Origin of the sequence: Pseudomonas sp. Irchel 3H7 (assembly GCF_900187605.1) — a bacterium.
In the GTDB taxonomy this organism is placed as follows: Bacteria; Pseudomonadota; Gammaproteobacteria; order Pseudomonadales; family Pseudomonadaceae; genus Aquipseudomonas.
Map to the genome: position 1 here is coordinate 32,448 of NZ_FYEA01000012.1, position 57,671 is coordinate 90,118.

The following is a 57,671-nucleotide window of genomic DNA, read 5'->3' on the forward strand; positions in this document are numbered from 1 at the left end:
TCAGTTTGACGGTGGTGGTATCGACGGTATCGGTCACGTCGGTGACGGCCGGAACGGTGCTCGGAACGAGGTTTTCGAAGTTGCCGCCGGTGGCGTCCTTGATGGTCACTTCGACTTTGCCGGCGTCTTGGTAAACGTCATCGGCTGGTGCCGGAACAGTCACGGTGCCGGTTGTTTTGCCGGCCTCAATGGTGATCACCGAGCCGTTGCTCAGGGTCACGGTGACTGGCGTGCCGGCCGGATTGGTCAGCGTGGCGGTGTAAACAATCGAACCACCCTCAGCCACGGAACCGGTTGCGCTCAGCGACAGGTTGGTGGTGTCGGCAACATCGGTAACGCTGGTCGATACCGGGGTCTTGTCGGCGACCAGATCTTCGTAATTACCACCCGAAACGCCAGTGATCGAATTCGTCAGCGGTGCGTTGCCGGTCAACGCGTCATTTGGCGCGGTGGTGGTCACGCTGCCGGTGGTTTTACCGACTTCAATGGTGATGCTCTGACCGTTGGCCAGGGTTACCACGACAGGCGAACCGGTCACCGGGGCGCCAACGGTGGCGGTGTAGGTGACGGTGCCACCTTCAGCAACCGAGGTATCAGCCGTCAGTTTCACGGTCGAGGTATCGATAGTGTCGGTCACTTCGGTCACGGCCGGGACAGTGCTCGGCAGCAGATTCTCGAAGTTGCCGCCAGTCGCATCCTTGATGGTGACTTCGACTTTGCCTGCGTCTTTATAGACATCATCGGCCGGCGCCGGAACGGTCACGGTGCCAGTGGTTTTGCCCGCGTCGATGGTGATCACCGAGCCGTTGCTCAGGGTCACGGTTACCGGCGTGCCGGCCGGATTGGTCAGGGTCGCGGTGTAAACGATCGAACCCCCTTCCGCCACGGTGCCGGTGGCCGTCAGCGACAGGTTGGTGTTGTCGATCGAGTCGGTAATGGTGGTGGTCGCTGGCGTCGTGTTCGGCACCAGGTTTTCGAAATTGCCGCCGGTAGCGCCGGTGATAGTGGTGCTGACGGTGCTGCCATTGTTGTAAACGTCGTTGGCCGCGGTCGGCACGTTGACGCTGCCGGTGGTTTTGCCGGCGTCAATGGTGATGGTCGAACCGTTCGACAGGGTGATCGTCACCGGAGTTTGCGCTGCGTTGGTCAGCGTCGCGGTGTAGGTGATCTGGCCGCCTTCGACGACGGTGCCGGTAGCGGTGAGGCTCACGCTGGTGGTGTCGACCGAGTCGGTAACCGTGGTGGTGGCTGGCGTGGTGTTTGGCACCAGGTTTTCAAAGTTGCCGCCGCTGGCGCCAGTAATGGTGGTGCTGACAGTGCCGCCATTGTTGTAGACGTCATTGGCCGCCGTCGGCACGTTGACGGTGCCGGTGGTCTGGCCAGCCTCAATGGTGATGGTCGAACCGTTCGACAGGGTGACGGTCACCGGGGTTTGCGCCGGGTTGGTCAGGGTCGCGGTGTAGGTGATCTGGCCGCCTTCGACCACTGTGCCGGTGGCAGTCAGGGTCAGGTTGGTGGTGTCGATCGAGTCGGTGATGGTGGTCACCGCTGGCGTCGGGTTCGGCACCAGGTTTTCGAAGTTGCCGCCAGTCGCACCGGTGATGGTGGTGGTGACGGTGCTGCCGTTGTTATAGACGTCGTTGGCTGGAGTCGGCACGTTGACGGTGCCGGTGGTCTGGCCGGCGCCGATGGTGATGGTCGAGCCGTTCGACAGGGTGACGGTCACCGGGGTTTGCGCCGGGTTGGTCAGGGTCGCGGTGTAGGTGATCTGGCCGCCTTCGGTGACACTCGGCCCGGCCGTCAGGGTGACGGTGGTGGTGTCGATGGTGTCGGTGACCTGGGTCGTGGCCGGAGTGGTCGGCGGGGTCACGGTGATGCCATTGCCGCCGGTGGTGCCGGTGACGGTCACGTCGATCTGGGTCGGGTCGTTATAAACGGTGTCGTTCGGCGCCAGTGGCACGTTGACGGTGCCGGTGGTTGCACCGGCCGGAATCACGATCACCGCGCCGTTGGACAGGGTGATGGTCAAGTCGGTCAGCGGCGCCTGGGTCAGGGTCGCGGTGTACACCAGCACACCGCCGGCTTCGGTGATGGACGGCGTGGCGCTGAGGCTCAGGGTCGAATCACGCAGGGCGTTGGTGGTGGTATCGGTGGTCTGGCCGCCGGTAATGTTTTGCGCAGCTTGACCGGCAGCGTTGATGCCTGCGGTCGGGAAGCCAATGGTCGGGTCAACGCGGCCAGCGGTGGCATCGAGCATCACGAAGCTGTGACCGCCACCGGCAGCACCGCCCGTGCCTGCGGCGCTTGGGCCGGCAGCAGTAGCGTCCAGCGCGGTGGTCGGGTCGACACCGGCGGCGATGGCTTGCTGCAGTTCGGCTACCGACGGCGCTGCCTGCGCGGTGGCTTCGGCCAAATCAGTGCTGGAGTCGGGCGCGTTGGCGCTCCACTGAGTTTCACGGCCCAGATCAAGGGTGCGGCCATCGGCCAATTCAAGCGACACGGCGCCGGAGAGGCCGGTGTCGATCTGGTCGCCGACAAACAGACGATCGCCTTCAACGAGTACGCGACGCACGCCCTCTGGGGACACCACGAATACCTGACCGACAATGCTTTTGACGATGGCAACAACACTGCTCATTGAAGACTCTCCGGGTGTCACGTTCAGTTGACTTCCATGGACCTGACGGCATGGGCGCCGATTCAGTCTGGACGTACTTTAAAAATTTGCGAAACAAGTTTGACGCGTCTTTTCGTCAATAATTTGGCTAGATTCTTTCGCTATTAACTTTATGCCAAACTATTGACCTTCTGGGTGCCATCCTAAACAATCGCCCCACTAATGTCACATTGATATTTCCGCGGCGACCTGTCCTTCAGCGTGTGATCCAGTTCCTGTTTTGAACTTTCCGACATACGGTCAATCTGGTTGCCATCATCCGACGCAGCGCCACGTTTTGCTGTGATTCAAGACAAGAAGTTCTGGGAAATTCCTATCATGCGTTCGCCCCTGCTTTTCGCCGTACCCTTCGCCCTCGCCGCCTCTTTTGTACAAGCACAATCCTTACCAGAAGCCATGCAGCAGGCACTGGATGTCCATCCGGAAATCCAGGCAGGGGTCAACAGTCGTTTGGCTGCGGATTATCAGTTAAGAGCGGCAAAAGGTGGATACCTGCCGAAGGTCGATCTGCTCGGCGGTTATGGCCGTGAGGGTACCGACAGCGTCACCACCCGCGCCAATTCCGGTAACCACTACGAAACCCTGAATCGTAGCGAGTCAAGTTTACGTCTCTCGCAAATGGTCTTTGACGGTTTTGCGACGTCCAGCGAGGTCGGGCGTCAACAAGCCACCGTCAACTCCCGCGCTTACTCGTTGCTCGGTACTTCCGAGCGCACCGCGCTGACCGTCGCCCAGGTCTACCTGGATGTGCTGACCCGGCGCGAATTCGTGCGTCTGGCCGAGGACAACCTCAAGAGCCACCAGCGCATCTACGACCAGATCCAGTTGCGCACCCAGCGTGGCGTCGGCAGCGGTGCCGACCTCGATCAGGCCGAAGCGCGAATGGCTCAGGCCCGTAACAACCTGATCACCGAGCAGACCAACCTCGCCGACTCGGAAACCAACTTCCTCAGCGCCGTCGGCCAGATGCCCGATCAGCTCGAGCGTCCGGCGCCGTTCATGGCGATGATGCCGGCCAACCTCAATGAAGCCCGCCAGCAGATGCTGGAAAACAGCCCGATCCTGCGTTCGGCCGAGTCCGACATCGCCGCCGCCGAGAAGCAATACGAAACCGCCAAGTCGACCTTCTACCCACGTTTCGACGCCGAACTGGGTCGCACCGCCGACAACGATCTCGACGGCCAGAACGGTCACAACAACGAATGGCAAGCCATGCTGCGCATGCGCTTCAACCTCTATTCCGGTGGCAGCAACAAGGCCGATCTGGAATCCAAGTCGTACCTGTCGAACCAGGCTTTGGATATTCGCAACAACGCCCTGCGTCAGTTGAACGAAGAGCTGGGCCTGGCCTGGAACGCCTTGAACAACGCTAACGCGCAGGTGCCGATCGCGCAGCAATACGTCGATCACAGCACCTCGGTGCGCACCGCCTACCAGCGTCAGTTCAGCCTCGGTGAACGAACTCTGCTTGATTTGCTCGACAGCGAAAACGAGTTGTTCACCGCTTCGCGGCGTCTGGCTGAAATCAAAAACATTCAGTTATTTACTCAGTACCGAATCAAGGCGACCATGGGCGAGCTGCTCAGAAGCCAGGGAGTGGTCGCACCGTTGGCATCCGTTGTGCAAAACGACGTCAAGCCCAAGGTCCAGCTGCCTGGGATGAATTGAGTTATCCCTTTTCAACTGTCAAAGAGTGTCGAGCGTGGAATCAGAAGTCAGTCGAGTTCAACTCAGTCATGATCCACGCGCGCTGCACGACGATCCGTTACTGGACGGTCTGCTCGCCCTTTGCATGCTGCACCAGAAGCCCGCCAGCGCGGCGATGCTGACCACCGGACTGCCGCTGCCCAAACAACGCCTGAGTGTCGAGTTGCTGCCCCGCGCGGCAGCTCGCGCCGGCCTGCAAGGTCGGGTATTGCAGCGCAAACTGGAAGAAATTCCGGCGATCGCCATGCCGGCCTTGCTGCTGCTCAAGGATGGCCGCAGCGCTGTCCTGCTCGGCTGGCAGGGTGACAATGAAGCCCGGGTGCTGCTCAGCGAAACCGACGGCGGCGAGTCGATTGTCAGCCGTGAATTGCTGACCGACGATTACACCGGCAAAGTCTTCTTCGCCCAGCCGCAACACAAATTCGACGTCAACCACGGCACGCTGATTCCGCGTGCGCGCTCGTGGTTCCGCGACACCCTCAAGCGTTCGCGCTGGCTGTACGCCGATGCGATTGCCGCGAGTTTCCTGATCAACATCATCGCCATGGCCGCGCCGCTGTTCGTGATGAACGTCTACGATCGCGTGGTGCCGAACCAGGCCGAAGCGACCCTGTGGGTTCTGGCGTTGGGCATCACCGGCGCCTACATCTTTGACCTGATCCTCAAGAGTCTGCGCGCCCTGTGCCTGGATCTGGCCGGGAAGAAAACCGACCTGATCATCTCCGCGACGCTGTTCGAGCGCATCGTCGGCATGGCGATGAAATACCGTCCGGCGCGAGTCGGCAGCTTCGCGCAGAACATCCACGAATTTCAGAGCCTGCGCGACTTCCTCGCCTCGCTGACCCTGACCAGCCTGATCGACCTGCCGTTCACCATCCTGATCTTCATCGTCATCGCCATTCTCGGCGGGCATCTGGTGTGGATTCCGGTGCTGGCGTTCCCGATTGCCCTGCTGATCGGCTACGCCTTGCAGAAGCCGCTGGTGGCGACCATGGAGCGCACCATGGCCCTTGGCGCCGAGCGCCAGTCGAGCCTGATCGAAACCCTCGCCGGTCTCGACGCGGTGAAGGTCAATAACGCGGAGAGCGAACGCCAGTACCAGTGGGAACAGACCATCGGCACCCTCAGCCGCCTCGAGCTGCGGGTGAAAATGCTCTCCGGCCTGGCGATGAACATCACCCTGCTGATCCAGCAACTGGCCGGGGTGATCATGATCGTCTTCGGCGTGTACCAGATCATCGCCGGCAACCTGAGCATGGGCGGTCTGATTGCCTGCTACATGCTCAGCGGTCGCGCACTGAGCCCGTTGGCCTCGCTGTCGGGTCTGTTGACCCGTTATCAGCAAGCCCGCGTGACCATGACCTCGGTCGACCAGATGATGGAGTTGCCGCAAGAGCGCAATTTTGAAGAGCGCCCGCTGAGCCGCAAGGTTTTGCAAGGCGCGATCGAGTGCCGCCAGCTCAGCTTCACTTACCCGGAACAACAGAACCCGGCGCTGAAGAACATCAATCTGGTGATTCGTCCCGGCGAGAAGATCGGCATCATCGGCCGCAGCGGCTCGGGCAAGAGTTCGCTGGCGAAATTGCTGGTCGGCCTGTATCAGCCGGACGACGGCGCGCTGCTGGTCGACGGTGTGGATATCCGTCAGATCGACGTCAGCGAACTGCGCTACAACATTGGCTACGTGCCGCAAGACATCCAACTGCTGGCCGGCACCCTGCGTGACAACCTCGTCTCCGGCGCCCGTTATGTAGAAGACGAGCTCGTCCTGCAAGCCGCCGAACTGGCCGGCGTCCACGAATTCGCCCGTCTGCATCCACAAGGTTACGAGCTGCAAGTCGGCGAGCGCGGGCAGAACCTCTCCGGTGGTCAACGGCAGAACGTCGCACTGGCCAGGGCGCTGTTGCTCAATCCGCCGATCCTGCTGATGGACGAGCCGACCAGTGCGATGGACAACACCGGTGAAGAACGCCTCAAGCAACGCCTCGCCGCGGTGATTGAAAACAAGACCGTGGTGCTGGTGACGCACCGGGCTTCACTGTTGTCGCTGGTCGATCGTCTGCTGGTGATCGACCGTGGACAAATTCTCGCCGATGGCCCGAAAGCCGCCGTGATGGAAGCGTTGAAGAAGGGGCAGATCAGTGTTGCTTAAGTCGGGTTTCAAGGATTCGATCCGTCGCTACTTCAAAGGCTCGGCATCACTGCAGGGTCAGCCACTGCCGGAGGTCAACAAAGCGCTGATCGAGGACGCCCCGCGCGTCGTGCGCCTGACCATCTGGGCGATCATCGGCTTCTTTATCTTTCTGCTGCTGTGGGCCAACTTCGCCGTGATCGACGAAGTGACCAAGGGCGACGGCAAAGCGATTCCGTCGTCGAAGATCCAGAAAATCCAGAACCTTGAGGGCGGGATCATCTCCGAACTGTTCGTCAAGGAAGGCCAGATTGTCGAAGCCGGTGCACCGCTGATTCGTCTAGACGACACGCGATTTGCGTCAAACGTCGGTGAAACCGAAGCCGATCGCCTGTCGATGCTGCTGCGCGTAGAACGCCTCAGCGCCGAGGTCGATGACCGTCCGCTGAATTTCCCCGAGGACGTGCTCAAAGCCGTGCCCGGTCAGGCGAAAAGCGAAGAGTCGCTGTACATCAGCCGCCGTCAGCAGTTGCACGACGAGATTGGTGGTTTGCAGGAGCAGTTGATTCAGCGTCAGCAAGAGCTGCGCGAATTCGCCTCCAAGCAAGCGCAGTATCGTCAGCAGCTCGGTTTGCAGCGCCAGGAAATCAACATGTCCGAGCCGCTGGTGGCGCAGGGCGCGGTGTCCCCGGTGGAGGTCTTGCGTCTGAAGCGTGCCGAGGTGGAAACCCGTGGTCAGCTGGATGCAACGACGCTGGCCATTCCCCGTGCCGAATCGGCGATCAAGGAAGTTCAGCGCAAGATCGACGAGACGCGCGGCAAGTTCCGCAGCGAAGCGCTGACCCAACTCAACGAAGCACGCACCGACCTGAACAAGGCCAGCGCGACCGGCAAGGCACTGGAGGACCGCGTCAGCCGCACGCTGGTGACATCGCCGGTGCGCGGCATCGTCAACAAGTTGCTGGTCAACACCATCGGCGGCGTGATCCAGCCGGGCAGCGACATGGTCGAAATCGTACCGCTAGACGACACACTACTGGTCGAAGCCAAGATCCGCCCGCAAGACATTGCCTTCCTGCATCCGGGGCAGGAAGCGATCGTCAAGTTCACCGCCTACGACTACACCATTTACGGCGGGCTCAAAGCCAAGCTTGAGCAGATTGGTGCCGACACCATTACCGACGAAGACAAGAAAACCACGTACTACATCATCAAGGTGCGTACTGAGCGCAGCCACTTGGGTACCGATGAAAAGCCGTTGCTGATCATCCCGGGGATGGTCGCGTCGGTGGACATCATTACCGGCAAGAAGTCGGTGTTGAGTTATCTGCTCAAACCGATCATCCGTGCGCGGGCAGAGGCGTTGCACGAGCGCTAGATCTTCAGCGCTGCTGACGGCCTCTTCGCGAGCAGGCTCACTCCTACAGTAACCGCATTTCTCCAGAGGAATGCGATCCCTGTAGGAGTGAGCCTGCTCGCGATAGCGGCAGCCCAAACACCACATCTCTGTCAGGAAGTGACAAAAACCGTCACTCACCACTCAGTCCATTCCGCACCAATCGCCATATCGTTATTCATTAACGGTATTTAATTTCCGATTCTTATAGCTATAAAGTCATCCCCCTGCGTACCTGCCGACCAATCGGCGCGCCGCACGACCTGAACCAACACGCAATCCAGCGTGAGTGTCTGATCGACGAGCGCGCCCGTGAGCGCGCCGTGCGTGGGAGATGGAAAGATGTCCGCAGCTACTGCTTCCCCAAGCGCCGCGACCGCCGCGCCGCAATCCTTTGAAATCCGCCCGTTCAGCGGTGCCGTCGGCGCCGAGATCATTGGCCTTGACCTCAGCCGGCCGATCAATGATCAGGACTTTGCGCGCATTCATCGCGCGCACCTGGATCACCACGTCGTGGTATTTCGCGACCAGCAAATCACCCCGCAACAGCAAATCGACTTCAGCCGCCGCTTCGGCGTGTTGCAGATCCATGTGCTCAAGCAGTTCCTGCTGGCCAACCACCCGGAAATCCTCATCGTTTCCAACATCGTCGAAAACGGCCAGAACATCGGCCTCGGCGATGCCGGCAAGTTCTGGCACTCCGACCTCTCTTATAAAGAGCTGCCGAGCCTCGGTTCGATGCTCCACGCGCAGGAGTTGCCGTCCGAGGGTGGCGACACCCTGTTCGCCGATATGCACAAAGCCTGGGACAGCTTGCCCGAGGCATTGCGCAAAGCGGTCGAAGGCCGCAGCGCTGCGCATTCCTACACGGCGCGCTACAGCGAAACCAAATTCGAAGGCAACTGGCGCCCGACCCTGACCCCGGAGCAACTGGCCCAGGTCGCGGAAGTGGTGCACCCGGTGGTGCGTACGCACCCGGAAAACGGCCGCAAGGCGTTGTTCGTCAGCGAAGGTTTCACCACACGCATCGTCGGCCTGCCGGAGGACGAGAGCCAGCAGCTGCTGAGCGAGCTGTACGCCCACAGCGTGCTGCCGCAGAACATCTACCGCCATCAGTGGCAGCCCCACGATCTGGTGTTCTGGGACAACCGTTCGCTGATCCATCTCGCCGCCGGCTGCCCGGCGCACCTGCGCCGCAAGCTGTACCGCACGACCATTCAGGGCGACGCGCCTTTCTGATTCGCCGGAGATTGATCAAAAAATGAACGCTCCCTTGCCAGGCCACGCGGCCAGCAACCCGATCGCCCGCAGCGACGCGTTGCTGGCGGTCGATCATGTCAGCCTCGAATACCGCACGCCGCAACGCGTGGTGCGTGCCACCCACCAAGTCAGTTTTGAAATTGATCCGGCCGATCGCTACGTGCTGCTCGGCCCGTCCGGTTGCGGCAAATCCACGTTGCTGAAGGCGGTCGCCGGGTTCATTCAACCGTGCGAAGGCGAGATCCGTCTGCAAGGCCAGCGCGTCGACGCGCCGGGGCCGGACCGCATCGTAGTGTTTCAGGAATTCGATCAACTGCCGCCGTGGAAAACCGTCAAACAGAACGTGATGTTTCCGCTGCTTGCATCACGCACCCTGAAGAAAAAAGAAGCCGAAGAGCGTGCGCTGCACTATCTGGAAAAGGTCGGACTGGCGGCATTCGCCGATGCCTATCCGCACACCTTGTCCGGCGGCATGAAAGCGCGCGTGGCGATTGCCCGGGCGTTGGCGATGCAGCCGAAAATCCTCTTGATGGACGAACCGTTCGCCGCACTCGATGCGCTGACCCGCCGCAAGATGCAGGAAGAGTTGCTGCTGCTCTGGGAAGAGGTGCGCTTCACTCTGCTGTTCGTCACCCACTCGATTGAAGAGGCGCTGGTGGTCGGTAATCGCATCCTGCTGCTGTCGCCGCATCCCGGCCGAGTGCGCGCCGAAGTGCACAGCCATCAATACGATCTGCACAGCCTCGGTGGCGTGGCGTTTCAGGAATCGGCGCGGCGCATTCATCGTTTGTTGTTCGATGAAGGCCAGTCGCCGGAAACCGAGCGTGACCACGACTTCAATGACATTCGCATTGCCTATTGAGCGGCCAGGAGGATTACCCGATGAGCCATTCATCATCTGTGCGTGAAGAGTTTGAAATTGTTCTGGAGCCGCTGACTGAAGTGCCGGTCGAGCGGGAGTTGTCGCTCGGCACGCGGCTGTGGCAACAGGGCTGGCTGCGTAAAGGCCTGATCCTGATTGTGCTCGCAGTCGTGTGGGAAGTGGTCGCGCGGATTCAGAACAACGACCTGATGCTGCCGAGTTTCTTGCAGACCAGCCATGCGTTGTTCGACGGGCTGCTCAGTGGTGAGTTATTGGCCAAGGTGTGGATATCGCTGGTGGTGCTGATCAAGGGTTATCTGATCGGCATCGTTTTGGCGTTCGCCCTGACCACGTTGGCCGTATCGACGCAGTTGGGCCGTGATCTGCTGAGCACGATGACTTCGATGTTCAACCCGTTGCCGGCGATTGCCCTGCTGCCATTGGCGCTGCTGTGGTTTGGCCTGGGGCAGAACAGCCTGATTTTCGTGCTGGTGCATTCGGTGTTGTGGGCGTTGGCGCTGAACACCTATGCCGGGTTCCTCGGGGTTTCCGAAACCCTGCGCATGGCGGGTCGCAACTATGGTCTGAAGGGTTTGCGACTGGTGCTGTTCATCCTGATCCCGGCGGCGCTGCCGTCGATTCTGGCGGGGCTGAAGATTGGCTGGGCGTTTGCCTGGCGCACGTTGATTGCGGCGGAACTGGTGTTTGGCGCGACCAGTGGCAAGGGCGGGTTGGGCTGGTACATCTTCCAGAACCGTAATGAGCTGTACACCGACAAGGTGTTTGCCGGGTTGGCGGTGGTGATTTTGATCGGGTTGCTGGTGGAGAATCTGGTGTTCGATACGCTGGAGCGGGTGACCGTTAAGCGGTGGGGGATGCAGCGGTAACTCTGTGGCGTTGCGTCTGGCCTCATCGCGAGCAGGCTCACTCCTACAAGGGATCTGCGTAGTACACAAAATCTGTAGACACTGAAGATCCAATGTAGGAGTGAGCCTGCTCGCGATAGCGTCAGTCATGCCAGCGCCATACTTGAAGGATGTTTGCTAGCATTGCGCCCAGATCAATCCTGATCAGCCATGAGTGCTCAGCATGCAACTCCCGGACATGAACCTTCTGGTCGCCCTTGACGCCTTGCTCGACGAGGGCAGTGTGGTCGGCGCCGCGCGGCGGATGAACCTCAGCCCGGCCGCCATGAGCCGAACCCTGACGCGGATCCGCGAAGCGATCGGTGATCCGATCCTCGTGCGTGCTGGACGTGGCTTGGTGCCAACCCCCAAAGCGCTGGAGTTGCGCGAGCAGGTGCGCGATGTGGTCGAGCAGGCCGCGCTGCTGTTCCGCTCGGCCGACTCGGTGGAACTGGGCACGCTGCGCCGGCGCTTCAGCATCCGCGCCAATGACTTCTTCATCGGCGTCTACGGCGGCAAGCTGTTCGACACCCTCGATCAACTGGCGCCGCACTGTGAGTTGCGCTTCGTCCCGGAAGGCGATGGCGACGATGAAGCCCTGCGTGAAGGGCGCATCGATTTGAGCGTCAGTAATACCCGCCCTGTCACTCCTGAAGTCAAAGTGCAGAATCTGTTTTCGACGCACTTCGTGGGACTGGTGCGAGAAGATCATCCATTGCTCGACGGTGAAATCACTGCCGAGCGCTATGCCGGGTTTTCCCACATCAGCATGTCGCGCCGCGGCATCGCTCGCGGCCCGATTGATACCGCGCTGAATGCGCTGGGTCTGGAGCGGCGCGTCGCGGTGATCGCGCCGAGTTTCCATGCGGCGATGTTTGCGTTGCCTGATTCCGACCTGATCCTGCCGGTTCCCAAAGAAGCTCTGCTGAGTGTGCGCCGGCTCGGTTTGAAACTGCGCTCATTCGACCTGCCAATCCCGTTGCCGACGTTGATGCTGACTCAAGCCTGGCACCCTCGATTCGACAAGGACCCCGCGCACCGCTGGCTGCGCGAAACCCTCAAGGCCTGTTGCGACGAAACCTGGCTGGCTGCACAACCCTAAAGATCAAAAGATCGCAGCCTTCGGCAGCTCCTACATTGGAATGCATATCCCTGTAGGAGCTGCCGAAGGCTGCGATCTTTTGCTTTTAATGATTGTGTCTGGCGCACTTATAACCTGCCAATAAGTCAATTTTCGTCATTGCCAAGCCCGACTAAGATGCTCCGGTATTTTTCCCTCCGGAGTGTGTATTCATGACATCCCTGTCGGCTGCGGTGCCCATCGCTGCGGCCAGCCCGGCGACGGCGGCCGCGCCACCGGTGTTCGGGGCGCGGATCATCATTGGCCTGGTCGGCGTGCTGCTGGCGGTGCTGGTGTCGGGCCTCAACGAGATGGTCACCAAGGTGGCCCTGGCCGACATCCGTGGCGGGTTGCACATCGGTTACGACGAAGGCACCTGGCTGGTCGCCAGCTACACCGCCACCTCGGTCGCGGCCATGGCCTTCGCGCCGTGGTGTTCGGTGACCTTCTCGCTGCGCCGCTTCACCCTTTGCGCGATCGGTCTGTTCACCTTGCTCGGCGTGCTGTGTCCATTCGCGCCGAACTACGAAAGTCTGCTGCTGATGCGCATCCTGCAAGGTCTGGCCGGTGGCGCATTGCCGCCGATGCTGATGACCGTGGCCCTGCGTTTTCTGCCCGCCAATATCAAACTCTATGGCTTGGCCGGCTACGCACTGACGGCGACATTCGGCCCCGGCCTCGGCACGCCGCTGGCCGGGTTGTGGACTGAATACGTCGGCTGGCAGTGGACGTTCTGGCAAATCATCGTGCCTTGTCTGATCGCCATGACGATGGTCGCATGGGGCATCCCGCAGGACCCGCTGCGTTTGGAACGCCTCAAATCGTTCAACTGGAAAGGCCTGCTGCTGGGTTTTCCAGCGATCTGCATGCTGGTGATCGGTTTGCTGCAAGGTAATCGGCTGGACTGGTTCGAGTCGAGCCTGATCTGCGGATTGCTCGGCGCCGGTTCGCTGCTGCTGGTGGCGTTTCTGATCAACGAGTGGTCGCAGCCGATTCCGTTTTTCAAATTGCAGATGCTCGGTATCCGCAACCTGTCGTTCGCCTTGATGACCCTGGCCGGTGTGCTGTTAGTTCTGCAGGCGGTGGTGTTGATTCCGTCGAGTTATCTGGCGCAGGTGCAGGGTTATCGCCCGGCGCAGACCGCACCGATCATGCTGATCGCCGCTTTGCCGCAACTGATTGCGCTGCCGTTGGTGGCAGCGTTGTGCAACCTGCGCTGGGTCGATTGCCGCTGGGTGCTTGGCATGGGTTTGAGCATGTTGACGCTGTCCTGCCTGGGCGGATCGCTGCTGACTTCAGAATGGATTCGCGACAATTTCTACGTCCTGCAATGGCTGCAGATCTTCGGTCAGCCGATGTCGGTGTTGCCGCTATTGATGTTGTCCACCGGCAGTATCCAGCCGCAGGACGGGCCGTTCGCCTCCGCGTGGTTCAACACGGTGAAAGGCTTGGCGGCCGTGGTCGCTACCGGGGTGATCGAAGCGCTGACCACCGCGCGTCTGCATTTCCATTCGACCATGCTGGTCGACAGCCTCGGCAATTCGCCGCTGGCCGACCGCAGCGATCCGGGCCTCGCCCATCGCCTGCACGAACAGGCCGTGGTGCTGACTTCTTCCGATCTCTATGTGTGCATGGCCGGCGTCGCGGTGGCGTTGATCCTGCTGATTTTCTGGCTGCCGACGCGGATCTTTCCGCCGCGCGCGCCGACCTGATCGCTGTACTGAAACAGAAGGTTTTTATGACGACTCAAGCAAAGCAAAAACTCGCGGTGGCCATCGCCGCCGCACTGGCGGTCGGCGTGCTGGTTTACCTGGCGCTGCCCGGCGTGTTTGGCAAACGTACTCAGCAAAACACCAACGACGCCTTTGTCTCCGCCGACTACACGCTCGTCGTGCCGCGCGTGGCCGGGTTTATCAAGGAAGTCTTGGTGGAGGACAACCAGCAGGTCAAAGCCGGGCAGTTGCTGGCGCTGATCGATGATCGCGATTTGCGCGCTTCAGCCGAGGCGGCGGATGCGCAAACCCTGGTCGCGCGGGCACAGTTGCAGAATGCCAAAGCGACGCTGGAGCGCCAGACTTCGGTAATTGCTCAGGCGCAAGCTGCGGTGGTCTCAGCCAAGGCTGAAATGGCTTTCGCTCAACAGGAATTGAATCGCTACAACCATCTCGCCGGCGTCGGCGCCGGTACTGTGCAAAACGCGCAACAGGCGCGCACGCGCATCGATCAGGCCACGGCTCATCTCGACACCGCCACGGCGAAGCTGGCGGCAGAGCGCAAGCAAGTCGACATCCTCACCGCTCAACGTGACGCCGCCGAAGGCAGTCTGAAACACGCGCAAGCGGCACTGGAAATCGCCAGTTTCGAACTTTCCTACACGCGCATCGCCGCGCCGCAGGATGGCATGATCGGCGAGCGCGCCGTGCGCGTCGGCGCCTATGTGACGCCGGGCAGCAAGCTGCTCGCGGTTGTGCCGTTGCAGCGGGCTTATGTCGTGGCGAATTTTCAGGAGACGCAACTGACGGATGTGCAGCCGGGGCAAGAGGTGCAGGTGCGCGTCGACAGCCTTGGTGGTGAAGCCTTGAGCGGTCGCGTGGAAAGTATTGCGCCAGCCACAGGCGTGACCTTTGCGGCGGTGAAACCGGATAACGCCACGGGTAATTTCACCAAGGTGGTGCAGCGGATTCCGGTGAAGATCATGCTGGAACCGGGTCAGCCGCTCGCCGAGCGGTTGCGCGTGGGGATGTCGGTGGAGGCGAGTATTGATACGCGCAGTTCAGAGAAATCCGTGCGTGAGGTGACCCAGCGATGATGGGTGGTAATTCGACTGGCCTCATCGCTGGCAAGCCTGCTCCCACAGGTTCCGTCGGTGGGGCTGAACAATTTGGACAACCTGCACAATCCCTGTGGGAGCTGGCTTGCCAGCGATGGGGTCAGTGGCGGCCACTCATTTTCAGCGCCTTGGTGACAGCAAGCCTCACCGCCTGCACCGTCGGCCCAGACTTCCAGAAACCCGAAGCCACACAAATCGCCGACTGGACTAAGCCGGCCAAGTCAGCCCCCAGCCAAGCTGTCAGCGAACCCCTCAACGAACGATGGTGGGAGGTCTTCCACGACGCGCAACTCTCCGCACTCACTCAGCGTGCGGTGCAGAGCAACCTCGACCTGCAACTGGCCAGCAGCCGTCTGCAGCAAAGCCGCGCCGCCCGCCAGGTGATCACCGCTGACCGTTATCCGAGCACCGCCGCCACGGGCAGTTACGCGCGCAAACGCAACAGCAGCGAGGGCCTGAACGACCCGTCCGGACACAACGGCGATTCCGCCTTCAACCTGTGGGACGCCGGTTTCTCCGCCTCATGGGAACTGGATTTCTGGGGCCGCGTACGTCGCGAAACCGAAGCCGCCGATGCAAACCTCGAAGTCGCCGAAAACGACCGTCGCGGGGTGTTATTGGCCGTACTCGCTGACACGGCGCAAAACTACATTCAGCTGCGCGGTGTACAAAACACCCGCGCCGTCACCGAGCAGAACCTCGACGTCGCCCGCCATAGCCTGAAGCTCTCGCAACTGCGTCTGGCCGACGGTGTGGCGACTGACCTCGACGTCGCCGAAGCCGCCGCGCAAGTCGCCGCGATCGAATCGCGATTGCCGGCGCTGGAGCAACGTCAATCGCAGTTGATCAACGCGATCAGCTTGCTGATGGGCGAACCGCCACAGGCATTGGCTAAGGAGTTATCCACAGACGCCGCCGTGCCGCAGTCGCCGCTGCAAGTCGCCATCGGTCTGCCGTCACAACTTGCCGAACGCCGCCCGGACATCCGTCAGGCCGAAGCGCGCCTGCATGCTGCTACCGCCAATATCGGTGTAGCCAAAGGCGACTTCTATCCGCGCATCACCCTGTCGGGCAACCTCGGCTCGCAAGCCATGCAACTCAGCGACTTTGGCTCGTGGGGTTCACGCGCCTTCGGCATCGGCCCGCAATTCAGTCTGCCGCTGTTCGATGGCGGACGCCTGCGCGGCATGCTGCAACTGCGCGAAGCGCAACAACAGGAAGCGGCGATCGGCTACCAGCAAACCGTGCTGCGTGCCTGGCATGAAATCGACGATCAACTGACCGTCTACAACGCCAGCCAGCGCCGCCGCGACAGCCTCGCCGAAGCCGTCCGCCAGAACCAGATCGCCCTGCGCACCGCGCAACAGCAATACGTCGAAGGTGTGGTCGATTTCGTCAACGTCCTCACCGTGCAAAGCGCGCTGCTGGCAACGCAGGAACAGTGGGTGGAGAGTTCGACCGGCGTTTCGCTGGCGATGGTCGGGTTGTACAAGGCGTTGGGTGGGGGATGGCAGTCGGTTTACCCGGAAGGGCAAATGGCGGCAATGACGCCGGGCGTCGTGAAAGCACAAACCGACATCGACGGTTCTGCCGTGGCTGACCTAAAGTGATGGGCAGGCTGGCGCGTCATACTCTCGTGGCGCTGCGGCGCGGCAAGAGGCAGCAATGGCGGCGAACAGAGTCACGCCAATGGGCGACACGCAAGATCCGTTTGCCGCGCCCGGCTCCTGGTTCGGCAGCCTGCGTTGGGTGCGCTGGGTAAAAAATCACTGGCTCTGGCCGATCCTGGCGCTGGCCGCATTCGTGCGTTTTTATGATCTGACCGCGGCAGCGATCTGGGGCGATGAAGGTTCCAGTCTGCTGCTGGGGCGCTATTCGCTGAGTGAAATTTGGCAGCACGCGGCATTCGATGTGCATCCGCCGCTGTACTTCATGCTGCTGCATGGCTGGGTCGAATTGTTCGGGGACGGCATTCTGGCGGTCCGCTCTCTCAGTGCGCTGGCCGGCATTGCGGCGGTGGGGCTGGGCGTGTGGCTGGTGGATCGCCTGGCCACCCGTCGCGCAGCGTTCATCGCCGGTGTGTTGCTGGCGCTGTTGCCGACCGCGGTGCGCTACAGCCAGGAAGTGCGCATGTACGCGCTGCTCGGGGCGCTGCTGCTCGCCGCGAGCCTGGCGCTGGTCTACTGGATCCGCCGCCCGCAACGCCAGCGCTATCTGGTGTATTACCTGCTGCTGATGAGCGCGGCGCTCTACACCCACTATTTCGCCGTGCTCGCGGCGCTGTGTCACTGGCTTTATCTGATCGCGATCCGCGTACAGCGTGGTTACCGGTTCCGGCACATCCAGCGCTGGAACTGGTGGCTGGCGAACCTGACCATCGTTACTTTGTATCTGCCTTGGCTGCCCAACCTGCTTGATTTGACGCAGCACATGCAGCAGCTTGAGGCCGGTGGCGATGTCGGTTGGGAGCCTGCCGTTACGTTGAGTTCGCTGCCGTCGATGATCTGGTTATGGTTGATTCAGGATGACGGTGAAAGTTTGCCGTGGCTGATTTTCGCGGCGTTGCCGCTGGCGATGCTGGGGCTGGCAGTCATCGCGGTGATGCGCGATCGCAGTGTGTCGCGCGGCAGTGTTCTGCTGGCGCTGTACACCGGGCTGCCGCTATTGCTGGTGTATCTGGTGTCGTTCATTACGCCGGTATTCATTGAGCGTTATCTGACGGCGTATGCCCTTGGCTTGCCGATGCTGACGGCGTTGGCCATCGACCGTTTGTACAGCCGCGTGCGGATGTTGGCATTGGCAGTGCTGGTGTCGCTGATCGCCGTGGAACTGGTCGGCGTAAACAACAACGCCACGGTCGACACGCATGATCAACTCGACACGGTCGTGAAGTACGTCAACCAGCATTTCCTTCCCGGTGACCGCATCGTCACCAGCGACATGCTCTGGTATCTGAGCTACGTCTACTACGATCGCACCGGGGCGCAGGTGCGCCTCTTCACTCCACCGAATGCCGATGGCCAATCGACGCGGCCAAATGAGTACGGGTTCGGCACGCTGGTAACGAGTGATGTCTATCTGAACAGCCTGACCGAGCTGCCAGCCGGAGGCCGGGTCTGGCTGGTCGGAACCGTCGATGAGCCACAAGAGTTCTCACCGCTACCTGCGACCTGGCAGACCAGCGCTGAAGTCCACGCGGGCGGGATGCAAGCACGCTTGTTCGTGCCCAAACCTGCGGGTGAATAGGCGGGTCAGGATTTCCCCGACAAATCCGCCATGCCCTTGAGCAATTCAATCGGCAACGGAAAGACAATCGTCGAACTCTTGTCCCCGGCAATCGAACTCAAGGTCTGCATATAGCGCAACTGCATTGCGCCAGGCTGGCGACCGAGCATTTCCGCTGCCTGCATGAGTTTTTCCGAGGCTTGCAGTTCGCCTTCGGCGTGAATCACCTTGGCCCGCCGTTCGCGCTCGGCTTCCGCCTGTTTGGCGATGGCGCGGACCATCGATTCGTTGAGATCGACATGCTTGATTTCGACGTTGGCGACCTTGATCCCCCAGGCGTCGGTCTGCGCGTCGAGTACCTGCTGGATGTCGATGTTCAACTGCTCGCGCTCGGCCAGCAGCTCATCCAGTTCATGCTTGCCAAGCACGGCGCGCAGGGTGGTTTGCGCCAGTTGGCTGGTGGCAGAAAGATAATCCTCAACCTGAATAATCGCCTTCTGCGGATCGAGCACGCGGAAATACAGCACGGCGTTGACCTTGACCGAGACGTTGTCGCGGGTGATCACGTCCTGCGGCGGCACATCGAGCACCACGGTGCGCAGGTCGACCCGGACCATTTGCTGGACCACCGGGATCAGCAGGATCAGGCCTGGGCCTTTGACCTGCCAAAAGCGGCCGAGCTGGAACACCACGCCGCGTTCGTACTCGCGCAGGATGCGAAACGTCGAGCCGGCCAAGGCAATGACCAGTAACAGCAGCGCAACAAAACCGATTTGCAGACCCATAATCACTCTCCGAGTGGCGCCGCGTCAGTCGCGGCCACTTGCAGCAACAATCCCTTGCGAGCCACCACGCGCACCGATTGCCCGGTGTGCAGCGGAGTGGCGCTGAGCACTTGCCAGCGCTCACCTTGCAGTTGCACCCAGCCATTACGGGCATCGCCCGGATGCACCGTGGTGATCGCGGTCACGCTGCCGAGCAGGCCGGCGTCGCCACTGACGGCGTGTCGCGGGCGGGTTTTCAGGGCGCGGATCAGCAGCGCAATCAACAACAGAGCGCTGATCAGACCAAGGCCGATCATCATCGGCACCGGCAACTCGGCGTTGCTCAGAATCAGCGCACCGATGACGAACATGATGATGCCGCCCAGGCCAATGACGCCGTAATTGGGCAGTGCAGCTTCAGCGATCAGGAACACGATACCCAAGGTGATCAGCCACAAGCCGACCGGACTCATCGGCGGCAGTGAAGTGTCGGCGGCGAGGGCTGAACCGCTGATCAGCAGGAGCAAGGCAAACGCACAACATCGGCTGTTCACGTGACCCTCCGCGAGCGTCATGGCTGGTTCTTACAGTCTAGTTGAGGGTTGCGCTGGTTGAATTTTGATCAATGTGCGGATGTGTCCAGTGGGCGGAATTCTCTGCGCCAACCCCTCGCCGAACTAGACTCAAAGACACGGCAACCACCGTTCAGCGCAACACCGAGGTGCATCATGCGCATGGCAAGAAAAGTACAGAGCAGCCTGAACCGGGCGCACTGCGAATACGACATCGTCGCCCACCGACACTCGTCCAGCAGCCTGGAAACCGCACGGGTCGCCGGGGTGCCCGCCGAGCGCGTGGCCAAATCGATCATCCTCGACGACCACCACGGGCACTACCTGATGGCCGTGCTGCCGGCCAGTCGTCATCTGGACCTGAGCAAGGTACGCACCAGCGGCGAATGGCAATTGACCCGCGAAAGCAATCTGGCGCACATTTTCGATGATTGCGAACGCGGCGCGGTGCCGCCGCTGGGTGGCTCTTATGGTCTGGACATGGTCATCGACCCGTTGCTGACGCGGCAAAAGGATATTTATCTGGAGGCGGGCAACCACAATTACCTGCTGCACATGAGCATGCCGGAGTTTCTGAAAATGGTGCCGCATGCCGAGGTGCGGGAGTTGAGTGATTAGGTTTTGTGGTGCCGGCACTGAGGCCTTCGCGAGCAGGCTCGCTCCCACAAGTTGATCGCATTCCCTGTGGGAGCGAGCCTGCTCGCGAATAATTTTCCACACACCTCGTTTTTGAAGGAACTCAGCAATGGAGCAACCAACCCACACTCTCCCATCCCTGTTCAAACAACTCGGCCTGGACAACGACCCGACCAGCATTGACCAATTCATTGCTACCCATTCCCCGCTCAAACCCGACTTGCATTTGGCTGATGCGTTTTTCTGGACGAAGAGCCAAGCGGAGTTTTTGCGTGACGAGATTCTGGATGACGCCGATTGGGCGGAGGTGGTGGATCAGTTGAATGTGATGTTGCGCAAGGGACGGGATGCGTAGGGCTGGCGCAAAAACTTATTACAGATTGCCTGACTGATTTCAGCCCACATCGGAGTAGCGTTCCGGTTCTGAGAACCAGGAGAGCGAAGCGATGCCCCCGTTTTTGCCTGTAGAAACAATCAATGTTGCGCAATTAGCAGACAAACTTGAGGCAATCATCCAAAGCAGCCGATTCGGGCCGATTGCTTTGCAGAATCAGGATCAAACGGTGGCTTATTTGATATCCGCACCGTTGTATGAGGATCTACTGAACACGCTGGATGATCTCGAACTGGCTTCCGTCGTTCACTCACGCCGTGAGGAGGTTGGCCTTCCTCAAGAGATCGACGAACTCTAAATGTTCTCACTTTGGGAAGATTTGTTTCAAAACTTGACTGAAATTCCCCTCCAATGCGATATTGATAGTTAGCAAACTAACAGTGTGCATTTCCTCGTGCCGAACGAACTCGACGCTCTCCAGATGAACATCAGCAGCGCCATGGTGGTGGCCGCCAGGCATTGGCGGAAGATCTGCCAGACCACGCTGGTCAACTATGGAATCTCCGAAGCCTGCGCCGTCCCGCTGCTAATGATCGGCCGTTTGGGCGAGGGCGTGCGCCAAGTGCAAGTGGCGCAGGCGGCCGGGATGGAGAGTCCGTCGCTGGTGCGTCTGCTCGATCAGTTGTGCCATTCCGGCTACGTCTGCCGCACCGAAGATGCCCAGGATCGCCGCGCCAAATGCCTGAGCCTGACCGACACCGGTCGAGAACTCGTGCAAGCGGTCGAGATCGAACTGGTGCGCTTGCGTCATGAGGTGCTCGAAGGCATCGAGCAAAGCGATCTGGAAGCTACGCTTCGGGTACTCAGAGCTTTTGAGTCGGCCCATCCGCCTGTGGTGATCAATTCTTGAACGGTTTTTTCTCTGGCATTCCGCCGGCCCGCGACTGGTTCTACGGGGTGCGGACTTTCGCAGCGTCGATGATCGCGCTGTACATCGCCTTGCTCATGCAAATGCCGCGTCCGTATTGGGCGATGGCCACGGTGTATATCGTCTCCAGCCCGTTTCTCGGCCCGACCAGTTCCAAGGCCTTGTACCGCGCAATCGGGACTTTTCTCGGTGCCGCGGCGGCGGTTTTTTTCGTGCCGATGTTCGTGCAGAGCCCGTATGTACTGGTGGTGGTCATCGCGCTGTGGACGGGCATTTTGTTGTTCCTGTCCCTGCAACTGCGCACGGCCAACAACTACGCATTGATGCTCGCCGGTTACACCCTGCCGCTGATTGCCTTGCCGGTGGTGGATAACCCGCTGGCAGTGTGGGACGTGGCGGAAGCGCGCACGGAAGAGATTTTCCTCGGCATCGCCGTAGCTGCGGTGGTCGGCGCGATGTTCTGGCCGCGCCGTCTGGCGCCGGTGTTCAACGATGCCGTGAGCAAGTGGTTCGCCGACGCAACGACCTATAGCCTGAAATTCCTCAGCCGCGACGTGCAGCCCGAAGAAGTCACTGCGCTGCGCATGGCCATGGTTGCCAACTTCAACAGTCTCGAATTGATGATCGGCCAGTTGCCCCACGAAGGCGCACTACCGCAAACCGTGCGCAACACCAAAGAACTGCGCGGGCGGATGATTCATCTGTTGCCAGTGATCGATGCGCTGGAAGATTCGCTCTACGCCCTAGAGCGGCGCACACCAGAGCTGGTAGAAAAGTTCGCACCGCTGCTGGCCGCAACCCGCGAATGGCTCGCTCATCAGGACGCCGATCTCGACCGCTGGCAAGCGCTGAAAGATCAGCTCGAAGCCCTGCAACCGAGCGTCGAAGCACTGCAAGACCGCAAACAACTGCTGTTCTCCAACTCGATTTATCGCCTCGGCGAATTCATCGATTTATGGCAGGACTGCCGCAGTCTGCAGGACGCGATTCTCTGCGAGCGCCAGGACAGCTGGCGCGCGGTCTACCGTCACTGGCGCCTCGGTCGTCTGACGCCGTTCATTGATCGTGGGCTGATGCTCTACTCGGCGGCCTCGACCGTTCTGGCGATCATCACCGCCTCGGTGCTGTGGATTCTGCTCGGCTGGCCGGACGGCGGCAGCGCGGTGATTCTCGCCGCGGTGGCCTGTAGCTTCTTCGCCTCGATGGACGACCCGGCACCGCAGATTTACCGGTTCTTTTTCTGGACCGGCATGTCGGTGTTGTTCGCCAGCCTTTATCTGTTTTTGATTCTGCCCAACCTGCATGATTTCCCGATGCTGGTGCTGGCGTTTTCCATCCCGTTCATCTGCGTCGGCACATTGACTGTACAGCCGCGGTTTTTCCTCGGCATGCTGCTGACGCTGGTCAACACCTCCTCGTTCATCAGTATTCAGGGCGCTTACGACGCGGACTTTTTTGCCTTCGTGAACTCCAACCTGGCGGGTCCGTTAGGGCTGTTGTTCGCGTTTATCTGGACGCTGGTGGCGCGTCCGTTCGGCGCCGAACTGGCGGCCAAACGCCTGACCCGCTTCAGCTGGAAAGACATCGTCCGCATGACCGAGCCGGCCAACCTTGCCGAACACCGCAAATTGGGCGTGCAGTTGCTTGATCGACTGATGCAGCACCTGCCGCGTCTGGCCCTCACCGGCCAGGACACCGGCATCGCCATGCGCGAAGTGCGTGTCGGCCTGAACCTGCTCGATTTGCTCGCCTACACCCCACGGGTGACCGGCGCGCCGAACGCGCTGTTGCAGCAAGTGGTCAGTGAAGTCGGCGAGTATTTCCGCGCCTGCCTCAAGGCCGGCGAACGCTTGCCGGCGCCGGCCCCGTTGCTGATGACCCTGGATCGCACTCGTCGCGCACTCAATGGACACGGCGACGATGAAACCCGTCTGAACCTGTTGCACGCCTTGAGCGGTTTGCGTCTGGCGCTGTTGCCCGGCGTCGAATTCGTCTCCAGTGCCGACTCCGAAGAACCGCTGCCCGATGGAGCGCCCCTATGATCGGTGATCTGGACATCAGCGGCATTTTCCTGCCGACCTTGCTGGTGTTGATGGGCATCACTTATGTGCTGTTTTTGCTGGTGCATGCCGTGCTTACGCGCGTGCACTTTTACCGTCTGGTCTGGCACCGGGCATTGTTCAACGTGGCCCTCTATGCCGTGCTTCTGTACGGCGTGGACTCACTCAGTCGATACCTGATGACATGAAAAAACCGTTTTTGACCATCGGTCGCGTGGTACTGACCCTGCTGATCGTGACTTTTGCCGTTGTCCTCGTCTGGCGCATGGTGATGTATTACATGTTCGCGCCGTGGACCCGTGACGGCCATATTCGCGCCGACATCATCCAGATCGCCCCGGACGTCTCCGGGTTGATCCAACAGGTTGAAGTGAAAGACAACCAGTTGATCAAGCGCGGCCAGGTGCTGTTCAGCATCGATCAGGACCGTTTCAAACTGGCCCTGCGTCAGGCCAAGGCGGCCGTCGCTGATCGCGAAGAAACCCTCGCTCAAGCCCAGCGCGAAGCCAAGCGTAACCGTGGCCTCGGTAACCTGGTGCCGGCCGAGCAACTGGAAGAAAGCCAGTCGAAGGTCGCCCGCGCGCAATCGGCACTGGCCGAAGCCATGGTCACTGTGGACAGTGCGCAGCTCAACCTCGACCGCTCGGTAATCCGCAGCCCGGTCGACGGCTACGTCAACGACCGCGCGCCGCGTCCGCAGGAATTCGTCACCGCCGGGCGTCCGGTGTTGTCGGTGGTCGATAGCAATTCGTTCCACATCGACGGCTATTTCGAAGAGACCAAACTCGACGGCATTCATGTCGGCCAGTCGGTGGATATTCGCGTAATCGGCGACCGCGCCAAACTGCGCGGGCATGTTGAAAGCATCGTCGCCGGTATCGAAGACCGCGACCGTACCAGCGGCAGCAACTTGCTGCCGAACGTTAACCCGGCATTCAGCTGGGTGCGGCTGGCGCAGCGGATTCCGGTGCGGATTGCCTTTGACGATGTACCGGAAGATTTCCGCATGATCGCCGGGCGTACCGCCACCGTTTCGATCATCGACGATCAGCCACGCGACGACCGCAAGCAGGAGCCCGTGCAATGAACCGGGCGCTGATGATCGCCGGGTTGGGCGTGATGCTCTCGGCCTGTCAGATGGTCGGGCCGGACTATCAGGTGCCGGAGGATGCGGCGGTTCAGCGCAAGGATTTTCAGGGCGAACTGGCGGTTGCCGGAAAACCGGTGGTCTCGGCGCCGGTGCCGGCGGATTGGTGGCGTCTTTATAAGGATGCGCGGCTGGATCAACTGGTGCAGCAGGCCATGGCCTCCAACACCGATTTGCGCGTCGCGGCGGCGAACCTGCAACGGGCTCGAGCTCAGGTCGATGAGGCCGAAGCAGCGGGCGGCTGGAGCGCAGGTGTGAAGATGGGCGCGCAGCGTTTGCAAGAGTCTGGTCAGGCATTCTTGCTGCCGGAAAAAGTCCCGGTCGATAACGTCGGCGACATTGGCATCAGTGCTTCTTATCAGTTCGATCTGTGGGGCACCTTGCAGCGTGGCATCGAAGGCGCGAAGGCCAATGCCGACGCGACCCAGGCCGCGGCAGACACGGCGCGGATCACCTTGGTGGCGGACGTGGTTCGTGCTTACACCCAAGTCTGCGCGGCCAATGAAGAACGGGAAATCGCCGAGCATTCCCTGGACCTGCAATCGCAAAGCACCACGCTGATCCAGCGTCTGCGTGACGCCGGACGTGGCGACGAAACCCAGGTCACCCGCTCGCAAACTCAATTCAAATCCCTGCGCGCCGACCTGCCGCGCTATGAAGCGGCGCGTCAGGCCGGGTTGTTCCGTCTGTCGATGCTGCTGGCGAAACCGGTTGATCAGTTGCCCGCCGGCACCGCGACCTGCGCCGAGTTGCCGAAAATCGCCCAATTGGTGCCAGTCGGCGATGGCGCCGCGCTGCTCAAACGTCGTCCGGACATTCGTCAGGCCGAACGACGACTGGCTGCTTCGACCGCCGGGATCGGCGTCGCCACGGGCGAGTTGTATCCGGACATCAGTATCGGCGCGACCATCGGCACTGTTGGTCTCATCGATGACTTGGGTGATCCGTCGACCAACCGCTGGGGCTTTGGCCCGTCGCTGAGCTGGAAAGTGCCGACCAACGGCGCTCGTGCGCGAATCCGCGAGGCAGAAGCGGCGACCCAAGGCGCCTTGGCGCACTTCGACGGCGTGGTGCTCAACGCCATTCGCGAAACCCAGACCGGTCTGGCCCAGTACAGCGCATTGCTGCAACGTCGCGACGCACTGGCCGACGCCGAGCAGTCGGCAAAGCTGGCGGCCGACCAGACCCACCGCTTCTTCCAGGCCGGTCGCGAGTCGTTCCTCGCTGATCTGCAAGCAACGCGCACCTACACCGATGTCACCGCGCAACTGGCCGCCGCCAACACCCAGGTTGCGATGAGCCAGATCGATTTGTTCCTCGCCTTGGGCGGCGGCTGGGAAAGCGGACGAACGCACGCTGCAAGCCCCAGCAAACCCTGAGGCCGTTGCTATGCTTTGAAGTGTTGAAGGGGCGCCCCGTGCAAAGCGCCCCTTCAGCGCACATTGCTAGCGCTGGTCTAGGGGAAACCAATAATGAAAAACCCTTACGCTCTCGGCTTCTGGTGCGCCCTGGTAGCGTTGGTGCTGCTCTCGGCCACTTATTTCTACGGCATCATGCTGGCCCACCAGATCGACAAGGCCATGGTTTTCCTCGACAGCGCCGTCGCGCTGATTGCGGTCATGGCAATTGTGGTCGTGGCTTGGGCCTCGGTTCAGGTGCAGCGGGTCAAGAAACGCCAGCTCGAACAGGGCAAGACCCTGGTGCTGATCTGGGATACCAAAGTCGCCCTGCGCCGGGTCGAAACCGTGTTCGACCGGTATTTCTGGGGCAGTTACTGGCAACCGGGGCGCACCTTCGCCGAAGTCATGGGCGAACTCACCGGCACGCCATTGGAAAAAAGTCTCGAAGCGCTGAAAAAGCAGTGTCTGGAACTCGACAAGCAGATTGATGGCGAGGGCTGGCACTGGCTCAACAATGCCCGGGAATTGTCCGATGTCGCTACAGCCATGGCCCGCGAGCGTTATCAACTGGATTTCTGCGATCCGCGCGCGGACGGGCCGGGCGGGGCGGTGATCGATCGGGATTTTGAAGTGCTGGTTTACACCTGGACCGCGCGGCTGAAAAGCTTTGATCATCAGTTGGATGAGATTGAGGTTCAGTATTCCTGAACAGCAAAAGATCGCAGCCTGCGGCAGCTCCTACATTGGAACGCGTTTCTCTGTAGGAGCTGCCGCAGGCTGCGATCTTTTTGCTTTCCCGAGTGTCCATAGACACTCTTTAACCTTTAAACATTGGGCCAGCTCACGCGCCCGGTGCTAATCTCCACCGCTGAATTCAGCGCAGTCGAGCCGCGACCCGGTCACGGGTTCAGGGAAGACGACCACACTCACAGCCACGGAAATCGATCAGGTCATTCATGAATAAATCAGCAGGCGTGCTTCTCGGAATTGTTGTTGCCATCGGCGCGATCAGTGCAGGCGGGGCCTGGTACACCGGGACCAAGATCGAAGGCGTGCTGAACAACGCCGTCACCAACGCCAACCAAGAGCTGCAAACCGCGATGGCCGGCTCCAACGGCACCGCGTCGCTGGAACTGGTGTCGCTGGAGCGCCACACCTTCACCAGCACCGCGCACTACCGCCTCAAAGGTGAGGGCGAGATGTTCGGCGACAAACCAGTGGAATTGCTGTTCGTCGATCACATCGAGCACGGCCCGCTGCCATTCTCGCGTCTGGTTTCGCTGAAATGGCTGCCAGTCATGGCTACCAGCAACTACGAGCTGGAAAAGAATGCGGCCACCGAGAAGTGGTTCGCCGCCACCAAGGGCGCCGCGCCGCTCAAAGGCGTGACCAGCCTCGGCTACGACGAATCCACCACCAGCACCCTCGACCTGCTGCCGTTCGAAACCGCACTGGATGAGCAGTCGAGCCTGAAGTTCTCCGGCCTGACCATGAACATCTCCGCCAACGCCAAAGCGCAGAAGGTCAAGGCGGACGGCTACATGGACAACCTGAAACTGGTTACGGTGGCTGAAGATCAGGCGCCGGTGCAGGTCGAACTCAACGGTCTGACCCTGGCCAGCAACCTCGCCAAGAGCAGCTACGGCTACTACACCGGGGAAAACACCCTGGTGCTGACCAACAGCAAAACCACCTTCGGCACCAAGCAATCGGTGCTCGGCGTGAAGAACTTCGAAATGAAGAACCTCACCGAAGAAAACGGCAGCAATGCGTCCGGCCGTGCGGACTATAAGGTTGGCGAAGTCAGCCTCAATGACAAGAAAATCGGCTCGGCCAATATGGCCATGAGCCTGAAAAACCTCGACATCCCGTCGACGATGTCACTGATGCAGATTTACCAGACCAAATTGCAGCCTTACGAAAAAGCCGCCGCTGAAGCCGCCGCCGCTGGCCTGCCGGCACCTGAGCTGAACCTGACCGAAGCTGAAAGCGCGCAAGTCAAAGCCGATCTGCAAAAACTGCTGGCCGCCGGCCCACAGTTTGCGCTGGAAAACCTCTCGTTCAATACCGCCAACGGTGAGAGCAAGGCCAATCTGGTGATCGACCTGACCAAGCCGCAATCGATGGATCTGCCGCCGGATCAGTTGGGCAAACAACTGATCGCGTTGCTCGACCTGAATATCCAGGTGTCCAAGCCAATGCTGGTCGATCTGCTCAGCGTGCAGGCGCAACTCGACGGTCAGACCGATGCCAAAGCCATCGTCGATCAATCCAAGGAAGCGGCCGACATGTTCGCCGGCATGGCCGTCGGTTCGCAGTTGGCCGTCGTCGACGGCACCAACGTCGTGACCAAGCTGCATTACGCCGCCAATCAGGTCGAATTCAACGGCCAGAAGATGACCGTTGAGCAGTTCGTCGGCTTCCTGATGAGCAAGTTCGCAGGCGTCACGCAAGTGCAGTAATTCTGCGTTCTTAATAGCAACGCCCGGCCTCTGTATCGCACAGACGCCGGGCGTTTTGCTGTCTGGCGTTCGGGTTTTTGGCGTTTCCGGAGCACGATTCTGAACAATTATTGTGTTCCGGATACTGGTCCGCGCTTGCGTGCAAGACTGCCTGACTAAGCTTGGCCGTTGCATGTGCATGGGCGGCCACCGTTACGAAAGGGCAAGGAGGGCATTGCGACCCGGCTGGCCATGTAAGGATGCTGACGAATGCCGCGTATTGATGTTCCTGTATTACATCGTGGTTTACGCCCTTTGTTTCGAGTCGCGCTGTGCAGCCAGTTGCTCTGGCCGGCGCTGGCGTTTGCCGACACACCCTACGATCAGATGGTGCGCGACGCCCGTGCCGGGCAAACCACGCCGGCGCTGACGGTTTTGCGTCAGGTGCCACCCGGCCAGTCGACCACCGGGCAGATCAGCGATCATCTGCAAATCGCCAGTTGGGCCGGACTCGACGCCGAAGTGGTGCAGGTCTATGAAACCCAGGGCCGCGACCGCGTGCTGCCGGTTCAGGCGCTGACCGCCACTGCGCGCGCCTACCGCAACCTCAAGCGCTGGGATCAAGCCACTCAGGTCTACAACAAGGCTCTGGCGCTGGAGCCGGATAACGCCGATCTGCAACTGGGCCTGGCCCTGACTCAGGCTGATGCCGGTAAGCCCGACGAAGCGGTGACCCGCGCCAAAGCGCTGGTAGCGGCCAAACCTGATGATCCTTCCCGCCGTCTGGCGCTGGGCTACGCGTTGACCCGCGCCGGCAAACAGTACGACGCCCTGTTCGAATACGATCAAGCCTTCAAACGCGCCGGCAACAAACCGGACGTCGCTCGTGAATACGTGGTTGCCCTGCAAAAGGCGCGTCTGCCGGAGCCAGCGCTGCGTCTGGCCAATCAACGTCCGGGTCTGATTGATCCGCTCACGTTGCGTCGCCTCGAAGGCGATCTGGCCGCCGAGCGCGTGCGCCTCGCCGAACTTGCTACGCGCAGCGAAAAAGAACGCTACGTCATCGCCGATCGCGCGCTGGCCGACTACGACAAGCTGATCGCTACCTGGACGCCGGACGCCAGCGCTCAGGATGACGTGACCCGCTGGCGCATCGACCGCATGGGTGCGCTCAAGGCCCGGGTACGCACGGCAGACGTCATCACTGAGTACCAGAAGCTGCAAGCCGAAGGCGTGAAGATTCCGACTTACGCCCTGCGCTGGGTGGCGGCGTCGTATCTGGATCAGCGTGAACCGGAAATCGCCACGGGCTTGTATCGCCAAGTGCTTTCGGCGCCGGACGCCGATGTCGGTGATCGCCTCGAAGACAGCACCGCGCTGTACTACGCGTTGTTGGAAAGCGACCGCGCCGATGAAGCGCGCAAAGTCGCCGAGGACGCCGCCAAGTCTCAGCGTCCGCGTGTCGAACTCAAAGGTTTGCCCATCGGCAACCCCAACCATGAATGGATGGACGCCCAGCAGTTGGCTGCGCAGGCCGGGACCTATGGTTCCGATTTGCCCCACAGCGAAGAGCGCTTGCAGACGCTGGTCGATCAGGCCCCCGGCAATGTCGGCTTGCGTCTGGCCCAGGCCGACCTGTATCTGGCGCGGCAATGGCCGCGCCGTGCGGAACTCCAGCTCAAGGAAACCGAGAGCATGGTGCCGCGCGGCATGGGCCTGGAAGTCGCGCAGGCGCGCACGGCGATGACGCTGCAGGAATGGCGGCAGATGGATGCGCTGACCGATGACGTGGTCGCGCGTTTTCCTGATAACCGTCAGGTCCAGCGAGCAGCGCGCGAGCGCGAAGTGCATGACATGTCCGAACTGCGCGTCGAAGCCTACGGCGGCAAGGCCAATGGTGGCGGCAGCGGCGATGCCGGAGCCGTCAGCGGTAGCCGCGATTTCGGCATCCAGACCACCCTGTACAGCCCGCCGATCAATGAAGACTGGCGAGTGTTCGCCGGGGCCGGTTATGCCACCGGCGACTTCGCCGAAGGCACCGGGCACCACCGCTTCCAGCGCGTTGGCCTGGAGCGGCGCACCCGCGACATGACCCTTGAAGCGGAAGTCTCCAACCACTCTTACGGGTTCGGCGACAAACAGGGCGCGCGTCTGGCGATCGCCCGCGACATCAATGACCACTGGCAGTACGGCGGCAGCCTCGAATACCTGTCGGCCGAGACGCCATTGCGCGCGCTCAACAGCGACATCAAGGCCAATGGCGGCAGCGGTTTCATCCGCTGGCGCGCCAATGAAAGTCGCGAGTGGCGTCTGTCGGTCAGCCCATCGCACTTCAGTGACGGCAACAACCGCGTCGAAGCCTTGCTTACCGGCCGTGAGGGCGTCTACAGCGCGCCGAACGTGCAGGTCGATGCAGGACTGGAGGTCGGCACCAGCCACAACTCCAAGTCCGATGACGTGCCGTACTTCAACCCCAAATCCGATTTCAGCGTGATGCCGCTGGTCAACGTCAATCACGTGCTCTACCACCGCTACGAAACCTCTTGGAGCCAGCAGTTCCAGGCCGGCGCGGGCACGTACAGCCAACGTGATCACGGCACTGGCGGCATGGCCTTGCTCGGTTACGGCCAGCGTTATGCCTGGAACGACGTATTCGAGGTGGGCGGTTTGCTCAGTGTGATCAACCGGCCCTACGACGGGGATCGGGAGACCGATCTGCGTCTGCTCGTCGACCTCACTTTCCGCTTCTAGAAGAGTTTGAAGATGCCTTTGATTTCGCGTTTCATCCTTCTGCTGGGAGCGCTGCTGGTCAGCGCCTGCGCCCAGCAAGCTCCGGCCTTCGCGCCGCCGTCCGAGCGTCCGCTGGCGGCCAGCGAAAAACCGTGGCCGAAAAACCACGTGCTCGGCATCGCCTATCACGATGTTGAAGACCGTGATCCCGATCAGGCGGTGGTCGCGGTGCGCACCGAGCGCATGATCGAACAGCTCGCCTGGCTGCGTGAGAACGGCTACAAACCGGTCACCGTCGACCAGATCATGGCTGCGCGCAAGGGCGGCCCGGAGCTGCCGGCGAAAGCGATTCTGCTCAGCTTCGACGACGGTTATTCGAGCTTCTATACCCGCGTGCTGCCGGTGCTGCGCGCCTACAACTGGCACGCCTTGCTGGCCCCGGTCGGCGTCTGGATCGACACGCCGCTCAATCAACCGGTGGATTTTGCTGGCGCCCCGCGTGCGCGTTCCGACTTCCTGACCTGGGATCAGGTGCGTGAAATCTCGCAATCGGGTCTGGTGGAAATCGCCGCGCACACCGACGCCAACCACAAAGGGATTCTGGCCAATCCGCAAGGCAACATGCAGCCTGCCGCGGCGACCCGGCGCTACGATCCAGTGACCAAACGCTATGAATCCGAGGCCGATTTTCAGGCTCGGATTCGTGTCGACGTAAACAATATCTCGGAAAAAATCCGCAAGGTCACCGGCAAGAAGCCACGCGTCTGGGTCTGGCCGTATGGCGCGGCGGACGGCACATCGCTGACGGTGGTCGGCGAGGAGGGCTACGAAATGGCCCTGACCCTCGACGACGGTCTCGATGCCCTCGACAACCTGATGAGCAGCCCGCGCTTCCTGGTTTCCTCCGATCCCGATGGCGAGGTTTTCTCAAATAGCATCGTCGACGTGCAGTCGGATTTCGTCATGCGTGTGGTGCACGTTGATCTGGACAACGTCTACGACCCCGACCCGGCGCAACAGGACATCAACCTCGGCAAACTGGTGCAGCGCATGGCCGATATGGGCGCCAACACGGTGTTCCTGCAAGCCTTTGCCGATCCGCAGGGCGATGGTCTGGTGCACTCGCTGTACTTCCCCAACCGTCACTTGCCGGTACGTGCCGACATTTTCGACCGCGTTGCCTGGCAGCTGCGCACTCGCGCCAATGTGAAGGTGTTTGCGTGGATGCCGGTGCTGAGTTTCGGCCTCGATTCGAAACTGCCACGTGTCACCCGCTGGGACCCGAAAACCGGTACAACCGCTGTCGATCCGGATCAGTACACACGCCTGTCGCCGTTCGATCCCGAGGTGCGGCGGATTATCGGTGAAATTTACGAGGACGTAGCGCGCCTGACCTCGGTCGACGGCATCCTCTATCACGACGATGCGCTGCTTTCGGATTTCGAAGACGCCAGCCCTGAAGCCTTGAAAGCTTACGCCGCCCATGGTTTGCCCGGCTCGATTGCCGCGTTGCGCGATGACCCGGCAGCGATGCAGCGCTGGACGCGGTTCAAGAGCAGATACCTCATCGATTTCACCAACGAGTTGACCGCCAAAGTCCGCGCCATCCGTGGCCCGCAGGTTATGACCGCGCGCAATATTTTCGCCGAGCCGATGCTCAATCCCGAGAGCGAAGCCTGGTACGCACAGAACCTCGACGACTTCCTGCAAACCTACGACTGGACCGCACCGATGGCCATGCCGCTCATGGAAAAACAGACCCAGGCCGAGTCCGGCCCGTGGCTGGAAACCCTGGTGCAAACCGTCAGCAAGCGCCCCGGAGCCCTGAACCGCACGGTGTTCGAATTGCAGGCCCGCGACTGGACGAAAAAGGATCAGGCCGATATCGACGGCGCGCATCTGGCGGACTGGATGAGCCGCCTCAAGCGCCAAGGCGCGACCAGTTTCGGCTACTACCCGGACAACTTCCTCGACAACCTGCCGGACCTGAAAACCGTAAGGCCTGCGCTCTCCAACAAATGGAATCCATAACATGCTGGATAGACTGTTAGCCCTGCTTGTTCTGGCGCTCGTCCTCGGCGTGCCGCTGGGCCTGATCTTCCTGGTGACCGGGCAGTTCCTGATGGACTTCGTGTTCTTCTACCCGCTGTTCATGTCCGGGTTGTGGATTGCCGGCGGCCTGTATTTCTGGCTGCACTGGGAGCGCCACTGGCCGTGGCAGGACGACACGCTACCGCCGCCACTGGAAGGCGAGCCGCTGATCTCGATTCTGATCCCTTGCTACAACGAAGGTGACAACGCCGCCGACACCATCCACGCGGCGCTGGCCCAGCACTACCCGAACATCGAAGTCATCGCGATCAACGACGGCTCCAAGGACAACACCGCCGAAGTGCTCGATGCGCTGGCCAAGGAAGATCCACGTTTGCGCGTGCTGCATCTGGCGGAAAACCAGGGCAAAGCCGTCGCATTGCGCATGGGTGCCATCGCGGCGCGCAGTGAATATCTGGTGTGCATCGACGGTGACGCACTGCTGGCGCCGAACACCGCGGCGTATCTGGTTGCACCGATGCTGGATAACGCACGCCTCGGCGCGGTGACCGGCAACCCACGGATTCGTACGCGTTCGACGCTGGTCGGGCGGGTGCAGGTCGGCGAGTTCTCCTCGATCATCGGGCTCATTAAACGCACGCAACGGGTGTTCGGGCGGATCTTTACCGTCTCCGGCGTAATCGTCGCGTTCCGCCGTAGCGCGCTGAACCGGGTCGGTTACTGGAGCCCGGACATGATCACTGAAGACATCGACATCAGCTGGAAGCTGCAACTCGATCACTGGAGCATCTTCTACGAGCCGCGCGCGCTGTGCTGGATCCTGATGCCGGAAACCCTCGGTGGTTTGTGGAAGCAGCGTTTGCGCTGGGCGCAGGGCGGCGCCGAAGTGCTGTTCAAAAACATCCGTGGCATTTGGCAGTACCGCCATCGTTATCTGTGGCCGCTGCTGTTTGAATACTGCCTGTCGACCGGTTGGGCATTCACCTTTTTGCTGTCGGTAATTTTCTGGGGCGTCGGCAAGTTCGTGGTCATGCCGGAGGCCATCGCGGTGGATCACTTGATGCCACCGGCGTTCACCGGGCTGTTGCTGGCGTTCGTCTGTCTGGTGCAGTTCGCCGTCAGCATCATCATCGACCGTCGCTACGAGCCAGGTTTGGGCAAGACCATGTTCTGGGTGGTCTGGTACCCGATCGCGTTCTGGTTTGTCAGTTTGCTGACGACGCTGGTCAGCTTCCCGAAAGTGCTGTTCGGCCAACATCAGAAACGCGCGCGTTGGGTCAGTCCTGATCGGGGCATCAAACCGATCGGCGACGACGAAGAGGAGGTCATCAAATGAAAATCATCCGGACCCGCCAACGGCCTTTTCTGGTCGTGGTCGATGTGGTGCTTACCGTAGTGGCGTGGGTGGGGCTGTTGTTCTTGCTGATCCGTGGGTTATGGCCATTGATTGAAACCTATGCGGGTGGGCCTCGCATCGATCACTCGGCGTTCGACGCGCTGGGCACCCTGCAGATTTATCTGTGGATTGCCTTGGTCAACGCGGTGATTCTGATTTCCTGGGCGCGTTATCAGCAGCGCAAAAGTCGCAGTTTTGCCCAGCGCCGCTTGCCGTCGCCGGTGATCGACGATGAAGGCTTGAGCAAGAGTTTCAAGCTTTGCGATGACCGCTTGCAGAAACTGCGCACGCCCGGGGTGATGACCATTCACAACGATCAGGAAGGCGACATCAGCCATGTGGTGACGCATTTCTGGCCGGTGCAGCAGGAAGAATTGCCACCGCCGCTGGCACCGCTGGAGCATCCACGGGTGATCTTTCTGCATGCCGAGGATGACGATAATCGCGAACCGGTGAATCGGCTTTCCTGAAGCACGAAAAACCTTGTAGGAGCTGCCGAAGGCTGCGATCTGTTGACCTTTAAAGTCAAAAGTTCGCAGCCTTCGGCAGCTCCTACACGGGTTTGTTTCAATCGCGGATCAGTGTCCAGGCTTCCTCCATTGGCAGAGGTTGCTTCATGCGCTCGGCCAGCAGCGCCATCGCCCGTTCCTTCTCGCAAGCCACAGCGGCGACCAGTACACCGTTTCTACCGAACAGGCCAATGAACGGCGGTTGTTCGGGCTCGCCATGAAACTGCACTTCATCCCAATGTTCGGCGTGGCCGAGGTAGTCGTAGTTCTTGCCGAAGTGCCAAGTCCAGAAGAACGGCACGTTGAGGTAATGTTCGTCGCCACCGAGCATGTTGGCAGCGGCGATTCGTGCGTGTTGCTGAGCCAGGCGCCAGTGCTCGATGCGTTGCGGCTGGCCGTGGAGCGGGAAGGTGGCGATGTCGCCGATCGCCCACAGGCCTTCGGTGACACGCATGCCGTCATCGACGCGCAATGACTGATCTTTTTCCCTCGGCAGTGACGCAAAGGCTTCGGTGGCCGGATGCACGCCGACCCCGGCCAGCACCAGATCCGCCGAAAGACGCAGGCCATTGTCCAGCAATACTGTCTCGACTTTGCCATCGCCGATGATTTCGGTGGCTGCGTGCTCGGTAATGAATTTCACGCCGTTCTGTTCGTGCAGCGCGCGGATCGCCTTGCCCACAGCCTCACCGAACTGGGCAGCGAAAGGAATTGCGTGCCGAGCCAGCACCGTGACGTCGAGACCGTATTGGCGCAGGGCCGAGGCGCATTCGAGGGCGATGAAGCTGTCGCCGATGATCACTGCACGTTGTTCCGGTCTGGCAGTGTTCATGATCCGTTCTGCCTGAGCTTTTGAGCGCAGCACGAATACCTGTGGAAGATCTGCGCCGGGTAAATCCAGCGGATTGGGCTCGCCGCCAGTGGCGAGCACCGCCGCGTCGTAACGCAGCGACTGGCCGTCTTCGAGGTGAAGGGATTTGGCCGAGGCATTGATTGAGCTGATTTCACCTCGTTGGCGTTCAATGCGCTGCTCTTTATAGAAGTCATCTTCACGCAGCGGCGGTATTTCTCGCGGGGGCATGTCCCCGGCGAGGACAAATTTGCTCAGCACCGTACGGTCGTAACCCGCCTTCGGCTCGCGATCGATCATCACGATACGGCCACCGAAACCCTTCTCCCGCAACGCCGCCGCGCATGCCGTACCTGCTGCGCCGGCGCCGACAATCACAAACGTACGCGAATCATCCGCCGGAGGCGTATGCGGGTCGGGCAACGGTTGATCGTCGACCCAAACCTCTTCGCCACGCAGCTCCAGTGGATATCGCTTGAGGCTGTCGAGGGCCGGTGGCTCGCATAACGCGCCATCCTCCGCCCGAAACGCAGCCTTGTGCCACGGGCAGATCAGGCGTCCGTGACACAACGCTCCGTCAGCCAGCGGCGCGCTGGCATGTGGGCATTCGCCCTGAAACGCACGTAACTGGCCGTTCGCGCGCAACAGCACAATCTTGCAGTCGCCGATTTCAACTTGCAGGCCACGGTCTTCAGGGACATCGGCGAAACGGGCGACGCGGTGCAGGGACATGTTCGACTTCCTCGCAGGCATTTCTCTTGTGAGTTTGCGTCGTAGTGCGAGGTTCAGCCATTTGCCACTGCCACGGCACGAACGGTACAGCTATAGTTTGCAGGCCGACGACGGCCCCACTGCACAAGGTGCTCCCGGAATGACCCGATTGACCTCTCTCAACCCCTGGCTGGCGGCCCTTGCTGTCACCCTTTGCGTGCAGTTTCCGGCGCAGGCCCAGGAGCGTTTCACCCTGAACATCCCGGGTGTTTCCGATAACCGCCTGTTCACCTCGGCAGCGGCCAGCGATGCGCCCGGTTGCGGCGGCAAGAACCAGTCGCCGGCGCTGAGCTGGAACGCAGGACCTGCCGGCACCCAGAGTTACGCGATCGTCATGCACGATCCGGACGGCCAGAAAGGCCTGGGCGTCGATCACTGGATTCATTACGGCATCAAAGCCACCACGCACCAGATCGCGGCGGGCGTCGGCGCCAAATCCGCGTTCGAAGGTGTCGGTGGCACCAACAGCAAGGGCAACACCCATTACATGGGGCCGTGCCCGCCAGTGGGCGACAGCGCGCACCATTACATTATCCAGATCTACGCGCTGGATCTGGCCCCGGACGCCTTGCCGGCCGGTTTGACTCGCGCCGAACTGATGGAAAAAATCAAAGGCCATGTGCTGCGTAACAGCAGTGCGGTGCGGCGTTATCACCGCTGAAAATATTTTTAGCGGCGTTTAACCCGAACTGAAAGGGCTGCCCGTCTCAGTGGATGAATGCTCAATTTCATCCCGAGGTCAGCCCCCATGTCTCTTCCTTTTTTGCGTCCTGTTGCGGTTGCTGTGCTGCTGGTACTCGCCGGTTGCGGTGCTTCGTCCACGCCCGATAACGCTGCTGTGCCAGCGCCGGCGCAGCCTGAAGTTCTGGTTCAACAGGAAGCCGTGATGGCTGACAGCTCAATGGCCAAACGCGCGCTGTACAGGATGCCCAATGCGGGCAGCGCGCCGATGCCGTTGAGTGAAAGTTATCCACAGAACCATCGCGACGAGCAGCGCGAGCAGTATCAGACGTTGGTTGATAACCCGATCCACAGCGTCGCCGAGACGCCGGTTTCGACTTTCAGTGCCGACGTCGATACGGGCGCTTATGCCAACGTCCGCCGCTTGCTCAATCAGGGCCGACTGCCGCCGGAAGGCGCGGTGAGGCTGGAGGAACTGGTCAATTACTTCCCCTACGACTACCCGCTGCCCAGTGATGGCTCGCCCTTCGGCGTGACCACCGAACTGGCCGCTTCACCGTGGAACCCGCACACGCGCTTGCTGCGCATCGGCATCAAGGCCTCCGACCGAGCCGTGGCGGAACTGGCCCCGGCCAATCTGGTATTTCTGGTCGACGTGTCCGGCTCGATGGATCGCCGCGAAGGCCTGCCGATGGTCAAAAGCACGCTGAAATTGTTGGTCGATCAGCTGCGCGATCAAGATCGCGTGTCTTTGGTGGTGTATGCCGGCGAATCGAGAGTGGTGCTGGAGCCTACTTCCGGACGGCAGAAAGCGAAAATTCGTACAGCCATTGAACAATTGACTGCCGGCGGTTCGACCGCTGGTGCTTCCGGTATCGAATTGGCCTACCAAATGGCACAGCAAGCTTTCATCCCCAAAGGCATCAACCGCATCCTCTTGGCCACCGATGGCGACTTCAATGTCGGCGTCAGCGACTTCGACAGCCTTAAGCAAATGGCTGTGGATAAACGCCAAAGCGGAATTTCGCTGACGACCCTGGGTTTTGGTGTGGATAACTACAATGAGCACTTGATGGAACAACTGGCCGACGCCGGAGACGGTAACTACGCCTACATCGATAATCTGCGCGAGGCGCGCAAAGTGCTGGTGGATCAGTTGAGTTCGACCCTCGCCGTGGTGGCAAAAAACGTCAAATTGCAGGTGGAATTCAACCCGGCGCAGGTCAGCGAATATCGCCTGCTCGGCTATGAGAACCGTGCGTTGAAGCGTGAGGATTTCAGCAATGACAAAGTCGATGCCGGCGAAATCGGCGCAGGACACACGGTGACCGCGCTGTACGAAATTGTTCCGGCGGGCGAGCAGGGCTGGCTGGAGCCGCTGCGTTACGGCAAATCCGACGCTGTTGTTTCGGCAAAGAGCGGAGAATTAGCAATGCTGCGTGTGCGTTATCAGCGTGCCGAAGGTGGGAAAAGTCTGCTGATCGAACGGCCCATCGCCAATCAGGTTGCAACTGCCAGCGAGGATCTGCGTTTTGCCGCCGCCGTGGCCGCGTTCTCCCAGCAACTCAAGGACGGCCGTTATACCGGCGACTTCAGCCTGAAGGACACCGAGGCATTGGCCCGTGGCGCTCGCGGCGATGATCGCTTCGGTCTGCGCAACGAGTTCGTGCAACTGGTCGAATTGGCGCAAAGTCTGCGCACATCGAGTGCTTCGAACGCGCTGGCCACTGAACGACGGATTGAATAAGTGAGTCGTCTGAAAGGCTTCATCAGCCAGCTGTTTGCCTCGGCAGACAGCTCAACCGCCAGCAGCGATGAATCGCTGCTGGCGCGTTATCGCGAGGGCGACGGCGCGGCGTTCGAGATCTTGTACGCGCGCCATCGCCAAGGCTTGTACCGGTTTCTGCTTGGATTGAGCAGCAAACCGGAGCTGGCCGACGAGGTATTTCAGGAAACCTGGTTGAGCCTGATCCGCAGCAATAGTCAGCCACAAGGCCGGGCGACATTTCGTACATGGCTGTTCCAGATTGCCCGCAATCGCTTGATCGATCACTGGCGTAAACACGGCGCCCGACAACCGCTGCACGACAGCTATGACGAGCAAAATCACGCGGTCAGCGATGAGGCGAATGATCCCGAACAACTGTTCACTCTCAGCCGCGACAGCCAACGCCTGGACAGCGCCCTGCAAACCCTGCCCGCCGACCAGCGCGAAGTGTTCCTGCTGCGCGCCCACGGCGACCTCGACCTGGCACAAATCGCCAGCCTCACCGAAGCACCGCTGGAAACCGTTAAAAGCCGTTTGCGCTACGCCCAGCAAAAACTGCGTCGGCTGCTGGCCGAGGAGGTACTGACATGACTGACGCCCGCCAGACACCCGAAGATCCGCTGATCAAGCATGTACGCGAACAGCACAATGCCGAACCGCCAGCGCACATTGATGCGTTGATCCTCAACGCTGCGCAGCGTCAAACCCCGGCGCCGAAACCAACCGTGTGGCAACGCTGGCTGGATGTCTGCCGCAAACCACGTTGGCAAGTCGCATTCGCCAGTCTTGTTGGCGTCGCCCTGATGTTGTCACTGGTCCAGCGCGCCCCCGAGCCGCAAGCGCAATTCGACTTCGCCCCCGCCCCTAGGCTTGCTGTACCCATGACTGAAACGGACTCAGCGCAACTGCACCGACTGTCCGCCCCGGCCGGCGCCATGCCGGCACCTGTGCCGATGATGGAAATGGCCGCGCCGATGCAAGATCAAGCGATCAGCGCCGATGAAACCAAACTCAACAAACGCGCCACCGCCCCGGCCAATGGTCTCGACGCACAACTGCGCGAAGTCCTGCGCCTGCGCGAAGCCGGCCAGTCACAAGCCGCCGACAGCCTGTTCAACAACCTGCACAAACGCTACCCGAACGCCGATCTCGACGCCCGACTCGAACAGTTGCAGAAAAAATGACCGCCTGATCCCCCAGCCATTTGGCATTACCCTGCAAAAACGCGCACTATCGGGCTATTGCCAATGCGCTGGAGGACAACGTGGCAGCAAAAATTGACCGCATCGCCCAACTCCTCAACTGCCCGGACAAGGGTGAAGAGATGCGGCGCGCGATTACTGAGGCACGTAAGGAATTTCTGCTTAACCAGTCGCAAGAAGATGTCGTTGATGAAGACGACGTTTTTGAGGTGGTTGAGGAGGAAGACGACGATGATTACGATGAGTTTGACTGGACGACGGAGTGACGTCGTTCCAGCCCTTTTGCATCGCTCACAAAAAAGCCCCGGACCATCACAGTCCGGGGCTTTCTCGTTTAAATCAATGGCGCACCAGGCGGGATTCGAACCCACGACCCCTGCCTTCGGAGGGCAGTACTCTATCCAGCTGAGCTACTGGTGCAGCGGGCGACATCATACCTAGGTCGGCTCGGGGCGTCCATGCTGGGTTTTGGCACGGATTGTCAGTGCGCGTGTCGGCGCAAATCGCTGCATTCCATAAAGCGGTAACGTCCTGCAAAACCCTCGCTTGGCGCTTTCACGGGACTGATCTATGGTTCTGTTGCCGCGAGGGCTTTTGGCTCGTTGATCTGAAAAATTCCACAAACGCGGCGTTTTTGTTCTTTTTTTCGAACGACCTATTGTCCTTTAACCCCTTTGATCCTACGATCCGTTTGAGATTTCAAACGCTCGTTGACCGGGCGTTGAAGCGCCGGTGTTTCGAATCGTGCACTGTCGATGCGCCACACCCGGTCACTGATTTCCCTGACGGCAGCCTTGCGAGGCGCCTTTCTACAATCATAATTTGCTCCGCGCAGGCCGCGGTGCTGTTAAGGAAAGCCGACATGCAGCTTAAAGACACCCTGTTGTTCCGCCAGCAAGCCTTCATTGATGGCGCTTGGGTCGATGCGGACAACGGTCAGACGATCAAGGTTAATAACCCGGCCACCGGCGAAATCCTCGGTACCGTGCCGAAAATGGGCGCTGCCGAAACCCGCCGTGCCATTGAAGCCGCTGACAAGGCGCTGCCGGCCTGGCGTGCCCTGACCGCCAAAGAGCGTGCCGGCAAGCTGCGTCGCTGGTTCGAGCTGATGATCGAGAACCAGGACGACCTCGCGCGCCTGATGACCCTCGAACAGGGCAAGCCGCTGGCCGAAGCCAAGGGCGAAATCGTTTACGCCGCTTCGTTCATCGAGTGGTTCGCCGAGGAAGCCAAGCGCATCTACGGTGACGTGATTCCGGGCCACCAGCCAGACAAGCGCCTGATCGTGATCAAGCAGCCAATCGGCGTGACCGCCGCGATCACTCCGTGGAACTTCCCGGCGGCGATGATCACCCGCAAGGCCGGTCCAGCGCTGGCTGCCGGTTGCACCATGGTGCTCAAGCCTGCTTCGCAAACTCCATTCTCCGCATTCGCCCTGGCCGAACTGGCTCAGCGCGCGGGCATTCCTGCGGGCGTGTTCAGCGTAGTGTCCGGCAGCGCTGGCGATATCGGCAGCGAGCTGACCAGCAACCCGATCGTGCGCAAGCTGTCCTTCACCGGTTCGACCGAAATCGGTCGTCAACTGATGTCGGAATGTGCCAAGGACATCAAGAAAGTCTCGCTGGAACTGGGCGGCAACGCGCCGTTCATCGTGTTCGACGACGCGGATCTGGATAAGGCCGTCGAAGGCGCGATCATTTCCAAGTACCGCAACAACGGCCAGACCTGCGTCTGCGCCAACCGTCTGTACATTCAGGATTCGGTCTACGACGCGTTCGCCGAGAAGCTGAAAGTGGCTGTGGCGAAACTGAAGATCGGCAACGGTCTGGAAGACGGCACCACCACTGGCCCACTGATCGACGAAAAAGCCGTGGCCAAGGTGCAAGAGCACATCGCTGACGCCGTGGCCAAAGGTGCCACCGTGCTGGCTGGCGGCAAGGCGATGGAAGGCAACTTCTTCGAGCCGACCATCCTCACCAACGTGCCGAAAAACGCCGCTGTGGCCAAGGAAGAAACCTTCGGCCCGCTGGCGCCGCTGTTCCGCTTCAAAGATGAAGCCGAAGTGATCGCGATGTCCAACGACACCGAGTTCGGTCTGGCCTCGTACTTCTATGCTCGCGATCTGGGCCGTGTGTTCCGCGTCGCTGAAGCGCTGGAATACGGCATGGTCGGCGTCAACACCGGGCTGATCTCCAACGAAGTCGCGCCGTTCGGCGGCATCAAGGCCTCGGGCCTGGGCCGTGAAGGCTCCAAGTACGGCATCGAAGATTACCTGGAAATCAAATACCTCTGCCTGGGCATCTAAGCTCGGACAAGGATCGCTGCAAACGCAAAGGGCACGAGAGCGCTGTCCCTTTGCGTGGTTTCAAACCGGAATTTTCTCTGCGGCCAGGAACGCCGTGGCAGTCGATCATCGCATGCTGCCACCGTCGATTTCTCCCGCTTAATCCTTGAACCACGCCGCCCGATGAGCGGCGAATGAGGACTGTAATGAGCAAGACTAACGCTGAACTGATGGCCCGTCGTACCGCAGCTGTTCCACGTGGTGTTGGCCAGATTCACCCGATCTTCGCTGAGTCCGCGAAGAACGCTACCGTGACTGACGTTGAAGGTCGTGAGTTCATCGACTTCGCTGGCGGCATCGCTGTACTGAACACGGGCCACGTGCACCCGAAAATCATCGCCGCCGTGACCGAACAGCTGAACAAGCTGACTCACACTTGCTTCCAGGTACTGGCTTACGAGCCGTACGTTGAGCTGTGCGAAAAAATCAACGCCAAGGTGCCAGGTGATTTCGCCAAGAAAACCCTGCTGGTCACCACCGGTTCCGAAGCCGTGGAAAACGCCGTAAAAATCGCCCGTGCCGCCACTGGCCGCGCTGGCGTGATCGCTTTCACCGGCGCTTACCACGGTCGCACCATGATGACCCTGGGCCTGACCGGTAAAGTCGTGCCGTACTCGGCCGGCATGGGCCTGATGCCAGGCGGTATCTTCCGCGCGCTGTACCCGAACGAACTGCACGGCGTGAGCATCGACGACTCGATCGCTTCCATCGAGCGCATCTTCAAGAACGACGCTGAGCCGAAAGACATCGCCGCGATCATTATCGAACCTGTTCAGGGTGAAGGTGGTTTCTACGTCGCGCCGAAAGAATTCATGAAGCGCCTGCGCGCCTTGTGCGACCAGCACGGCATCCTGCTGATCGCTGACGAAGTACAAACCGGCGCTGGCCGTACCGGTACGTTCTTCGCCATGGAACAGATGGGTGTTGCTGCCGACCTGACCACGTTCGCCAAATCCATCGCTGGCGGCTTCCCGCTGGCCGGTGTTTGCGGCAAGGCCGAATACATGGACGCCATCGCGCCAGGCGGCCTGGGCGGCACCTACGCTGGTAGCCCGATCGCTTGCGCCGCGGCCCTGGCCGTAATGGAAGTGTTCGAAGAAGAGCAACTGCTGGACCGCTGCAAGGCTGTCGGCGAGCGTCTGGTCACTGGCCTGAAAGCTATCCAGGCCAAGTACCCGGTCATCGGCGAAGTTCGTGCGCTGGGCGCGATGATCGCGGTCGAGTTATTCGAAAACGGCGACAGCCACAAGCCGAACGCTGCTGCTGTAGCGTCGGTGGTGGCCAAGGCGCGCGACAAGGGCCTGATCCTGCTGTCCTGCGGCACCTACGGCAACGTTCTGCGCGTCCTCGTACCGCTGACTTCGCCGGACGAGCAACTGGACAAAGGTCTGGCGATCATCGAAGAGTGCTTCTCGGAGCTGTAAGCCGCGCACTGTGTGATCGGATAGACAAAAAAACCCGCTTCGGCGGGTTTTTTTTCGCCCCGTGAACATATCAATTGCTTTTGCGCTGTATCGAAAGGCCAGCATTGGCTAAGGTTCAGGCATTGCAAGGGAGAGCGCGCATGACTGCCGTTGATTTACCCGCCGTACCCCGAGTGCTGATTGCCGAGGCCGATCCGTGGTCCCGGGACCTGCTCAAACAAGTGCTTCTGAACGTGCGTTGCGATGCGCGGATAGACTTGTGCGCCGACGGGCAGCAAGCCCTGTCATTGCTCAGTGAAGTGCCGTATGACCTGGCGATCGTCGATTGGGAGTTGCCCGGCATCGACGGCTTGAGCGTGCTGCGCAGCGTGCGTCAGCGCAAACGCAACCCACCGTTGCCGTTCATCCTGATGAGCAGCCGCAACGACAGCGCCAGTGTGCGTGAAGCGATTCCGTTGGCGCCCACGGCCTACCTGACCAAACCACTGAACATGGAAAGCCTGACCGAGCGTTTGCAGGGTTTACTGCTGAATGCCGGTGAAGAAGTGTTCTGTGAGGTGCCGGCATTGGCACCGGGCATGACCTTGTCGATATTCCTTGAACGCCGCCGCGAGCAGGCCGACGGCGCGCCGTTGATGACCGATGTGCAGGTGGCGGTAAAGCGCAGCCTCAATCCCAATGGCCTCGATCTGAAACTGTTGGAAGATGAGATCAAAACCGACCCACAAATCACTGCAGTGCTGATCGCTGCGGCCAACAGCGCGGCGCAGCACCACGGTGCCCCGGTTCAAACGCTCGCTCAAGCCCTGCATCGCCTGGGCACCGGGCAGAGCATGAACCTGATTCTGGGGCTGGCACTCAAGCGCAGCGCCAAGCTCAGCGATCCTTGTCTGGCGGACTACGCCGAGCGTTACTGGGGCTTGTCGCTGCACACCGCTGAATACGCGCGCACCCTGGCACGCTTACTCGATCTCGATCAGGAGCGCTGTTACTGCGCGGGTATGCTCCATCGCCTGGGTGATCTGGCGTTGCTGCGTTGTCTGCAGGAGTGGCAGCAGGCCGGCGGTGCGCTGGATGAGTGGGAGGAGGTCGGCGAGGCGCTGGCGGAGTTTGGCGCGGCTTATGGTTCGGCGTTGCGCACCCGCTGGCGATTGCCGCTGGAGCTGCGTGAGCTGATTGCGTCGGTGTACCAGCTCGGCGGCGGGGTGTATTCCCGTGAGGCGCTGGTGATGAACATGGCGGCGCAGATGGCCCGCTTGACCGAGCATGAGGGCGTTGAGGAGTTGGCGAAGAGCCGCACGGCGCGGTTGCTCAAGATCGGGCTGCCGGAGTTGATGCGGATGCGCAAATAACCTGACTTACGCAAACCCCGCAATGGATCTCTGTGTAGCTGAGATACGGGTCAGGCAGAAATGATGCGGTTCTTGCCCTGTCGCTTGGCCTCATACATCGCCGCATCCGCGCGGGCGAACAGGCTGTCGAGGTTTTCGTCTTCCCCGGTAAGGCTGGTCAGCCCCTGGCTCACGGTGATGCCGAACGTCTGGCCGTCATGGCTGAAGCTCAAACGCTGAATCTCCTGCTGCAGCCGCTCGGCCACCTGCATGGCCATGTCCGGCGCACAACCGGGAAACACTGCGGCAAACTCTTCGCCGCCAATCCGCCCGAACAGATCGCCCCGGCGCAACGAGCCGCGTCCGCACTCGGCAATCCGCTGCAGAACATTATCGCCCTCCGGGTGGCCGTAGGTGTCATTGATCATTTTGAAATCATCGATATCCAGCAGCAGAAAGGCCATTTGTGCGCCCTGCACCTTCGCTACTTCGAACTCGCGATTGGCGCACTCGAAGAAGTGCCGGCGATTGCTGCTTTGGGTCAGCACGTCGGTGGTCGCCAGACGGTGCAACTCGGTTTCCATCTGCTTCTTGTCGGTGATGTCTTCGGCGATGCCGACGATGATCACCGGTTGCCCCGGCTCGTCCTGACGGTTGATGAAGCACTTGTCGCTGAGCCAGCGCACCTGGCCGTCGGCGGCGATGATCCGGTATTCGCGATCTTCCACCGCGCCTCTGTGCAGGACTTCGGCGAGGCTGCGTTCGGCGTATTCCAGATCGTCGGGGTAGATGCTGTCGCGCCATTGGTTGTAGTCGGCGAGGAGGAGGCCGGCGGAGCGGCCGAAAATCCGTTCATAGGCGGGGCTGACATACAGCACCTGCCGGGTTTCCCAGTTGAAGGCCCAGAGCACAGCGTTGACGCTGACCAATAAGGAGCTGAACAGCTGTTCGCGTTCGCTCAAACGGGCGACTTCGCCTTGGGCATGCATTAACGCCATGAGCGTTTGTGCGGCCTCGGGCCACTTCGGTAAGGATGAGTCTTTTTGATTGTTATTGACCATCGGCACAGATCTCAAAGGCGTGCCGCAATTCGACAACGGCCACAGTACAGCCCGCCGGGATGGCGAAGTGTCTTTGAGATAGGCGATTTTTAGCGAAGTTCCGAAGGGTGCACCCGGGAGCCGGGTGCACCGATCAACGGTCTCAGGCGGCTGCAGGGCGCAGCGAGTAGGTTTTCAATTGGTCGGCGAATTCACGCAGGGACTGGATACCGCTGGCCTCGGCCTCGTGAATCCACTCTTTGATGGCGGCGAGCATGTCGTGGCCATTTGCGCTGGTCTTGACCCAGATCTGCTGCAGGGCCAAGCGTTTCTCGTAAATTACCTTCAGCGCCTGGCTGTGCTCGAGCATGGTCTGGATGCGCAAGTGATGACGATCTTCCAGCAGGCTGGTTTCCCGCGACAGCAGACGCTTGGCGCGGTGGAACTGATGACGCACCGAATGATCGACCTTGGCCAGCTCTTGCTTGACCAGCGGGCCGATCACCAATTTGCGGTACTGGGCCATGATCTGGAAGCGGTTGTTGAGGATGGCCATGGCGGTGTCCATGTCCAGATTGCCCTTGCCTTCGACGCGGTGGGCGATCGGCGCCACGCGCTGAACCTTGGCCAGACGCAGGAAGCTGAAGACTTTGATCCACGCCCAACCGAGGTCGAACTCCCACTTCTTCACCGACAGCTTGGCCGAGTTAGGGTAGGTGTGATGGTTGTTATGCAGTTCTTCGCCGCCGATCAGGATGCCCCACGGCACCAGATTGGTGGCTGCGTCGCGGCATTCGAAGTTGCGATAGCCGACCGCATGGCCCAGACCGTTGATCACGCCGGCGGCCCACACCGGGATCCACATCATCTGGATCGCCCAGATGGTGATGCCGATGGTGCCGAACAGCAGCAGGTCGATGACGCCCATGATCGCCACGCCCAACAGCGGGTAGCGGCTGTAGACGTTGCGCTCGATCCAGTCTTCGGGGCAGTTCTTGCCGTAGATGCGCAGGGTTTCCGGGTTTTGCGCTTCGGCGCGATACAGCTCGGCGCCGGTGCGCAGCACGGTGGAAAGGCCTTTGATGACCGGGCTGTGCGGGTCGTCTTCGGTTTCGCATTTGGCGTGGTGTTTGCGGTGGATGGCAGTCCACTCGCGGGTGTTCTGCGCCGTGGTCAGCCACAGCCAGAAACGGAAAAAGTGCTTCAGGCCGGCATTCAGCTCAAGCGAGCGATGGGCCGAGTAGCGGTGCAGATAGACCGTGACGGCAACAATTGTCACGTGGGTCATCAGCAGGGTGACTGCGACCAGAGACCAGGCCGACAAGCCAAGAAAACCTTCGTACCACATAGGCTATAGGGCCCTCGATAAAGATAAAAACAGCCGTTGCATTATCACTAAGCACACAGATAAAACCAGTCGCCCTTTCAGATAAGAGTCGCTGGATGTTTCTTGACCTATAATTCCAACCTTTTTGTAGGGACATGGACAGTCGAATGCCTGCCACTTACCGCGATGCTTTGCGTGCAGCGCTGCTTTATCTCGTGCTTGCTGCTGTCTGGCTGCAGGGCACTGATCATTTATTAAACAATTTCTTCGATAACTCCGTCGATCTTGCCCGATGGCAACTGATCAACGGTTACGTCTTCGCGGCGTTCAGCGCCGGGCTGATTTTCCTGGCGCGGGTGCGATTGTGCGAGTTTCTCGGAATAGGTGCGCGTTTGCGCGAACGCCACGCCGACCGCGAACGCCTGCGTCAAGCGGCAGCGGTCTTCGATTGCACCCGCGAAGGGGTGCTGGTGACCAACCATCAGGGGCTGATCGTGCACGTCAATCGTGCGTTCATCGAGATCACCGGTTATCAGCGTGAAGAAGTCCTCGGGCAGCAGCCGAGCCTGTTCAAGTCGGGCCATCATCCGCCGGGATTTTATCAGGCGATGTTTGCCACTCTGGAATCGCAGGGCGAATGGAGCGGCGAAATCTGGAACCGCCGAAAAAGCGGCGAGATTTATCCACAGTGGCAGACCATTCGGGTCATTCACGATGATCAGGGCCGGCGCAGCCATTACGTCGCGGTGTTTTCAGACATTAGTGCGATCAAGGATTCCGAGCATGAGCTCAAACACCTCGCGCACCACGATCCGCTGACCGATCTGCCCAATCGGCTGCTGTTCAGCGATCGCGCTGAACAGGCACTGGCCTCGGCGCAAAACCACAAGCGCGGCTGTGCACTGCTGATGCTTGATCTCGATCACTTCAAAATGATCAACGACAGCCTCGGCCATAACATCGGCGATCGCTTGCTCAAGGCCGTGGCAGCGCGCTTGCAGGCGCTGTTCGGCCCCGGCATTACGCTGGCGCGTCTCGGTGGTGATGAGTTCGCCGTACTGGCGGAAAGTTGTCCACAGCCGGTGCAGGCAGCAGCGCTGGCGCAACGGATTCTCGATGCACTGAAGGAGCCGTTCAGCATTGATGGCAATCAGTTGTTCATCAACGGCAGCCTCGGCATCAGCCTGTTCCCCAGTGACGCGTTGAGCGCCGAACAACTGTTGCGCAATGCCGACGCGGCGTTGTTCAAGGCCAAGAGCAGCGGCCGCAACGGGTACGCCTTGTACACCGAAGAACTCACCGCCCACGCCCAGCAACGGGTGGAAATCGCTTTCGAACTGCGCCGGGCGCTGGAGCAACGGGAATTGCGGGTGTTCTACCAGCCTGTACATGACTTGAAGACCAGTCGCTTGATCGGTGTTGAAGCCTTGGTGCGTTGGCAGCATCCGCAGCGCGGTCTGGTGTCGCCGGCGGAGTTCATCCCGATTGCCGAGCGCACCGGGCTGATTGCCGAAATCGACGCTTGGGTGATGCAGCAGGCGTGTCGGCAGATGTGTGAGTGGCAACAGGCCGGGGTGGTGCTGTCGTTTGTCGCGGTCAATGTTTCGTCGCGGTTGTTCGCCCGGCGCGAGTTGTACCAGCAGGTGGCGCAGGTGCTGCACGACACCGGGCTGGATCCGGCGTATCTCGAACTGGAAGTCACCGAAAGCGCGGTGATGGACGATCCGGAGGTAGCGTTAGAGCAGATGCATCGTTTGCGTGAATTGGGTATTCGTCTGGCCATCGATGATTTTGGTACCGGGTATTCATCGCTGTTGCGGCTCAAGCGCTTGCCGGTGCAGAAGCTGAAAATCGATCAGGGTTTTGTTGCCGGCTTGCCTTGGGACGAGGATGACGCAGCGATCGTGCGGGTGATCATCGCGCTGGCCCGGAGCATGGGCATGCAGGTGCATGCCGAGGGTATCGAGCAGGTTGAGCAGGCGGCGTTTTTGCTGGAGCAGGAATGTGATCTGGGGCAGGGGTATTGGTTTGGGCGGCCGGTTCAAGCGCAGGAGATTGATTGGGCAAGAACACCGGTGATTGGTTAAAAGATCAAAAGATCGTCCGATCGCGGCCCGAGCCTTCGGCAGCTCCTGCACCGATCCCTGTAGGAGCTGCCGAAGGCTGCGATCTTTTGCTCCACCAACGCGCAAACCCTTGCCGTGCCACATAATGTTTTCTGGTTATATAAACATTCTTAAATAGTCTTTTTAAGAATATCCGCGCCTCTCTTATATTGCTTCCACGCCGAACGCAGTGCCGCCCACTGCCAGGCAAATCCCATTCAAAGGAGCAGCACCATGAGCGCATCCCTTCGCAGCGTTGACGGTCAGGACGAAAGCACCATTTTGCGTGAAATCCAGAGCGCCCTGCGCGATCTGCGTTTCGGCGCGGTGGAGATCACTGTGCACAACGCGCAAGTCGTACAGATCGAACGCAAAGAGAAATTCCGTTTGCAGCAACCGGGTAAACAACCGGGCTGAGTTGAAGATCAAAAGATCGCAGCCTGCGGCAGCTCCTACAGGGGGCTGTGTGTAGGAGCTGCCGAAGGCTGCGATCTTTAGCCGGCACACCCGATTCCAGATATTCATAAGAAAAAGCCACCACCCAGAATTCCAGGAGCTTTCACCATGTCGTCGATTCGCCGTTACGCTTTGGCCGCCCTGGCCAGTGCTGTGTTTGCCGGTTCCGCAGTTGCCAAGGATTACGAACTGCTCAATGTGTCGTATGACCCGACGCGCGAGCTGTATCAGGACTACAACGCTGAATTCATCAAGTTCTGGCAGAAAGACCACGCTGGCGACACGGTGAAAATCCAGCAATCCCACGGCGGTTCGGGCAAACAGGGCCGTGCGGTGATCGACGGTCTGCGCGCTGACGTCGTGACCCTGGCCCTGGCCGGCGACATTGATGAAATCGCCAAACTCGGCAAGACCCTGCCTGCCGACTGGCAGAAGCGTCTGCCGGAAGCGAGCACGCCGTACACCTCGACCATCGTCTTCCTGGTGCGCAAGGGCAACCCGAAAGGCATCAAGGACTGGGGCGATCTGGTCAAGAACGACGTCTCGGTAATCACCCCTAATCCAAAAACCTCTGGCGGCGCACGCTGGAACTTCCTCGCCGCATGGGCCTACGGCCTGAAAGCCAACGGCGGTGACGAGGCCAAAGCCAAAGAATATGTGCAGACCCTGTTCAAGCACGTGCCGATCCTCGACACCGGTGCGCGCGGTTCGACCATCACCTTCGTCAACAACGGTCAGGGTGACGTGTTGCTGGCCTGGGAAAACGAAGCATTCCTGGCGCTGAAAGAAGATGGCGGCGCCGACAAGTTCGACATCGTCGTGCCTTCGCTGTCGATCCTCGCCGAGCCGCCAGTGGCCGTGGTCGACAAGAACGCCGAGAAGAAAGGCAACGAGCAGATCGCCGAAGCTTATCTGAAGCACCTGTACAGCCCGGCCGGCCAGGAAATTGCCGCGAAGAACTTCTACCGTCCACGCGACAAGGACGTGGCTGCGAAGTACGCCCAGCAGTTCCCGAAACTGGATCTGGTGACCATCGACAAGGACTTCGGCGGCTGGAAAACCGCGCAGCCGAAATTCTTCAACGACGGTGGCGTGTTCGACCAGATTTATCAGGCGCAGTAAGTTTTCATAGCCATAAACAAGCCCCGGATTTACCTTCGGGGCTTCGCGCGTTTTTTAACCAAGGACTTTTATGTCGCGTCGTATCTCCCCCGTCATACCCGGCTTCGGGCTGACGCTGGGCTACACCTTGGTGTACCTCAGCCTGATTGTGCTTATCCCGCTGGCGGCGATGTTCGTCCACGCCGCCCAACTCACCTGGGATCAGTTCTGGACGATCATTTCCGCACCACGGGTGCTGGCCGCGTTGAAGCTGAGCTTCGGCACCGCGCTGTGTGCGGCGATCATCAACGGCATCATCGGCACGCTGCTGGCCTGGGTGCTGGTGCGCTACACCTTCCCGGGGCGCAAGGTGATCGACGCGATGATCGATCTGCCGTTCGCCCTGCCGACAGCGGTGGCCGGTATCGCGCTGACCGCGCTGTATGCACCGGCAGGGCTGGTCGGCCAGTTCGCTGCCGATCTCGGTTTCAAGATCGCCTACACTCCGCTGGGTATCACCCTGGCGCTGACCTTCGTAACCCTGCCGTTCGTGGTGCGCACGGTGCAGCCGGTGCTGGCCGATATTCCTCGAGAAGTCGAAGAAGCGGCGGCGTGCCTCGGTGCGAAGCCATGGCAGGTGTTTCGCCACATTCTGGTTCCGGCACTCCTGCCCGCCTGGCTGACCGGTTTTGCCCTGGCGTTCGCGCGTGGCGTCGGCGAGTACGGCTCGGTGATTTTCATCGCCGGCAACATGCCGATGAAAACCGAGATCCTGCCGCTGCTGATCATGGTCAAACTCGACCAATACGATTACACCGGCGCCACCGCCATCGGCGTGTTGATGCTGGTGGTTTCCTTCGTCCTGTTGCTGCTGATCAACTTGCTGCAGCGGCGCATCGAAACCCCATAAGGAGGCGCGAACATGTCCCAATCGTCTATTGCGGCCGCCTCTTCGGCCAACGCTGCACGCCGTGGCAGCGCCACTTCGCGCAGAATCCTGATCGGCCTGGGCTGGCTGATCTTTTTCCTGTTTCTGCTGCTGCCGTTGTTCATCGTCGTATCGCAGGGTTTGAAGAATGGCCTCGGCGCTTTCTTCACCGCGATCTTTGAGCCGGACGCGCTTTCGGCACTGAAACTCACCGTGTTCGCCGTGCTGATTTCGGTACCGCTGAACCTGGTATTCGGCGTCAGTGCGGCGTGGTGCGTGAGCAAATACTCGTTCCGTGGCAAGAGCATGCTGGTGACGCTGATCGACCTGCCGTTCTCGGTATCGCCGGTGATCGCCGGTCTGGTCTACGTGCTGATGTTCGGCGCACAAGGCTTGTTCGGTCCGTGGCTGCAGGATCACGACATCCAGATCGTCTTCGCCCTGCCGGGCATCGTGCTGGCAACGATTTTCGTCACCGTGCCGTTCGTGGCCCGTGAACTGATTCCGTTGATGCAGGAACAAGGCACGCAGGAAGAGGAAGCCGCGCGTCTGCTCGGCGCTAACGGCTGGCAGATGTTCTGGCACGTCACCGTCCCCAATATCAAATGGGGCCTGATCTATGGCGTGGTGCTGTGTACGGCGCGGGCCATGGGTGAGTTCGGTGCGGTGTCGGTAGTCTCCGGGCACATTCGCGGGGTGACCAACACCTTGCCGCTGCACGTCGAGATCCTCTACAACGAATACAACCACGTGGCCGCGTTCGCTGTGGCGAGCCTGTTGCTGATCCTGGCGCTCTTCATCCTGCTGCTCAAGCAGTGGAGCGAAAACCGTATCAACCGCCTGCGCGCCAGCGCCGCGGAGGAATAATTCATGTCGATCGAAGTGCGTAACGTCAGCAAGAATTTCAACGCGTTCAAGGCGCTGGACAACATCAGTCTGGATATCCACAGCGGTGAGCTGGTGGCGTTGCTCGGCCCGTCGGGCTGCGGCAAGACCACCTTGCTGCGCATTATTGCCGGCCTGGAAACCCCGGATAACGGCAACATCGTCTTCCACGGCGAAGACGTCTCCGGCCACGATGTGCGCGATCGCAACGTCGGTTTCGTGTTCCAGCACTACGCCTTGTTCCGCCACATGACCGTGTTCGATAACGTCGCGTTCGGTCTGCGCATGAAGCCGAAAAACCAGCGCCCGAGCGAAAGCCAGATCGCGACCAAGGTGCATGAACTGCTGAACATGGTGCAGCTGGATTGGCTGTCGGATCGTTATCCGGAGCAGTTGTCCGGTGGTCAGCGTCAACGTATCGCTTTGGCCCGTGCCTTGGCGGTCGAGCCAAAAGTGCTTCTGCTCGATGAGCCGTTCGGCGCCCTCGATGCCAAGGTGCGTAAAGAGCTGCGCCGCTGGCTGGCGCGGTTGCACGAAGACATCAACCTGACCTCGGTGTTCGTGACCCACGACCAAGAAGAGGCGATGGAAGTCGCCGACCGTATCGTGGTGATGAACAAGGGCGTGATCGAGCAGATCGGCTCACCGGGCGACGTTTACGAAAACCCGGCCAGCGATTTCGTTTATCACTTCCTCGGCGATTCGAACCGCTTGCTGTTGAGCGACGACAACCACGTGCTGTTCCGCCCGCATGAAGTTTCGTTGTCCAGGCATGAGCTGGAGGATCACCATGCGGCTGAAGTCCGTGACATCCGCCCGTTGGGCGCGACCACGCGGGTGACGCTGAAGGTTGAGGGCCAGACGGATTTGATCGAGGCCGAAGTGGTGAAAGACCACGACAGCCTGATCGGCTTGGCCAAGGGTGAGACCCTGTTCTTCAAGCCGAAGGTCTGGCAGAAAGTCGCAAGCCTCTAAGACCAAAAGATCGCAGCCTGCGGCAGCTCCTACAGGGGTTTCGGTTGGTCACACATTTTGTGATCGACCAAACCCACTGTAGGAGCTGCCGTAGGCTGCGATCTTTCAAGCGGCCTAAGCCGCCGCTTTTTTGTTCGGATTGACCTGCACCACCCCCGCCCGCGCTTCGATCTGCTCTTTCAATTCATGCCGCATCCCGAGCATGAACGCCAACTCGGCCACCACAAACAACGGCCCGACAATCAGCCCGCTGACGTCATCGACAAACGCCGGTTTGCGCCCTTCATAGTGATGCCCGACAAACTGGATCACCCAGCCCACCACAAACATCGCCAGGCCGCTGCTCAGCCAGACCATGGTGCTCTGCTGCGCCAACACATGCCCGGCCCAGACGGATAAACCCATCAGCACGGTCATCAACACCCCGAGCTTCACTTCCAGGCGCAGGTAAAACCACGCCGAGGCCAGCGCCACGACAACGGCTGGAGATATCCACAAGCCACCCAGCGACCATTGCGGACGCGACAACAAAACCGCCACCGCCACCACAATCAGCGGAATGCCGATAAAGTGGCTGGCGATGTTGCGCGGATCACGGTGGTAGGCGGCGTATTGACTGAGGTGGTCGACGAGGCTTTTCATTGTTGTTCCTCCGGTAGGGTTGATCGCATCATCCCTCGGGATCAGGGTTCGCTCTGTCAGGCAGGCGACAATCCAGGAGTGTTTATGCAAATACGTTCGCGGCTGATGAGTGGCCAGTGGTTCAGTCATCTGCCGGTTTCCTTTCAGGATAGCTTGCTGGCGGCAGCGCGAGAGCGGCGGCTGACGGCGGGGCAGCGCTTGTTCCAGCGCGGCGATGCGCCGTGCGGTTTGTACGCAGTGCTCGATGGCGCCGTGCGCATCGGTGCGGTGAGCGAGCAGGGCAAGGAGGCGTTGTTGAGTCTGGTGGAAGCGCCGCACTGGTTCGGCGAGATCTGCCTGTTCGATGGTCAGCCGCGTACCCATGACGCCTACGCAGTCGGGCCGTGCACGTTGCTGAATATTCCGCAGGCGACGTTGCTGAAACTGCTCGACGAACATCCGGTGTATTGGCGGCATCTGGCGCTGCTGATGAGCCACAAACTGCGCCTGGCCTTCATCAACCTCGAACAACTGAGCCTGCTGCCAGCGCCGGCGCGTCTGGCCCATCGCTTGCTGATGATCGCCGAGGGCTACGGCGAACTCGACGCGCCGCGTCGTGTACTGCAACTGCCGCAGGAGCAGTTGGCATCGATGCTGTCGCTGTCGCGGCAGACCACCAACCAGATCCTCAAGGATTTGCAGGGGCAGGGGATTATCGGGCTTGGGTATGGCGAGATCGAAATCCTCGACCCCGCGCGATTGCGCGCCCTGGCCACGATCTGACAATGCACCCCAGCCCCTGTGGGAGCTGGCTTGCCAGCGATAGCGGTGCATCAGCCGACATCGATGTCTGCTGTACGGACGCCATCGCTGGCAAGCCAGGCTCCCACAGGTTTTTTTGGTGTTCGTGATATCTGGAGCAAAGCACAGACCTGTAGGAGTGAGCCTGCTCGCGATAGCCATCTATCAGTTAGCCAATGGGTGACTGACATACCGCTATCGCGAGCAGGCTCACTCCTACAGGGGATCTGTGTTGATTTTACGAACCGCGATAGGTCGAGAAACCGTACGGGCTGAGCAGCAGCGGGATGTGGTAATGCTGATCGGTTTGCTTCACTTCAAAAATCACCGGAATTTCCGGGAAGAACGTGTCGTGCTTGACCTTCTTGAAGTACTCGCCGGTTTTGAACACCACACGGTATTCACCCGCTTCAAAAGGCTGTTTGGCCGGGAACAGTTCGGCAATCCGCCCTTGTTCATTGGTCGTGCCTTGAGCAAGAGGCTGCCAGTTCTCGCCGACGTGTTTTTCCAGGGTCACGTTAATGCCCGGCGACGGCAGGCCGTTTTCCAGGTTGAGCACGTGCACGCTCAGCGGGTTGCCGGCAGCCAGGGCCAGGCTGGAAAAAGCGCTCAGGCCGAGCGCGGCAAGGGTCATGCGCAAAGTCGTCATGGATGGAACTCCTTATTGGGAACGGGTAGCGGCCAGACCGGTTTTTTCGGCCGCCTTGATCGCACAGTTTTCGTCTTGCTCGCCGCCGGAACCGGCCACGCCTATCGCACCGACCAGTTCATCAGCGGCGAACAGCGGAATCCCGCCGCCAAGCAGCAGCAGTTCGTCGAGAGTGTTGAGGTTGGCGGTTTGCGGATTGCTGCGAGCGCGTTCGGCAAATAGCCGCGTGGCGGTTTTGGTCGACAGCGCGGTGTAGGCCTTGCGTTGGCTGGCAGCCGTGTTGTGCGGGCCGACACCGTCGCCGCGCAGGGTCACCAACAGATTGCCGCCCCGATCGAGCACCGACACCGTGCCGGTGCAGTTGGCCATTGCCGTGTCGGCGAGCAGCCGTGCGGTTTTCAGGTCGAGATCGGCGTGACGCGGCAGTTCCGGGCCTGCGAACACGCTGGCACTGAGGCCGAGGGCCAGGCTGGCTACAAGGTATTTGACGGTCATGGACAGGCTCCAAAAGCGAAGGTCGTCACCTTAATCGCCGTCCTTCGTCAGAACCTCGTCAGTCTGATTACAAGTTTGTAATGGGCAACGCCGGCGAAGGCGCCTAGCCTGTACGCCTGATCAATCGAGGTGTGCCATGCGTTTGCTGGTCGTAGAAGATGAAGCCAAAACCGCGAATTTCCTCGCCAAAGGCTTGGGCGAGTCGGGTTTTGCCGTGGACGTGGCGCTCAATGGCCTCGATGGCCGTTACTTTATCGAGCAACAGGAATATGACCTGATCATCCTCGACGTGATGCTCCCCGGGCTCAACGGCTGGCAATTGCTGCAGCTGATCCGCCAGCGCGGCGCCACGCCGGTATTGTTCCTGACCGCCAAGGACGCCATTGAAGACCGCGTGCGCGGCCTCGAACTGGGCGCTGACGATTACTTGCTCAAGCCCTTCGCCTTCGCCGAACTGCTCGCACGGGTACGCACGTTGCTACGGCGCGGGCCGATGCGCGAAGCCGAGTCGTACACCATCGCCGATCTGGAAATCGATGTGTTGCGCCGCCGTGTCAGTCGCGGCGGCCAGCGCATTGCCCTGACCAACAAGGAGTTCGCCTTGTTGCAATTGCTCGCCAGCCGTCAGGGCGAAGTGCTGTCGCGCACGCTGATCGCCTCGCAGGTGTGGAACCTGAATTTTGACAGCGACACCAACATGGTCGAAGTCGCCGTGCGGCGTTTGCGTTCGAAAGTCGATGATCCGTACATGCCGAAACTTATCCACACCGTGCGCGGTGTCGGTTATCAACTGGAAGCGCCGGACGATGCGCTCTAAGTCGATCGCCTGGCGACT

51 protein-coding genes and 1 tRNA gene (1 of these 52 only partly in view) are annotated in these 57,671 nt (G+C 60.4%); 42 read left to right on the forward strand and 10 right to left on the reverse strand.

Features of this window, described 5'->3' with window-relative positions:
- Positions 1–2,638 (reverse strand): retention module-containing protein (locus CKW38_RS29880; protein ID WP_141232680.1); only part of this gene is annotated, 2,638 nt, incomplete at its 3' end.
- 357 nt (positions 2,639–2,995) lie between these two features.
- On the opposite strand from CKW38_RS29880, the gene CKW38_RS22200 reads away from it, so the two are divergent.
- The 11 genes from CKW38_RS22200 (at position 2,996) to CKW38_RS22250 (ending at position 18,134) form a co-directional block, all read left to right on the forward strand.
- Positions 2,996–4,345, forward strand: a complete 1,350-nt coding sequence (locus tag CKW38_RS22200; protein WP_016985554.1) for a TolC family outer membrane protein — start codon at positions 2,996–2,998, stop codon at positions 4,343–4,345.
- A 34-nt stretch (positions 4,346–4,379) separates the two neighbouring features.
- Positions 4,380–6,536, forward strand: a complete 2,157-nt coding sequence (locus tag CKW38_RS22205) for a type I secretion system permease/ATPase (protein ID WP_095113879.1) — start codon at positions 4,380–4,382, stop codon at positions 6,534–6,536.
- Positions 6,526–7,893, forward strand: a complete 1,368-nt coding sequence (locus CKW38_RS22210) for an HlyD family type I secretion periplasmic adaptor subunit (RefSeq protein WP_007918311.1) — start codon at positions 6,526–6,528, stop codon at positions 7,891–7,893. The genes CKW38_RS22205 and CKW38_RS22210 overlap by 11 nt, the downstream gene beginning before the upstream one ends.
- Positions 7,894–8,253: 360 nt before the next feature.
- A complete protein-coding gene (locus CKW38_RS22215) occupies positions 8,254–9,150 on the forward strand; it encodes a TauD/TfdA family dioxygenase (protein WP_095113880.1) in 897 nt (298 codons plus the stop codon).
- Between the two features lie 22 nt (positions 9,151–9,172).
- Positions 9,173–10,033 carry an ABC transporter ATP-binding protein gene (locus CKW38_RS22220; RefSeq protein ID WP_007918315.1) on the forward strand — a complete coding sequence of 287 codons (861 nt, stop codon included), beginning with the start codon at positions 9,173–9,175 and terminating at the stop codon, positions 10,031–10,033.
- Between the two features lie 20 nt (positions 10,034–10,053).
- Positions 10,054–10,920, forward strand: a complete 867-nt coding sequence (locus CKW38_RS22225) for an ABC transporter permease (RefSeq protein ID WP_007918317.1) — start codon at positions 10,054–10,056, stop codon at positions 10,918–10,920.
- Between the two features lie 202 nt (positions 10,921–11,122).
- Entirely contained in the window at positions 11,123–12,040 is a 918-nt protein-coding gene (locus tag CKW38_RS22230; RefSeq protein WP_016985559.1) for a LysR family transcriptional regulator, read from the forward strand.
- 191 nt (positions 12,041–12,231) lie between these two features.
- A complete protein-coding gene (locus CKW38_RS22235) occupies positions 12,232–13,770 on the forward strand; it encodes an MFS transporter (protein WP_095113881.1) in 1,539 nt (512 codons plus the stop codon).
- A gap of 26 nt (positions 13,771–13,796) precedes the next feature.
- The gene (locus tag CKW38_RS22240) at positions 13,797–14,867 is read left to right on the forward strand and encodes an HlyD family secretion protein (protein WP_095113984.1); all 1,071 of its coding nucleotides are present in this window, start codon (positions 13,797–13,799) and stop codon (positions 14,865–14,867) included.
- Positions 14,864–16,498: an efflux transporter outer membrane subunit gene (locus CKW38_RS22245; RefSeq protein ID WP_256588435.1), complete on the forward strand. Its 1,635-nt coding sequence runs from the start codon at positions 14,864–14,866 to the stop codon at positions 16,496–16,498. The genes CKW38_RS22240 and CKW38_RS22245 overlap by 4 nt, the downstream gene beginning before the upstream one ends.
- Before the next feature lie 55 nt (positions 16,499–16,553).
- Positions 16,554–18,134 (forward strand): glycosyltransferase family 39 protein, encoded by a 1,581-nt coding sequence (locus CKW38_RS22250; RefSeq protein ID WP_095113882.1) that lies wholly within the window; start codon positions 16,554–16,556, stop codon positions 18,132–18,134.
- 5 nt (positions 18,135–18,139) lie between these two features.
- Here CKW38_RS22250 and CKW38_RS22255 read toward each other — a convergent pair whose 3' ends face one another.
- Complete coding sequence (locus CKW38_RS22255) at positions 18,140–18,898, reverse strand: slipin family protein (protein ID WP_007917711.1); 759 nt, start codon at positions 18,896–18,898, stop codon at positions 18,140–18,142.
- A gap of 2 nt (positions 18,899–18,900) precedes the next feature.
- A complete protein-coding gene (locus CKW38_RS22260) occupies positions 18,901–19,431 on the reverse strand; it encodes an NfeD family protein (protein WP_176472361.1) in 531 nt (176 codons plus the stop codon).
- Positions 19,432–19,605: 174 nt separating this feature from the next.
- On the opposite strand from CKW38_RS22260, the gene CKW38_RS22265 reads away from it, so the two are divergent.
- The 14 genes from CKW38_RS22265 to pgaD all read left to right on the forward strand — a co-directional run bounded on the left by CKW38_RS22265 (position 19,606) and on the right by pgaD (position 35,043).
- Positions 19,606–20,067 carry an aminoacyl-tRNA deacylase gene (locus CKW38_RS22265; RefSeq protein ID WP_007917709.1) on the forward strand — a complete coding sequence of 154 codons (462 nt, stop codon included), beginning with the start codon at positions 19,606–19,608 and terminating at the stop codon, positions 20,065–20,067.
- 127 nt (positions 20,068–20,194) lie between these two features.
- Positions 20,195–20,440 carry a DUF2789 domain-containing protein gene (locus CKW38_RS22270; protein ID WP_095113884.1) on the forward strand — a complete coding sequence of 82 codons (246 nt, stop codon included), beginning with the start codon at positions 20,195–20,197 and terminating at the stop codon, positions 20,438–20,440.
- A gap of 91 nt (positions 20,441–20,531) precedes the next feature.
- On the forward strand, positions 20,532–20,777 hold the full coding sequence (locus CKW38_RS22275) for a hypothetical protein (protein ID WP_095113885.1): 246 nt from the start codon (positions 20,532–20,534) through the stop codon (positions 20,775–20,777).
- A 123-nt stretch (positions 20,778–20,900) separates the two neighbouring features.
- The gene (locus CKW38_RS22280) at positions 20,901–21,329 is read left to right on the forward strand and encodes a MarR family winged helix-turn-helix transcriptional regulator (RefSeq protein ID WP_095113886.1); all 429 of its coding nucleotides are present in this window, start codon (positions 20,901–20,903) and stop codon (positions 21,327–21,329) included.
- Positions 21,326–23,389, forward strand: a complete 2,064-nt coding sequence (locus CKW38_RS22285) for an FUSC family protein (protein ID WP_007917704.1) — start codon at positions 21,326–21,328, stop codon at positions 23,387–23,389. The genes CKW38_RS22280 and CKW38_RS22285 overlap by 4 nt, the downstream gene beginning before the upstream one ends.
- Positions 23,386–23,595 carry a DUF1656 domain-containing protein gene (locus tag CKW38_RS22290; protein WP_007917703.1) on the forward strand — a complete coding sequence of 70 codons (210 nt, stop codon included), beginning with the start codon at positions 23,386–23,388 and terminating at the stop codon, positions 23,593–23,595. Before CKW38_RS22285 ends, CKW38_RS22290 begins: the two co-directional genes overlap by 4 nt.
- The gene (locus CKW38_RS22295) at positions 23,592–24,494 is read left to right on the forward strand and encodes an HlyD family secretion protein (RefSeq protein WP_007917702.1); all 903 of its coding nucleotides are present in this window, start codon (positions 23,592–23,594) and stop codon (positions 24,492–24,494) included. The genes CKW38_RS22290 and CKW38_RS22295 overlap by 4 nt, the downstream gene beginning before the upstream one ends.
- The gene (locus CKW38_RS22300) at positions 24,491–25,933 is read left to right on the forward strand and encodes an efflux transporter outer membrane subunit (RefSeq protein ID WP_007917701.1); all 1,443 of its coding nucleotides are present in this window, start codon (positions 24,491–24,493) and stop codon (positions 25,931–25,933) included. Before CKW38_RS22295 ends, CKW38_RS22300 begins: the two co-directional genes overlap by 4 nt.
- Positions 25,934–26,026: 93 nt before the next feature.
- Positions 26,027–26,662: an NADH:ubiquinone oxidoreductase subunit N gene (locus CKW38_RS22305; RefSeq protein WP_095113887.1), complete on the forward strand. Its 636-nt coding sequence runs from the start codon at positions 26,027–26,029 to the stop codon at positions 26,660–26,662.
- A gap of 248 nt (positions 26,663–26,910) precedes the next feature.
- Positions 26,911–28,416, forward strand: coding sequence for a YdgA family protein (locus CKW38_RS22310; RefSeq protein ID WP_095113888.1), 1,506 nt, complete (start codon positions 26,911–26,913; stop codon positions 28,414–28,416).
- Positions 28,417–28,665: 249 nt separating this feature from the next.
- Positions 28,666–31,146, forward strand: coding sequence for a poly-beta-1,6 N-acetyl-D-glucosamine export porin PgaA (gene pgaA, locus CKW38_RS22315; RefSeq protein ID WP_095113889.1), 2,481 nt, complete (start codon positions 28,666–28,668; stop codon positions 31,144–31,146).
- A gap of 12 nt (positions 31,147–31,158) precedes the next feature.
- Entirely contained in the window at positions 31,159–33,156 is a 1,998-nt protein-coding gene (gene pgaB / locus CKW38_RS22320; RefSeq protein ID WP_095113890.1) for a poly-beta-1,6-N-acetyl-D-glucosamine N-deacetylase PgaB, read from the forward strand.
- Position 33,157: 1 nt separating this feature from the next.
- A complete protein-coding gene (pgaC, locus tag CKW38_RS22325) occupies positions 33,158–34,513 on the forward strand; it encodes a poly-beta-1,6-N-acetyl-D-glucosamine synthase (protein WP_007917696.1) in 1,356 nt (451 codons plus the stop codon).
- Positions 34,510–35,043, forward strand: a complete 534-nt coding sequence (pgaD, locus tag CKW38_RS22330) for a poly-beta-1,6-N-acetyl-D-glucosamine biosynthesis protein PgaD (protein ID WP_095113891.1) — start codon at positions 34,510–34,512, stop codon at positions 35,041–35,043. The genes pgaC and pgaD overlap by 4 nt, the downstream gene beginning before the upstream one ends.
- A gap of 97 nt (positions 35,044–35,140) precedes the next feature.
- On the opposite strand, the gene CKW38_RS22335 is transcribed toward pgaD, so the two are convergent.
- Positions 35,141–36,664, reverse strand: coding sequence for an apoptosis inducing factor family protein (locus CKW38_RS22335; RefSeq protein ID WP_095113892.1), 1,524 nt, complete (start codon positions 36,662–36,664; stop codon positions 35,141–35,143).
- A gap of 139 nt (positions 36,665–36,803) precedes the next feature.
- Here CKW38_RS22335 and CKW38_RS22340 point away from each other — a divergent pair, with 139 nt between their 5' ends.
- The 5 genes from CKW38_RS22340 to CKW38_RS22360 all read left to right on the forward strand — a co-directional run bounded on the left by CKW38_RS22340 (position 36,804) and on the right by CKW38_RS22360 (position 40,620).
- The gene (locus tag CKW38_RS22340) at positions 36,804–37,364 is read left to right on the forward strand and encodes a YbhB/YbcL family Raf kinase inhibitor-like protein (RefSeq protein WP_007917693.1); all 561 of its coding nucleotides are present in this window, start codon (positions 36,804–36,806) and stop codon (positions 37,362–37,364) included.
- An 87-nt stretch (positions 37,365–37,451) separates the two neighbouring features.
- Entirely contained in the window at positions 37,452–39,131 is a 1,680-nt protein-coding gene (locus CKW38_RS22345; protein ID WP_095113893.1) for a VWA domain-containing protein, read from the forward strand.
- Between the two features lie 30 nt (positions 39,132–39,161).
- On the forward strand, positions 39,162–39,743 hold the full coding sequence (locus tag CKW38_RS22350; protein ID WP_176472362.1) for an RNA polymerase sigma factor: 582 nt from the start codon (positions 39,162–39,164) through the stop codon (positions 39,741–39,743).
- On the forward strand, positions 39,740–40,336 hold the full coding sequence (locus tag CKW38_RS22355) for a hypothetical protein (RefSeq protein WP_095113895.1): 597 nt from the start codon (positions 39,740–39,742) through the stop codon (positions 40,334–40,336). The genes CKW38_RS22350 and CKW38_RS22355 overlap by 4 nt, the downstream gene beginning before the upstream one ends.
- A 20-nt stretch (positions 40,337–40,356) precedes the next feature.
- Positions 40,357–40,620 (forward strand): hypothetical protein, encoded by a 264-nt coding sequence (locus CKW38_RS22360; RefSeq protein WP_256588437.1) that lies wholly within the window; start codon positions 40,357–40,359, stop codon positions 40,618–40,620.
- A gap of 77 nt (positions 40,621–40,697) precedes the next feature.
- On the opposite strand, the gene CKW38_RS22365 is transcribed toward CKW38_RS22360, so the two are convergent.
- A tRNA-Arg gene (locus CKW38_RS22365) sits at positions 40,698–40,774 on the reverse strand.
- 442 nt (positions 40,775–41,216) lie between these two features.
- Between CKW38_RS22365 and gabD the strand changes: the two genes are divergently transcribed.
- The 3 genes from gabD to CKW38_RS22380 all read left to right on the forward strand — a co-directional run bounded on the left by gabD (position 41,217) and on the right by CKW38_RS22380 (position 45,474).
- Complete coding sequence (gene gabD / locus CKW38_RS22370) at positions 41,217–42,659, forward strand: NADP-dependent succinate-semialdehyde dehydrogenase (RefSeq protein ID WP_007917688.1); 1,443 nt, start codon at positions 41,217–41,219, stop codon at positions 42,657–42,659.
- Between the two features lie 185 nt (positions 42,660–42,844).
- Entirely contained in the window at positions 42,845–44,122 is a 1,278-nt protein-coding gene (gene gabT / locus CKW38_RS22375) for a 4-aminobutyrate--2-oxoglutarate transaminase (protein WP_007917687.1), read from the forward strand.
- Between the two features lie 140 nt (positions 44,123–44,262).
- A complete protein-coding gene (locus CKW38_RS22380) occupies positions 44,263–45,474 on the forward strand; it encodes a response regulator (RefSeq protein ID WP_007917686.1) in 1,212 nt (403 codons plus the stop codon).
- A 50-nt stretch (positions 45,475–45,524) separates the two neighbouring features.
- On the opposite strand, the gene CKW38_RS22385 is transcribed toward CKW38_RS22380, so the two are convergent.
- Positions 45,525–46,514, reverse strand: coding sequence for a sensor domain-containing diguanylate cyclase (locus CKW38_RS22385; protein ID WP_007917685.1), 990 nt, complete (start codon positions 46,512–46,514; stop codon positions 45,525–45,527).
- A 142-nt stretch (positions 46,515–46,656) separates the two neighbouring features.
- Positions 46,657–47,841: a delta-9 fatty acid desaturase DesA gene (gene desA / locus CKW38_RS22390; protein ID WP_007917684.1), complete on the reverse strand. Its 1,185-nt coding sequence runs from the start codon at positions 47,839–47,841 to the stop codon at positions 46,657–46,659.
- A gap of 146 nt (positions 47,842–47,987) precedes the next feature.
- Between desA and dibA the strand changes: the two genes are divergently transcribed.
- The 6 genes from dibA to CKW38_RS22420 all read left to right on the forward strand — a co-directional run bounded on the left by dibA (position 47,988) and on the right by CKW38_RS22420 (position 54,270).
- Positions 47,988–49,907: a phosphodiesterase DibA gene (gene dibA / locus CKW38_RS22395; RefSeq protein ID WP_095113897.1), complete on the forward strand. Its 1,920-nt coding sequence runs from the start codon at positions 47,988–47,990 to the stop codon at positions 49,905–49,907.
- A gap of 252 nt (positions 49,908–50,159) precedes the next feature.
- A complete protein-coding gene (gene oscA, locus CKW38_RS22400) occupies positions 50,160–50,342 on the forward strand; it encodes a sulfur starvation response protein OscA (protein WP_007917682.1) in 183 nt (60 codons plus the stop codon).
- 147 nt (positions 50,343–50,489) lie between these two features.
- On the forward strand, positions 50,490–51,503 hold the full coding sequence (locus tag CKW38_RS22405; protein ID WP_038367242.1) for a sulfate ABC transporter substrate-binding protein: 1,014 nt from the start codon (positions 50,490–50,492) through the stop codon (positions 51,501–51,503).
- 70 nt (positions 51,504–51,573) lie between these two features.
- On the forward strand, positions 51,574–52,392 hold the full coding sequence (gene cysT, locus CKW38_RS22410; protein WP_007917680.1) for a sulfate ABC transporter permease subunit CysT: 819 nt from the start codon (positions 51,574–51,576) through the stop codon (positions 52,390–52,392).
- A gap of 12 nt (positions 52,393–52,404) precedes the next feature.
- Positions 52,405–53,277, forward strand: coding sequence for a sulfate ABC transporter permease subunit CysW (gene cysW / locus CKW38_RS22415; RefSeq protein WP_007917679.1), 873 nt, complete (start codon positions 52,405–52,407; stop codon positions 53,275–53,277).
- 3 nt (positions 53,278–53,280) lie between these two features.
- Positions 53,281–54,270, forward strand: a complete 990-nt coding sequence (locus CKW38_RS22420) for a sulfate/molybdate ABC transporter ATP-binding protein (protein WP_095113898.1) — start codon at positions 53,281–53,283, stop codon at positions 54,268–54,270.
- 114 nt (positions 54,271–54,384) lie between these two features.
- Here the strand turns inward: CKW38_RS22420 and CKW38_RS22425 are convergent, their stop codons facing one another.
- Complete coding sequence (locus tag CKW38_RS22425) at positions 54,385–54,912, reverse strand: DUF962 domain-containing protein (protein WP_007917677.1); 528 nt, start codon at positions 54,910–54,912, stop codon at positions 54,385–54,387.
- A gap of 84 nt (positions 54,913–54,996) precedes the next feature.
- On the opposite strand from CKW38_RS22425, the gene CKW38_RS22430 reads away from it, so the two are divergent.
- Positions 54,997–55,674: a Crp/Fnr family transcriptional regulator gene (locus CKW38_RS22430; RefSeq protein ID WP_095113899.1), complete on the forward strand. Its 678-nt coding sequence runs from the start codon at positions 54,997–54,999 to the stop codon at positions 55,672–55,674.
- Positions 55,675–55,930: 256 nt separating this feature from the next.
- On the opposite strand, the gene uraH is transcribed toward CKW38_RS22430, so the two are convergent.
- Positions 55,931–56,341, reverse strand: coding sequence for a hydroxyisourate hydrolase (uraH, locus tag CKW38_RS22435; protein ID WP_095113900.1), 411 nt, complete (start codon positions 56,339–56,341; stop codon positions 55,931–55,933).
- A gap of 12 nt (positions 56,342–56,353) precedes the next feature.
- Positions 56,354–56,836, reverse strand: coding sequence for a heme-binding protein (locus CKW38_RS22440; protein ID WP_095113901.1), 483 nt, complete (start codon positions 56,834–56,836; stop codon positions 56,354–56,356).
- A 136-nt stretch (positions 56,837–56,972) separates the two neighbouring features.
- Here CKW38_RS22440 and CKW38_RS22445 point away from each other — a divergent pair, with 136 nt between their 5' ends.
- Positions 56,973–57,653, forward strand: a complete 681-nt coding sequence (locus tag CKW38_RS22445) for a heavy metal response regulator transcription factor (RefSeq protein ID WP_038367211.1) — start codon at positions 56,973–56,975, stop codon at positions 57,651–57,653.
- Positions 57,643–57,671: the 5' end (the start) of a heavy metal sensor histidine kinase gene (locus CKW38_RS22450; protein ID WP_095113902.1), read on the forward strand. 1,360 nt of this gene lie beyond the right edge of the window; only the first 29 of its 1,389 coding nucleotides appear in the window; it begins with the start codon at positions 57,643–57,645; the stop codon falls past the right edge of the window. The genes CKW38_RS22445 and CKW38_RS22450 overlap by 11 nt, the downstream gene beginning before the upstream one ends.

Coding starts and splice junctions, on each gene's coding strand:
- CKW38_RS22405 (WP_038367242.1), top strand. CDS start 50,490: ATGTCGTCGATTCGCCGTTACGCTTTGGCCGCCCTGGCCAGTGCTGTG.
- oscA (WP_007917682.1), top strand. CDS start 50,160: ATGAGCGCATCCCTTCGCAGCGTTGACGGTCAGGACGAAAGCACCATT.
- gabD (WP_007917688.1), top strand. CDS start 41,217: ATGCAGCTTAAAGACACCCTGTTGTTCCGCCAGCAAGCCTTCATTGAT.
- uraH (WP_095113900.1), bottom strand. CDS start 56,341: ATGACGACTTTGCGCATGACCCTTGCCGCGCTCGGCCTGAGCGCTTTT.
- CKW38_RS22430 (WP_095113899.1), top strand. CDS start 54,997: ATGCAAATACGTTCGCGGCTGATGAGTGGCCAGTGGTTCAGTCATCTG.
- CKW38_RS22345 (WP_095113893.1), top strand. CDS start 37,452: ATGTCTCTTCCTTTTTTGCGTCCTGTTGCGGTTGCTGTGCTGCTGGTA.
- CKW38_RS22275 (WP_095113885.1), top strand. CDS start 20,532: ATGCCCCCGTTTTTGCCTGTAGAAACAATCAATGTTGCGCAATTAGCA.
- CKW38_RS22310 (WP_095113888.1), top strand. CDS start 26,911: ATGAATAAATCAGCAGGCGTGCTTCTCGGAATTGTTGTTGCCATCGGC.
- CKW38_RS22220 (WP_007918315.1), top strand. CDS start 9,173: ATGAACGCTCCCTTGCCAGGCCACGCGGCCAGCAACCCGATCGCCCGC.
- pgaB (WP_095113890.1), top strand. CDS start 31,159: ATGCCTTTGATTTCGCGTTTCATCCTTCTGCTGGGAGCGCTGCTGGTC.
- dibA (WP_095113897.1), top strand. CDS start 47,988: ATGCCTGCCACTTACCGCGATGCTTTGCGTGCAGCGCTGCTTTATCTC.
- CKW38_RS22270 (WP_095113884.1), top strand. CDS start 20,195: ATGGAGCAACCAACCCACACTCTCCCATCCCTGTTCAAACAACTCGGC.
- pgaA (WP_095113889.1), top strand. CDS start 28,666: ATGCCGCGTATTGATGTTCCTGTATTACATCGTGGTTTACGCCCTTTG.
- gabT (WP_007917687.1), top strand. CDS start 42,845: ATGAGCAAGACTAACGCTGAACTGATGGCCCGTCGTACCGCAGCTGTT.
- CKW38_RS22250 (WP_095113882.1), top strand. CDS start 16,554: ATGGCGGCGAACAGAGTCACGCCAATGGGCGACACGCAAGATCCGTTT.
- CKW38_RS22225 (WP_007918317.1), top strand. CDS start 10,054: ATGAGCCATTCATCATCTGTGCGTGAAGAGTTTGAAATTGTTCTGGAG.
- CKW38_RS22385 (WP_007917685.1), bottom strand. CDS start 46,514: ATGGTCAATAACAATCAAAAAGACTCATCCTTACCGAAGTGGCCCGAG.
- CKW38_RS22280 (WP_095113886.1), top strand. CDS start 20,901: ATGAACATCAGCAGCGCCATGGTGGTGGCCGCCAGGCATTGGCGGAAG.
- CKW38_RS22355 (WP_095113895.1), top strand. CDS start 39,740: ATGACTGACGCCCGCCAGACACCCGAAGATCCGCTGATCAAGCATGTA.
- CKW38_RS22245 (WP_256588435.1), top strand. CDS start 14,864: ATGATGGGTGGTAATTCGACTGGCCTCATCGCTGGCAAGCCTGCTCCC.
- cysT (WP_007917680.1), top strand. CDS start 51,574: ATGTCGCGTCGTATCTCCCCCGTCATACCCGGCTTCGGGCTGACGCTG.
- CKW38_RS22305 (WP_095113887.1), top strand. CDS start 26,027: ATGAAAAACCCTTACGCTCTCGGCTTCTGGTGCGCCCTGGTAGCGTTG.
- CKW38_RS22235 (WP_095113881.1), top strand. CDS start 12,232: ATGACATCCCTGTCGGCTGCGGTGCCCATCGCTGCGGCCAGCCCGGCG.
- desA (WP_007917684.1), bottom strand. CDS start 47,841: ATGTGGTACGAAGGTTTTCTTGGCTTGTCGGCCTGGTCTCTGGTCGCA.
- CKW38_RS22295 (WP_007917702.1), top strand. CDS start 23,592: ATGAAAAAACCGTTTTTGACCATCGGTCGCGTGGTACTGACCCTGCTG.
- CKW38_RS22215 (WP_095113880.1), top strand. CDS start 8,254: ATGTCCGCAGCTACTGCTTCCCCAAGCGCCGCGACCGCCGCGCCGCAA.
- CKW38_RS22420 (WP_095113898.1), top strand. CDS start 53,281: ATGTCGATCGAAGTGCGTAACGTCAGCAAGAATTTCAACGCGTTCAAG.
- CKW38_RS22425 (WP_007917677.1), bottom strand. CDS start 54,912: ATGAAAAGCCTCGTCGACCACCTCAGTCAATACGCCGCCTACCACCGT.
- cysW (WP_007917679.1), top strand. CDS start 52,405: ATGTCCCAATCGTCTATTGCGGCCGCCTCTTCGGCCAACGCTGCACGC.
- pgaD (WP_095113891.1), top strand. CDS start 34,510: ATGAAAATCATCCGGACCCGCCAACGGCCTTTTCTGGTCGTGGTCGAT.
- CKW38_RS22230 (WP_016985559.1), top strand. CDS start 11,123: ATGCAACTCCCGGACATGAACCTTCTGGTCGCCCTTGACGCCTTGCTC.
- CKW38_RS22440 (WP_095113901.1), bottom strand. CDS start 56,836: ATGACCGTCAAATACCTTGTAGCCAGCCTGGCCCTCGGCCTCAGTGCC.
- CKW38_RS22380 (WP_007917686.1), top strand. CDS start 44,263: ATGACTGCCGTTGATTTACCCGCCGTACCCCGAGTGCTGATTGCCGAG.
- pgaC (WP_007917696.1), top strand. CDS start 33,158: ATGCTGGATAGACTGTTAGCCCTGCTTGTTCTGGCGCTCGTCCTCGGC.
- CKW38_RS22265 (WP_007917709.1), top strand. CDS start 19,606: ATGCGCATGGCAAGAAAAGTACAGAGCAGCCTGAACCGGGCGCACTGC.
- CKW38_RS22240 (WP_095113984.1), top strand. CDS start 13,797: ATGACGACTCAAGCAAAGCAAAAACTCGCGGTGGCCATCGCCGCCGCA.
- CKW38_RS22340 (WP_007917693.1), top strand. CDS start 36,804: ATGACCCGATTGACCTCTCTCAACCCCTGGCTGGCGGCCCTTGCTGTC.
- CKW38_RS22335 (WP_095113892.1), bottom strand. CDS start 36,664: ATGTCCCTGCACCGCGTCGCCCGTTTCGCCGATGTCCCTGAAGACCGT.
- CKW38_RS22255 (WP_007917711.1), bottom strand. CDS start 18,898: ATGGGTCTGCAAATCGGTTTTGTTGCGCTGCTGTTACTGGTCATTGCC.
- CKW38_RS22445 (WP_038367211.1), top strand. CDS start 56,973: ATGCGTTTGCTGGTCGTAGAAGATGAAGCCAAAACCGCGAATTTCCTC.
- CKW38_RS22200 (WP_016985554.1), top strand. CDS start 2,996: ATGCGTTCGCCCCTGCTTTTCGCCGTACCCTTCGCCCTCGCCGCCTCT.
- CKW38_RS22290 (WP_007917703.1), top strand. CDS start 23,386: ATGATCGGTGATCTGGACATCAGCGGCATTTTCCTGCCGACCTTGCTG.
- CKW38_RS22300 (WP_007917701.1), top strand. CDS start 24,491: ATGAACCGGGCGCTGATGATCGCCGGGTTGGGCGTGATGCTCTCGGCC.